This is a genomic window from Rhizobium sp. 05N49 (assembly GCF_056396805.1).
In genome coordinates, this window is sequence record NZ_JBFTME010000001.1 from 558,037 (window position 1) to 612,290 (window position 54,254).

The 54,254-nt window shown below is 59.6% G+C and carries 60 protein-coding genes and 1 tRNA gene (2 of these 61 only partly in view); 18 read left to right on the forward strand and 43 right to left on the reverse strand.

Translation table 11 applies throughout. The features are described 5' to 3' along the window. On the reverse strand, positions 1-642 hold the 5' portion of the coding sequence (locus AC1DF8_RS02840) for a carbohydrate ABC transporter permease (RefSeq protein ID WP_112541211.1). It extends 306 nt beyond the left edge of the window; the window shows 642 of its 948 coding nt (coding positions 1-642); the start codon lies at positions 640-642; the stop codon falls past the left edge of the window. 215 nt (positions 643-857) lie between these two features. Further along, entirely contained in the window at positions 858-2,117 is a 1,260-nt protein-coding gene (locus AC1DF8_RS02845; RefSeq protein ID WP_477994924.1) for an ABC transporter substrate-binding protein, read from the reverse strand. A 530-nt stretch (positions 2,118-2,647) separates the two neighbouring features. Here AC1DF8_RS02845 and AC1DF8_RS02850 point away from each other — a divergent pair. Together AC1DF8_RS02850 and AC1DF8_RS02855 are read left to right on the forward strand one after the other, a co-directional pair. Beyond that, a complete protein-coding gene (locus AC1DF8_RS02850) occupies positions 2,648-3,532 on the forward strand; it encodes a glucosamine kinase nucleotide-binding domain-containing protein (protein WP_477994925.1) in 885 nt (294 codons plus the stop codon). Continuing rightward, positions 3,529-4,293 carry a GntR family transcriptional regulator gene (locus AC1DF8_RS02855; RefSeq protein WP_113016566.1) on the forward strand — a complete coding sequence of 255 codons (765 nt, stop codon included), beginning with the start codon at positions 3,529-3,531 and terminating at the stop codon, positions 4,291-4,293. Before AC1DF8_RS02850 ends, AC1DF8_RS02855 begins: the two co-directional genes overlap by 4 nt. Before the next feature lie 113 nt (positions 4,294-4,406). On the opposite strand, the gene metH is transcribed toward AC1DF8_RS02855, so the two are convergent. Beyond that, entirely contained in the window at positions 4,407-8,180 is a 3,774-nt protein-coding gene (metH, locus tag AC1DF8_RS02860; protein ID WP_477994926.1) for a methionine synthase, read from the reverse strand. 174 nt (positions 8,181-8,354) lie between these two features. Between metH and AC1DF8_RS02865 the strand changes: the two genes are divergently transcribed. Continuing rightward, positions 8,355-9,599, forward strand: a complete 1,245-nt coding sequence (locus tag AC1DF8_RS02865) for an AGE family epimerase/isomerase (RefSeq protein WP_112969216.1) — start codon at positions 8,355-8,357, stop codon at positions 9,597-9,599. 10 nt (positions 9,600-9,609) lie between these two features. Here AC1DF8_RS02865 and AC1DF8_RS02870 read toward each other — a convergent pair whose 3' ends face one another. The 7 genes from AC1DF8_RS02870 to AC1DF8_RS02900 form a co-directional block, all read right to left on the reverse strand. Further along, on the reverse strand, positions 9,610-10,233 hold the full coding sequence (locus tag AC1DF8_RS02870; protein WP_112541205.1) for a DUF2799 domain-containing protein: 624 nt from the start codon (positions 10,231-10,233) through the stop codon (positions 9,610-9,612). 123 nt (positions 10,234-10,356) lie between these two features. After that, positions 10,357-10,845, reverse strand: a complete 489-nt coding sequence (locus tag AC1DF8_RS02875; RefSeq protein ID WP_112541204.1) for a heme-degrading domain-containing protein — start codon at positions 10,843-10,845, stop codon at positions 10,357-10,359. A 109-nt stretch (positions 10,846-10,954) separates the two neighbouring features. Further along, positions 10,955-11,698: an aspartate/glutamate racemase family protein gene (locus AC1DF8_RS02880; RefSeq protein ID WP_477994927.1), complete on the reverse strand. Its 744-nt coding sequence runs from the start codon at positions 11,696-11,698 to the stop codon at positions 10,955-10,957. Position 11,699: 1 nt separating this feature from the next. Beyond that, a complete protein-coding gene (locus AC1DF8_RS02885; RefSeq protein WP_113016561.1) occupies positions 11,700-12,521 on the reverse strand; it encodes an ABC transporter permease in 822 nt (273 codons plus the stop codon). Position 12,522: 1 nt separating this feature from the next. Continuing rightward, entirely contained in the window at positions 12,523-13,434 is a 912-nt protein-coding gene (locus AC1DF8_RS02890; RefSeq protein WP_477994928.1) for an ABC transporter permease, read from the reverse strand. A 153-nt stretch (positions 13,435-13,587) separates the two neighbouring features. After that, entirely contained in the window at positions 13,588-14,886 is a 1,299-nt protein-coding gene (locus AC1DF8_RS02895; RefSeq protein WP_477994929.1) for an ABC transporter substrate-binding protein, read from the reverse strand. A 29-nt stretch (positions 14,887-14,915) separates the two neighbouring features. After that, positions 14,916-16,004, reverse strand: a complete 1,089-nt coding sequence (locus AC1DF8_RS02900; protein WP_477994930.1) for an ABC transporter ATP-binding protein — start codon at positions 16,002-16,004, stop codon at positions 14,916-14,918. Positions 16,005-16,270: 266 nt separating this feature from the next. On the opposite strand from AC1DF8_RS02900, the gene AC1DF8_RS02905 reads away from it, so the two are divergent. Next, a complete protein-coding gene (locus tag AC1DF8_RS02905) occupies positions 16,271-16,981 on the forward strand; it encodes a GntR family transcriptional regulator (RefSeq protein ID WP_477994931.1) in 711 nt (236 codons plus the stop codon). Here the strand turns inward: AC1DF8_RS02905 and AC1DF8_RS02910 are convergent. Further along, positions 16,978-17,385 (reverse strand): DUF4174 domain-containing protein, encoded by a 408-nt coding sequence (locus AC1DF8_RS02910; protein ID WP_112541315.1) that lies wholly within the window; start codon positions 17,383-17,385, stop codon positions 16,978-16,980. The genes AC1DF8_RS02905 and AC1DF8_RS02910 overlap by 4 nt on opposite strands. Positions 17,386-17,480: 95 nt before the next feature. Next, complete coding sequence (locus AC1DF8_RS02915) at positions 17,481-17,864, reverse strand: BRA0787 family protein (protein ID WP_112541197.1); 384 nt, start codon at positions 17,862-17,864, stop codon at positions 17,481-17,483. A 319-nt stretch (positions 17,865-18,183) separates the two neighbouring features. Here AC1DF8_RS02915 and AC1DF8_RS02920 point away from each other — a divergent pair, with 319 nt between their 5' ends. The 3 genes from AC1DF8_RS02920 to AC1DF8_RS02930 all read left to right on the forward strand — a co-directional run bounded on the left by AC1DF8_RS02920 (position 18,184) and on the right by AC1DF8_RS02930 (position 19,081). After that, on the forward strand, positions 18,184-18,390 hold the full coding sequence (locus AC1DF8_RS02920; protein ID WP_112969210.1) for a hypothetical protein: 207 nt from the start codon (positions 18,184-18,186) through the stop codon (positions 18,388-18,390). Positions 18,391-18,392: 2 nt separating this feature from the next. Beyond that, complete coding sequence (locus tag AC1DF8_RS02925) at positions 18,393-18,614, forward strand: hypothetical protein (protein WP_477994932.1); 222 nt, start codon at positions 18,393-18,395, stop codon at positions 18,612-18,614. A 218-nt stretch (positions 18,615-18,832) separates the two neighbouring features. Beyond that, positions 18,833-19,081 carry a DUF2934 domain-containing protein gene (locus tag AC1DF8_RS02930; protein WP_113146011.1) on the forward strand — a complete coding sequence of 83 codons (249 nt, stop codon included), beginning with the start codon at positions 18,833-18,835 and terminating at the stop codon, positions 19,079-19,081. A 9-nt stretch (positions 19,082-19,090) separates the two neighbouring features. On the opposite strand, the gene AC1DF8_RS02935 is transcribed toward AC1DF8_RS02930, so the two are convergent. Both AC1DF8_RS02935 and AC1DF8_RS02940 read right to left on the reverse strand, forming a co-directional pair. Beyond that, positions 19,091-21,019, reverse strand: coding sequence for a DUF5054 domain-containing protein (locus tag AC1DF8_RS02935; protein ID WP_477994933.1), 1,929 nt, complete (start codon positions 21,017-21,019; stop codon positions 19,091-19,093). Between the two features lie 599 nt (positions 21,020-21,618). Continuing rightward, positions 21,619-21,804: a hypothetical protein gene (locus AC1DF8_RS02940; protein WP_112541194.1), complete on the reverse strand. Its 186-nt coding sequence runs from the start codon at positions 21,802-21,804 to the stop codon at positions 21,619-21,621. A gap of 126 nt (positions 21,805-21,930) precedes the next feature. Between AC1DF8_RS02940 and AC1DF8_RS02945 the strand changes: the two genes are divergently transcribed. From AC1DF8_RS02945 to AC1DF8_RS02960, 4 genes are all read left to right on the forward strand, one after another. Next, on the forward strand, positions 21,931-22,656 hold the full coding sequence (locus AC1DF8_RS02945) for a LuxR family transcriptional regulator (protein ID WP_112541311.1): 726 nt from the start codon (positions 21,931-21,933) through the stop codon (positions 22,654-22,656). 247 nt (positions 22,657-22,903) lie between these two features. Further along, positions 22,904-23,569, forward strand: coding sequence for an acyl-homoserine-lactone synthase (locus AC1DF8_RS02950; protein ID WP_477994934.1), 666 nt, complete (start codon positions 22,904-22,906; stop codon positions 23,567-23,569). Next, complete coding sequence (locus AC1DF8_RS02955) at positions 23,566-23,757, forward strand: hypothetical protein (protein WP_007824152.1); 192 nt, start codon at positions 23,566-23,568, stop codon at positions 23,755-23,757. The genes AC1DF8_RS02950 and AC1DF8_RS02955 overlap by 4 nt, the downstream gene beginning before the upstream one ends. A gap of 136 nt (positions 23,758-23,893) precedes the next feature. Beyond that, positions 23,894-24,124, forward strand: coding sequence for a DUF2934 domain-containing protein (locus AC1DF8_RS02960; protein ID WP_477994935.1), 231 nt, complete (start codon positions 23,894-23,896; stop codon positions 24,122-24,124). A gap of 18 nt (positions 24,125-24,142) precedes the next feature. On the opposite strand, the gene AC1DF8_RS02965 is transcribed toward AC1DF8_RS02960, so the two are convergent. Next, positions 24,143-24,511 (reverse strand): response regulator, encoded by a 369-nt coding sequence (locus tag AC1DF8_RS02965; protein WP_113115220.1) that lies wholly within the window; start codon positions 24,509-24,511, stop codon positions 24,143-24,145. A 192-nt stretch (positions 24,512-24,703) separates the two neighbouring features. On the opposite strand from AC1DF8_RS02965, the gene AC1DF8_RS02970 reads away from it, so the two are divergent. Beyond that, positions 24,704-24,779: transfer RNA gene (locus AC1DF8_RS02970), tRNA-Ile, on the forward strand. A 615-nt stretch (positions 24,780-25,394) separates the two neighbouring features. On the opposite strand, the gene AC1DF8_RS02975 is transcribed toward AC1DF8_RS02970, so the two are convergent. The 3 genes from AC1DF8_RS02975 to AC1DF8_RS02985 form a co-directional block, all read right to left on the reverse strand. Next, positions 25,395-25,838 (reverse strand): HNH endonuclease, encoded by a 444-nt coding sequence (locus AC1DF8_RS02975; RefSeq protein WP_477995062.1) that lies wholly within the window; start codon positions 25,836-25,838, stop codon positions 25,395-25,397. A gap of 205 nt (positions 25,839-26,043) precedes the next feature. After that, positions 26,044-26,970: a hypothetical protein gene (locus AC1DF8_RS02980; RefSeq protein ID WP_477994936.1), complete on the reverse strand. Its 927-nt coding sequence runs from the start codon at positions 26,968-26,970 to the stop codon at positions 26,044-26,046. 79 nt (positions 26,971-27,049) lie between these two features. Then, the gene (locus AC1DF8_RS02985) at positions 27,050-27,847 is read right to left on the reverse strand and encodes a hypothetical protein (protein ID WP_477994937.1); all 798 of its coding nucleotides are present in this window, start codon (positions 27,845-27,847) and stop codon (positions 27,050-27,052) included. A 410-nt stretch (positions 27,848-28,257) separates the two neighbouring features. Here AC1DF8_RS02985 and AC1DF8_RS02990 point away from each other — a divergent pair, with 410 nt between their 5' ends. Further along, complete coding sequence (locus tag AC1DF8_RS02990) at positions 28,258-28,848, forward strand: ankyrin repeat domain-containing protein (RefSeq protein ID WP_477994938.1); 591 nt, start codon at positions 28,258-28,260, stop codon at positions 28,846-28,848. A gap of 31 nt (positions 28,849-28,879) precedes the next feature. Further along, positions 28,880-29,392 carry a YHS domain-containing (seleno)protein gene (locus tag AC1DF8_RS02995; RefSeq protein WP_112969204.1) on the forward strand — a complete coding sequence of 171 codons (513 nt, stop codon included), beginning with the start codon at positions 28,880-28,882 and terminating at the stop codon, positions 29,390-29,392. Positions 29,393-29,407: 15 nt separating this feature from the next. Here AC1DF8_RS02995 and AC1DF8_RS03000 read toward each other — a convergent pair whose 3' ends face one another. The 4 genes from AC1DF8_RS03000 to AC1DF8_RS03015 all read right to left on the reverse strand — a co-directional run bounded on the left by AC1DF8_RS03000 (position 29,408) and on the right by AC1DF8_RS03015 (position 33,678). Then, entirely contained in the window at positions 29,408-31,624 is a 2,217-nt protein-coding gene (locus AC1DF8_RS03000) for an adenylate/guanylate cyclase domain-containing protein (RefSeq protein ID WP_477994939.1), read from the reverse strand. A gap of 137 nt (positions 31,625-31,761) precedes the next feature. Then, a complete protein-coding gene (locus AC1DF8_RS03005; protein ID WP_477995069.1) occupies positions 31,762-31,974 on the reverse strand; it encodes a hypothetical protein in 213 nt (70 codons plus the stop codon). A gap of 91 nt (positions 31,975-32,065) precedes the next feature. Continuing rightward, entirely contained in the window at positions 32,066-33,409 is a 1,344-nt protein-coding gene (locus AC1DF8_RS03010; protein WP_477994940.1) for an O-antigen ligase family protein, read from the reverse strand. Between the two features lie 74 nt (positions 33,410-33,483). Then, positions 33,484-33,678 (reverse strand): hypothetical protein, encoded by a 195-nt coding sequence (locus AC1DF8_RS03015; RefSeq protein ID WP_113210753.1) that lies wholly within the window; start codon positions 33,676-33,678, stop codon positions 33,484-33,486. A 135-nt stretch (positions 33,679-33,813) separates the two neighbouring features. Between AC1DF8_RS03015 and AC1DF8_RS03020 the strand changes: the two genes are divergently transcribed. Next, positions 33,814-34,557 (forward strand): SIMPL domain-containing protein, encoded by a 744-nt coding sequence (locus tag AC1DF8_RS03020; RefSeq protein ID WP_112969200.1) that lies wholly within the window; start codon positions 33,814-33,816, stop codon positions 34,555-34,557. 113 nt (positions 34,558-34,670) lie between these two features. On the opposite strand, the gene AC1DF8_RS03025 is transcribed toward AC1DF8_RS03020, so the two are convergent. The 8 genes from AC1DF8_RS03025 to AC1DF8_RS03060 all read right to left on the reverse strand — a co-directional run bounded on the left by AC1DF8_RS03025 (position 34,671) and on the right by AC1DF8_RS03060 (position 40,318). Then, positions 34,671-35,054, reverse strand: coding sequence for a hypothetical protein (locus tag AC1DF8_RS03025; RefSeq protein ID WP_112543640.1), 384 nt, complete (start codon positions 35,052-35,054; stop codon positions 34,671-34,673). A 166-nt stretch (positions 35,055-35,220) separates the two neighbouring features. Continuing rightward, the gene (locus tag AC1DF8_RS03030; RefSeq protein WP_112543639.1) at positions 35,221-35,526 is read right to left on the reverse strand and encodes a hypothetical protein; all 306 of its coding nucleotides are present in this window, start codon (positions 35,524-35,526) and stop codon (positions 35,221-35,223) included. Positions 35,527-35,708: 182 nt separating this feature from the next. Next, entirely contained in the window at positions 35,709-36,131 is a 423-nt protein-coding gene (locus tag AC1DF8_RS03035; protein ID WP_112543638.1) for a secondary thiamine-phosphate synthase enzyme YjbQ, read from the reverse strand. Positions 36,132-36,205: 74 nt separating this feature from the next. Beyond that, positions 36,206-36,559 (reverse strand): DUF1428 domain-containing protein, encoded by a 354-nt coding sequence (locus tag AC1DF8_RS03040; protein WP_018114104.1) that lies wholly within the window; start codon positions 36,557-36,559, stop codon positions 36,206-36,208. Positions 36,560-36,665: 106 nt separating this feature from the next. Next, positions 36,666-37,889, reverse strand: a complete 1,224-nt coding sequence (locus AC1DF8_RS03045) for an MFS transporter (protein WP_183878074.1) — start codon at positions 37,887-37,889, stop codon at positions 36,666-36,668. 123 nt (positions 37,890-38,012) lie between these two features. Beyond that, positions 38,013-38,669 (reverse strand): hypothetical protein, encoded by a 657-nt coding sequence (locus tag AC1DF8_RS03050; RefSeq protein ID WP_113016548.1) that lies wholly within the window; start codon positions 38,667-38,669, stop codon positions 38,013-38,015. Between the two features lie 137 nt (positions 38,670-38,806). Further along, positions 38,807-39,205: a DUF427 domain-containing protein gene (locus tag AC1DF8_RS03055; RefSeq protein WP_112543634.1), complete on the reverse strand. Its 399-nt coding sequence runs from the start codon at positions 39,203-39,205 to the stop codon at positions 38,807-38,809. A gap of 177 nt (positions 39,206-39,382) precedes the next feature. Then, a complete protein-coding gene (locus AC1DF8_RS03060) occupies positions 39,383-40,318 on the reverse strand; it encodes a phytanoyl-CoA dioxygenase family protein (RefSeq protein WP_112543633.1) in 936 nt (311 codons plus the stop codon). 135 nt (positions 40,319-40,453) lie between these two features. On the opposite strand from AC1DF8_RS03060, the gene AC1DF8_RS03065 reads away from it, so the two are divergent. After that, the gene (locus AC1DF8_RS03065; protein ID WP_477994941.1) at positions 40,454-41,317 is read left to right on the forward strand and encodes a cupin domain-containing protein; all 864 of its coding nucleotides are present in this window, start codon (positions 40,454-40,456) and stop codon (positions 41,315-41,317) included. On the opposite strand, the gene AC1DF8_RS03070 is transcribed toward AC1DF8_RS03065, so the two are convergent. The 8 genes from AC1DF8_RS03070 to rpoD form a co-directional block, all read right to left on the reverse strand. Beyond that, on the reverse strand, positions 41,314-42,201 hold the full coding sequence (locus AC1DF8_RS03070; protein ID WP_477994942.1) for a DMT family transporter: 888 nt from the start codon (positions 42,199-42,201) through the stop codon (positions 41,314-41,316). The two genes, AC1DF8_RS03065 and AC1DF8_RS03070, sit on opposite strands and share 4 nt — an antisense overlap. A gap of 84 nt (positions 42,202-42,285) precedes the next feature. After that, the gene (locus tag AC1DF8_RS03075) at positions 42,286-43,086 is read right to left on the reverse strand and encodes an AraC family transcriptional regulator (RefSeq protein WP_477994943.1); all 801 of its coding nucleotides are present in this window, start codon (positions 43,084-43,086) and stop codon (positions 42,286-42,288) included. A 100-nt stretch (positions 43,087-43,186) separates the two neighbouring features. After that, a complete protein-coding gene (locus AC1DF8_RS03080; protein ID WP_477994944.1) occupies positions 43,187-43,984 on the reverse strand; it encodes an APH(3') family aminoglycoside O-phosphotransferase in 798 nt (265 codons plus the stop codon). 47 nt (positions 43,985-44,031) lie between these two features. Further along, positions 44,032-44,193 (reverse strand): hypothetical protein, encoded by a 162-nt coding sequence (locus tag AC1DF8_RS03085; protein ID WP_018114155.1) that lies wholly within the window; start codon positions 44,191-44,193, stop codon positions 44,032-44,034. 104 nt (positions 44,194-44,297) lie between these two features. After that, complete coding sequence (locus AC1DF8_RS03090; protein ID WP_477994945.1) at positions 44,298-45,380, reverse strand: DUF930 domain-containing protein; 1,083 nt, start codon at positions 45,378-45,380, stop codon at positions 44,298-44,300. Positions 45,381-45,428: 48 nt separating this feature from the next. Next, positions 45,429-46,187 (reverse strand): DUF930 domain-containing protein, encoded by a 759-nt coding sequence (locus AC1DF8_RS03095; protein WP_477994946.1) that lies wholly within the window; start codon positions 46,185-46,187, stop codon positions 45,429-45,431. A gap of 91 nt (positions 46,188-46,278) precedes the next feature. After that, positions 46,279-46,572 (reverse strand): GYD domain-containing protein, encoded by a 294-nt coding sequence (locus tag AC1DF8_RS03100; protein ID WP_018114106.1) that lies wholly within the window; start codon positions 46,570-46,572, stop codon positions 46,279-46,281. A gap of 246 nt (positions 46,573-46,818) precedes the next feature. Next, a complete protein-coding gene (gene rpoD, locus AC1DF8_RS03105; protein ID WP_112543627.1) occupies positions 46,819-48,873 on the reverse strand; it encodes an RNA polymerase sigma factor RpoD in 2,055 nt (684 codons plus the stop codon). Positions 48,874-49,323: 450 nt separating this feature from the next. On the opposite strand from rpoD, the gene AC1DF8_RS03110 reads away from it, so the two are divergent. Together AC1DF8_RS03110 and AC1DF8_RS03115 are read left to right on the forward strand one after the other, a co-directional pair. Further along, positions 49,324-49,758: a hypothetical protein gene (locus tag AC1DF8_RS03110; RefSeq protein ID WP_477994947.1), complete on the forward strand. Its 435-nt coding sequence runs from the start codon at positions 49,324-49,326 to the stop codon at positions 49,756-49,758. 57 nt (positions 49,759-49,815) lie between these two features. After that, the gene (locus tag AC1DF8_RS03115; protein ID WP_183847581.1) at positions 49,816-50,358 is read left to right on the forward strand and encodes a L,D-transpeptidase family protein; all 543 of its coding nucleotides are present in this window, start codon (positions 49,816-49,818) and stop codon (positions 50,356-50,358) included. Between the two features lie 9 nt (positions 50,359-50,367). Here AC1DF8_RS03115 and AC1DF8_RS03120 read toward each other — a convergent pair whose 3' ends face one another. From AC1DF8_RS03120 to AC1DF8_RS03140, 5 genes are all read right to left on the reverse strand, one after another. Next, positions 50,368-50,715, reverse strand: a complete 348-nt coding sequence (locus tag AC1DF8_RS03120) for a GFA family protein (RefSeq protein ID WP_183847079.1) — start codon at positions 50,713-50,715, stop codon at positions 50,368-50,370. Positions 50,716-50,725: 10 nt separating this feature from the next. Then, positions 50,726-51,763 (reverse strand): L-threonine 3-dehydrogenase, encoded by a 1,038-nt coding sequence (gene tdh / locus AC1DF8_RS03125; RefSeq protein ID WP_113016541.1) that lies wholly within the window; start codon positions 51,761-51,763, stop codon positions 50,726-50,728. Between the two features lie 21 nt (positions 51,764-51,784). Continuing rightward, positions 51,785-52,972 (reverse strand): glycine C-acetyltransferase, encoded by a 1,188-nt coding sequence (locus AC1DF8_RS03130; RefSeq protein WP_113016540.1) that lies wholly within the window; start codon positions 52,970-52,972, stop codon positions 51,785-51,787. Between the two features lie 67 nt (positions 52,973-53,039). Further along, positions 53,040-53,768: a class I SAM-dependent methyltransferase gene (locus tag AC1DF8_RS03135; protein ID WP_477994948.1), complete on the reverse strand. Its 729-nt coding sequence runs from the start codon at positions 53,766-53,768 to the stop codon at positions 53,040-53,042. 61 nt (positions 53,769-53,829) lie between these two features. Continuing rightward, positions 53,830-54,254 carry the 3' portion of a cupin domain-containing protein gene (locus tag AC1DF8_RS03140; protein WP_113201844.1) on the reverse strand. The gene runs 37 nt beyond the window's last position, so 425 of the gene's 462 nt are visible here — the last part of the coding sequence; the start codon falls outside the window, past its right edge — the gene reads right to left on this strand; it ends in the stop codon at positions 53,830-53,832.

Sequence of the window (54,254 nt, forward strand, 5' to 3'; positions counted from 1 at the left end):
CGCCCAGCCGGTAATGCCGTCGCATTCGGCAGCCTCGATCACTTCCTCGGGAATGCTCAGAAGTGCCGCATAGATCAGCATCATCGGGATGCCGATATATTGCCAGTTCGAGATCAGCGACACCGCGATCAGCGCCGGGCCGGACTGACCGAGCCAGGGTGCGAAGGCCCACTTCAGGCCGACGAGGCTCATCAGCCAGGGTGCGACACCCCAGATCGGCGACAGGATCAGCTTCCAGATGAAGCCGACGATGACGAAGGAGAGCAGCGTCGGCAGGAAGATAGCAGTACGGTAGAAGGCAACGAAACGAAGCCGCGGCGTCGACAGAAGTGCGGCAAGCGCAATGCCGATCGGGTTCTGCACGCACATATGGATGATGAAGAAGATGACGTTGTTGCGCAACGCATTCCAGAAGTCATGCACCCAGCGGGCATCGCCGAAGAGAACCTTGTAATTGGCAAAGCCAACGAAGGCCGGTGCGCCATCGACCGTGTTGTAGAAGGAAAGCCGGAGCGTTTCGATCAGCGGCAGGATCATGATCGCCGTATAGACGATGAAGGCCGGAAGAAGGAAGATTCCGATATGCCAGCGAATGGGACGCTTGATCGGGATCACGTCGACTGCGGTGTCGGCTTCGCTCATGGCTTTTGCCTGTTTTTATTGGCTGGACCATCAGGCGCAGCGCAGGTGGAAATCTTGCCCCTCATTCCCCTCTCCTTCTTCGGAGAGCCGGACCATGCCCATACCTGAAAACCACGGGCCAGGAGGCGGCTGCGAGTCTCTTGCCCCTCGCGGGACAAGATGGCCGGCAGGCCGATAAGGGGCGGTCCAATAGGCCGCCCCTCACCTTCAAAACCTTACTTGCCCGGCTTGTACCAGCTGTCGAGGCCCTTCTGGAGCTTTTCGGCAGCGACGGCCGGAGTGTCCGTGCCGTTGATGACGTTGGCCGATTCAACCCAGGTCTCGTTTTCGAGGTTCGGCGTACCACGCGACAGGATCTGATAGGTCGAGCGGACGGTCGACTTGTACGGGCCGCGCCAGGAAACGAATTCCTGAGCGAGCGGATCGCTCATCTTGACCGGGTTGGAGTTCAGGCTGAAGAAGCCCGGCAGGGAGTTTGCGTAGATGTCAGCAAACTCAGGCGAAGCAACCCAGGTGAGGAACTTCTTGGCTTCTTCCTGGTGCGTGCTCTTGGCATTCAGGGCAACGCCGATATCCGGATGGTCGGAGATGTAGCCCTGGTCGCCGGACTTCGGAACCGGCGGCGGGAAGGCGCCCATCTTGAACTGAGCCTGCGTGTTGAACAGCGCGATTTCCCACGAACCGGCCGGGTAGATGGCGGCGCGGCCGAGCGTGAAGAGGTTCTGGCTGTCCGAGTAGGTCTGGGCTTCGAAACCGTCGCCGAGATAGGGCTTCCACTTGGCAAGCTCTTCATAGGGCTTGACCCAGTCGGCGTCGGTGAGCTTCTGCTTGCCAGAGATCAGGGCTTCGCGGCCCTCTTCACCCTTCCAGTAGTTCGGGCCGATGTTCTGGTAGCCCATGGTTGCGGCTTCCCAGAGATCCTTCGTGCCCATTGCGAGCGGGATGTAGGTGCCGTCAGCCTTGATCTTGTCGAGGGCTGCGAAGAACTCGTCTTCCGTCTTCGGAATAGCGATGCCGAGCTTGTCGAAGGCATCCTTGTTGTAGATGAAGCCGTGGATGACCGAAGCCATCGGCACGCAGAAGGTCGACTTGCCGTCGTCCGTAGACCATGCAGCCTTGGCGACCGGCGAGAAGTTTTCCATGCCGGAAAGGCTGGTGAGATCGACGAGCTGCTTCTTGTTGAAGAGTTCGAGCGAAGCGTCGAATGGACGGCAGGTAATGATGTCGCCTGCGGAACCGGCATCGAGCTTGGCATTCAGCGAAGCGTTGTATTCAGTCGGAGCGGTCGGCGAGAAGACGATCTTGATGCCCGGGTTCTTGGCTTCGAAAGCCGGGATGATCTTTTCCTGCCAGATCTGCAGGTCGTCGTTACGCCAGCTTTCGACGGTGAGCGTCACGTCGGCGGCATGAACGAGGCCAGCTGACGACAGCAGGCTGGAGGCAAGCAGCAAACGTTTCAGAGCAGTGTTTTTCATTTCCCTCTCCTGTTTTACGCGCCGCTAGGCGCTGTTTTCGGTCTGAAACAAGCGGTTGGCGTGCCTGAGGAAACACCCAACGCCCCTTTTAGAGCCGCCAAGACTGGCGGCCCTGAAGCTCTGCCGACACGAAGGACGCTAGCCTCCGGCCGAACGGTGCGCCCTCCCGATACGCTGAACCGGGCGCTTGAAATAAGGGAAAACTTGGAAAGATACCGCACGCCTCCGCGAGCCATTCCGGCTCCTGCGATCACCGTCTGCACCTTTCTCGAAACCTGGCCGGCGCTGTTTTTCTTTGCCGGTTTTCACATGCCTCGATACGCTGTTCCCTTTTSCGGAATTAAGGCCAAAAAAATACCAATTGTCCAGCCAAAATTAACTTCTGAACCCGAGAAAATTCATTAAAAATTTTTATCGTTTGAAATCAATAAGATAAAAACCGCATAATTCACGGTCATTTCTGCTTGGTAAATGGTATTTTTTTGGTATTGTATAAGAAAACATAAGGGAACGGCTTAACCGGAGGTCCGATGACGGAACTTGCAATCGGCATAGATGGTGGCGGAACAAGCTGCCGGGCAGCAGTTGCGGACAGAATGGGCAATGTCATAGGCCTCGGCAAGGCTGGCCCTGCCAACATCCTTTCCGATCTGGAAAACTCTCTCGTCAATATCGTCGAATCCGCGCGCCAGGCACTGCGTGACGCCGGATTTGGGGATGAAACCGCTTCCACAATCTCCGCAGTCGTGGGCGTTGCCGGCGCCAATGTCGGCGATTACGGCACGCGCATCGAAAAGGCCTTGCCCTTTGGTGACGGCCGGGTTGTCACCGATGCGCTGATATCGTTGCAAGGGGCACTCGGCGATGCCGACGGCATAGTCGGCGCCGTCGGAACCGGCTCCGTCTACAATGCGCGCCGAGAGGGCAAGCTGCACGGCATCGGCGGCTGGGGTTCCATTGTTGGCGATCAGGCAAGCGGCGCACGCCTCGGCCGCGACCTCCTGGAAAAGGCCCTGCTTGCCTATGACAAGGTTCGCGCCACCTCACCGCTGACGGAGAAGATCATGGCGGAATATGGCAATGATCCCGAGCGGATCGTCGAATTCGCCCATACCGCCCGCCCCCGGGATTTCGCACGATACGCACCGGCGGTATTCGAGGCTGCAGAGGCCGGTGATGCGATCGCAATCGAGATCGTCAGGGAGGCGGCAGATGCGATTGATGCGAGCCTCGACGCGCTCTCATGGCCCGAATGCCCGACGATCTGCCTGCTCGGCGGCCTTGCCAGACCCTACCATCCCTGGCTTGCGGATCGGCACAAGACGTTGCTGGCGGAGCCGAAAGCCGATGCACTGCAGGGTGCGGTCGATCTCGCCGTCAAACTGATGAACGACCGGCAGGGAGGTGTGGCATGACCGATGATCTCGCCTCCATTCTGTCTCCCGAGCGCCTGCAGGCCGGCGGCACTGGCCCCCTCTATGTAAAGCTCCGCCGTACACTGGAAGAGGCTGTCCGCACCGGCACGCTCGCCCATGGCGATGCCCTGCCCCCGGAACGCGACATTGCCGAATTTGCGGCCGTCAGCCGCGTGACCGTGCGCAAGGCGATCGACGAACTCGTAGCCGACGGCCTGCTCGTGCGCCGTCACGGTTCGGGCACCTTCGTCGCCAAGCCGGTGTCCAGGGTCGAACAGCGCCTGTCCCAGCTCACCTCCTTTACGGAAGACATGGCCCGGCGCGGCATGACCGCCCGCTCCGAATGGCTGCACAAGGGCGTGCACACACCCTCACCCGACGAGATGATGATCCTCGGCCTCGGCACGGACATCAAGGTTTCACGCCTGTCGCGCCTGCGCATCGCCGACGACCAGCCTCTGGCGATCGAACATGCAAGCGTATCGGGCGAATTCCTGCCCGATCCCTCTGCTGTCACCAATTCGCTCTATGCCGAGTTGGAACGGCTCGGCGTGCGCCCCGTCCGCGCCGTGCAGCGCATATCTGCGACCAACATGAAGGAAGCCGACGCCCATCTTCTCGGCGTGCCCGTCGGCCAGGCTGGACTTTCCATCGAGCGTATTTCCTATCTCGGCTCTGGCCGCGCGGTGGAATTCACTCGCTCGCTCTATCGCGGCGACGCCTATGACTTCGTCGCCGAGCTGACGATAGGCGCGACCTGATTTTTCTTCCAATTCAATAAGATGAAGCCGGAAAGTGAATCACTTCCCGGCTTCATCGTTCATTGAATCAACGACTGAGCACGCCGCCTCAAGCGACGGAAAAGACTCCGCAATCAGGCAGCGTCTTCGATCTCTTCAGCAGTCTTGCGCGGCACGTAGTTGAGCACCGGTCCGAGCCAGCGCTCGACCTCGGTGACATCCATGCCCTTGCGCTTGGCATAGTCTTCGACCTGATCGCGCTCCACCTTGGCGACGCCGAAATAGTAGGAGTCGGGGTGGCCGATATAGATGCCGGATACCGACGAGCCGGGCCACATCGCATAGCTTTCGGTCAGCTTCACGCCGGCGGTGTTCTCCGCATCGAGAAGACCGAACAAGGTCTTCTTCTCGGTGTGATCGGGCTGGGCCGGATAACCGGGTGCCGGGCGGATACCGGCATAGGCCTCGGTAATGAGATCCTCGTTGGAGAGATGCTCGTCCTTGGCGTAACCCCAATATTCGCGGCGTACGCGCTCATGCATGCACTCGGCGAAAGCTTCAGCGAAGCGGTCGGCAAGCGCCTTCACGAGGATCGAGGAATAGTCGTCGTTCGAACGCTCGAAACGTTCGGCGATGGCGATCTCCTCGAAGCCCGCCGTCACCACGAAGCCGCCGACATAGTCCAGCACGCCGCTATCCACGGGCGCGACGAAGTCCGACAACGCCACGTTCGGACGGCCATCGCGTTTCGAAAGCTGCTGACGCAGGGTGTAGAACGTCGCCAACTCCTCCTTGCGCGCATCGTCCTTGAACAGGCGGATATCGTCGCCAACGGTACCCGCCGGCCAGAAGCCGATGACGGCGCGCGGGCGGAACCACTTCTCGTCGATGATCTTCTTCAGCATCGCCTGGGCGTCGGCCCAGAGTGCGCGGGCTGCTTCGCCCTGCTTCTCGTCTTCGAGGATCGCCGGGTAGCGGCCGCGCAACTCCCAGGTCTGGAAGAACGGCGTCCAATCGATGTACTTGGCAAGGTCAGCCAGATCGTAATCTTCGAATACCTTGGTTCCGAGGAAGCTCGGCTTGGTCGGCTTGTAGGCCGCCCAGTCGACCTTCTGTGCGTTCTCGCGGGCACGAGTGAGCGGCAGACGCACCTTCTCGGCTTCGCTGCGCGCATGGGCGGCGGCGACCTTGGCATATTCGGCCCTGATATCGTCGATATAGCCCTGACGGGCTTCCGGCGAGAGCAGCGAGGACACGACGCCGACAGCACGGCTGGCATCCGTCACGTAAATGGACTGGCCCTTGTTGTAGCCCGGATGGATCTTGACCGCCGTATGCACGCGGCTAGTCGTGGCCCCGCCGATCAGCAGCGGGATATCGAAGCCCTCCCGCTCCATCTCAGCAGCCACATGCACCATCTCGTCAAGCGACGGCGTGATGAGGCCGGAAAGACCGATGACATCGACCTTCTCGGCAACAGCCGTCTCCAGGATCTTCGTTGCCGGCACCATGACGCCGAGGTCGATGATCTCGTAATTGTTGCAGGCGAGCACGACGCCGACGATGTTCTTGCCGATATCGTGCACGTCGCCCTTGACGGTCGCCATCAGGATCTTGCCGGCGGACTTGCGCTCCTCGCCGCCATTCAACCGCTTCTCCTCTTCCATATAGGGAAGGAGAACGGCAACGGCCTGCTTCATGACGCGGGCGGACTTGACCACCTGCGGCAGGAACATCTTGCCCGAGCCGAAGAGATCGCCGACGACGTTCATGCCGGCCATCAGCGGCCCTTCGATGACGTGCAGCGGACGCGCCGCCTGCTGGCGGGCTTCCTCGGTATCGGCCTCGATATATTCGGTGATGCCGTTGACCAGCGCATGCTCGAGCCGCTTGGCGACACTCCACTCGCGCCAGGAGAGATCCTGCACCTTGCCTTCCTTGCCGGCGGCACCGCGGAATCGCTCGGCCACTTCCAGCAGCCGCTCGGTTCCGTCGGGACGGCGGTTCAGCACCACGTCTTCGCAGGCCTCGCGCAATTCCGGATCGATCTGGTCATAAACGGCAAGCTGGCCGGCATTGACGATGCCCATGTCCATGCCCGCCTGGATGGCGTGGTAGAGGAACACGGCATGCATCGCCTCGCGCACCGGCTCGTTGCCGCGGAAGGAGAAGGACAGATTCGACACACCACCCGAGATATGGACGAGCGGCATCGTCTTGCGGATCGTGCGCGTCGCTTCGATGAAGTCGACACCGTAATTATTGTGCTCTTCGATACCGGTCGCGACCGCGAAGATGTTCGGGTCGAAGATGATGTCCTCGGGCGGGAAACCGACCTTCTCGGTCAGCAGCTTGTAGGCGCGCGTGCAGATATCCACCTTGCGCTGATAGCTGTCGGCCTGCCCCGTCTCGTCGAAGGCCATGACGACGACGGCCGCACCGTAATTATGCAGGAGGCGCGCCTGGGCGAGGAAATTCTCCTCGCCTTCCTTCAGTGAGATCGAATTGACGATCGCCTTGCCCTGAACGCGCTTCAGGCCGGATTCGATGATCGAAAACTTCGACGAGTCGATCATCACAGGCACGCGGGCGATGTCAGGCTCGGCGGCGATCAGGTTCAGGAACTCGACCATCGCCTTTTCGGAATCGATCAGGCCTTCGTCCATGTTGATGTCGATCACCTGCGCGCCGTTCTCGACCTGGTCGCGGGCGACATCGAGTGCGGCCGTGAAATCGGCATTGGTGATCAGCTTGCGGAACTTGGCCGAACCGGTGACGTTGGTGCGCTCGCCGACATTGACGAAAGGAATGTCCTTGGTCAGCTCGAAGGGCTCGAGGCCCGACAGCGACATGAAGGGGCGATGCTCGGGGATCGGCCGCGGCTTGTACTTGGCCACCGTTTCGGCGATGACGCGGATATGTTCGGGCGTCGAGCCGCAGCAGCCGCCGACGATATTGACGAGGCCTTCGCGGGCGAAGCTGTCGATCTGCGCAGCCATCAGTTCCGGCGTCTCGTCATACTGGCCGAATTCGTTCGGCAGCCCGGCATTCGGATAGGCGCAGACGAACGTGTCGGCAACGCCAGAAAGCTCCTGCAGATGCGGGCGCATCGCATTGGCACCGAGCGCGCAGTTGAGGCCGATCGTAAAGGGATTGGCGTGGCGCACCGAATTCCAGAAGGCAGTCGGCGTCTGGCCCGAAAGCGTACGACCCGAAAGGTCGGTGATCGTACCGGAGATCATGACAGGCAAACGAATGCCCTTGGCCTCGAAACGCTCTTCGCAGGCAAAGATCGCAGCCTTGGCGTTCAGCGTGTCGAAGATCGTCTCGATCAGGATGATATCGGCGCCGCCATCGATCAGGCCATCGATCTGCTCGGCATAGGCATCACGCAGATCGTCAAAGGTGACGGCGCGGAAACCAGGATTGTTGACGTCAGGCGAGATGGACGCCGTGCGGTTGGTGGGGCCGATAGCGCCGGCGACAAAACGGCGCCTGCCATCCTCGCGCTCTGCACGTTGCGCGGCGCGGCGCACGATCTCGGCACCTTCCTTGTTCAGCGCATAGACCTCGCCTTCCATCGCATAATCGGCCTGCGCGATGCGGGTCGAGGAGAAGGTGTTGGTCTCAAGGATATCGGCGCCGGCCTTGGCGTATTTGTAATGGATTTCTTCAATGGCGTCCGGCTGCGACAGGATCAGCAGGTCGTTATTGCCCTTCTGATGGCAGGCACAGCCGATGAAACGCGAACCGCGGAAATGGTCTTCATCGAAGCCCAAGCCCTGGATCTGCGTGCCCATGGCACCGTCAAGGACGAGAATGCGTTCGCTGGCGGCCTTCTTCAGCGCCGCGAATACTTCACTGCCATCACGCTTGCCCCCTTCGGGGCCAAAGAGATTATCGAACACGGGAAGGCTCCTTGATATTACAAGATCGAAAACGACAAATCACATAAAGATATCTTTATGTCAACATATGCCTGTTGCTTTAGGGACATTACGAGCCTTGGCGGATGACAGACTCGCACGACCTCTATATAGGCGTTTTCCTAAAGGCATTGTGCACGAATTCGGAGGAGTATCATGGCACCTGCACTCGGCAACTGGTCTACCCGCGCCTACCACCGAGGCTGGCTGCTTTCGCAGGCCAACGGTCTCTTCGATTTCTTCCAGCACAATTCCATCAATCCCAAAGGCGGCTTCTACGACCTCGACGACGCCGGCAAGCCGCTCAATGCCGAAGGCCAGGTACGGCCACTCCATATTGCCTCGCGCGCCGTGCACTGCTTCTCGATCGGCACGCTTCTCGGCCGCCCCGGTGCCGCAGATGTCGTCGATCACGGCATGAACTACATCTGGAACCAGCATCGTGACCGCAAGAACGGCGGTTACTTCTGGTCGCTGGACAACAACGGTCCCGTCGATTCCAACAAGCAGGGCTACGGCCACGCTTTCGTCCTTCTCGCCGCCTCTTCGGCAAAGACGATCGGCCATCCGCTCGCCGATGGCATGCTCACCGATATTACCGAGGTCCTGAACACGAAGTTCTGGGAAACCAGGCACGGCGCTATCGCCGAAGAGTTCACCGCCGACTGGCAGCCTCTCGATGGCGGCACCTATCGCGGCCAGAATTCCAACATGCATCTGACCGAAGCGCTAATGGCCGCCTTCGAGGCGACAGGCGACCGCGATTACCTCACCAAGGCCGAAAGCATCGCCGATCTCGTCATCCGCCGTTCGGCCGGTTCCGTCGACTGGCGTGTTGCCGAGCATTTCGATACCGAATGGAACCTCGATAAGGATTACTATCATCCGAACGAAATGTTCCGCCCGGCCGGCACGACGCCCGGCCACTGGCTGGAATGGACCCGCCTCATCCTGCAGCTCTGGGCGCTCGGCGGCAAGAAGATCGACTGGATGCCGGATGCTGCCAAAGCCCTCTTCGAGCAGTCAATGGTGCTTGGCTGGGACAACGACAAGGGCGGCTTCTTCTATACGCTCGACTGGGCCGACAAGCCGGCCAAGCGCAACAAGCTCTGGTGGCCGGCCTGCGAGGGTGCTGCCGCCGCGCACTTCCTCAACGAGCACCTGCCGAGCGATTATCACGAAGAATGCTACCGCAAGATCTGGAATGTGATCGAGCGCAGTTTCATCGACCATGAGAATGGCGGCTGGCACGAGGAACTGACGGAAGACCTCGTTCCCTCACACTCGCTCTTCCCCGGCAAGGGCGACATCTACCACGCCCTGCAGGCCTGCCTCATCCCGCTCTTCCCGGCAACGGGGAGCCTGACCAAGGGCATTGGCGAAGGCGGCGGCAAGCTCTGAGGCGAAAGCCTCAGTAGCCAGGCATGGCAGGCGGCGCTGCGTTCGGATTCTGCTGGAACCACTGCACTTCCGCGCTGGTATCGTCGAGTTCGTCCTGAACATCACGCTGCTCTCTGCGGATGCGGCGCATATCGTCTTCGAGATCGTCCATCCGACGGCGGATATCGCGCCGGTCTGCATCCGGCGCATCCTTGAGCTTGCGCGACAGGTCGTCGATCTCGGCTTCCTTCGATCCGTAGTCGCTCTGAAGCGAACTCAGCCGCGACTGCTGTGAACTCTGGCGGTTGCCGAGCGTGTAGCCACGCAGAAAACCGGGCGCTGTCTCCGGCGGGCAGACATTGGAATAGCCGTGACCCGCCTGCCCGTGCATCAGCCCGCTCATCGGCGTGCAATAGCGCACGAGACCTGCCTGATAGCCCTGATACCAGATGGTCTGGTCGGGTACGATCTTCACCCGCTCGCAGGACTTGGCATGCGCGGCAAAACGCTCCTGCGGCTCGTATCCGGCAGCGCCATCGGATTCACCGATTACCCGCCAGTCGGCGGCGACGCATTCTTCCTTCGAGAGCGTATTGCAGGAGGCGAGGAAAAGGCTGAAACCAATGGCAAGAAAGGCAAAGAGCAAACGTAACATGGCGTCCCGGCAATAACTTACAAAACCGGGCGCACCTTATCGTCACGAAATACGTCAGTCACCGGGAACGGATCGCGATCTTGTGCTTTTCGTGGCTTTTATTTGTCAGAAATGCGGCGGTATCTACGCCAGCCGCAGCGTATCGAGATCCTTCGCCAAAATCAGCGCCAAGGCTTCGACCGCGAGGTTGTGATCGTCCCGCTGCGGCAGGCCTGAGACGGTGACGGCGCCGATGCAGCCCGTGCCTCTGACGTTGATCGGGAAACTGCCGCCATGTGGCGCGTAGTCGGTGCCGGAAAGACCGTTGTCCTCGACCGTCTTGCCTTCCTTCTGCAGCTTGAGGCCGGAAGCGTAGCTGCTGCGGAAATAGCGGAACACCATGTTGCGCTTGCGGCGCACCCAATTGACGTTATCAGGCGTCACGCCCGGCAAGGCCGCGTAGAAGACCGGCATGGAATGCAGCGTGATATCAATCGCGATGCCGAGCCCGCGTTCGGTGGCAAGCTCCTGCAAGAGCTTGCCGAGCTGCCATGCGGTCGTCAGATCGAAGGCATCGAAGCTCAACGCCTTTTCCTGTTCCGCAATACGGATCAGATCCTCGTCGATCGACATGGCACGGCTCTCCTCTAACGTGATAATCGGCTGCGACAATTCTCACGCGAGGGGAAAAAGTAAAGTCAAAACTTGGCGCTATGCACCGTCAAGAGTTTTCGCCTTATGTTCAGCCGGCCGCCTGGATCGGCGCAAAACCGCTCATCGCGCCCGTGAAATGTTTCGGCAGCGGCGAGGCATAAGAGCCGCGTTTGCTGGTCGAAAGACCGAGCGAAACCAGCGCTTCCGCTTGCTTCACGGCAGCGGCAACCCCATCGATGACAGGCACGCCGTAGACATCCTGCAGTTCGCGCGCCAGATCCGTCATGCCGGCGCAGCCGAGCACGATCGCCTCCGCTCCATCTTCCGAAAGCGCCCGTTCGATTTCCGCCTTCAGCTTGCCGATCGCGCCAGATGCAGCATCTTCCAGTTCCAGCACCGGAATATCCGATGCCCTCACCTTCGCACGACTGCCCATGCCATACCGGCGCACGAGATTATCGATCAGCACTCGGGAGCGCTCCAGCGTCGTCACCACGGTGAAACGCTGGGCGAGGAAACCTGCGGTAGCGACAGCGGATTCGCAGAGCCCGAGAACGGGCACATCGGCAAAGGTGCGTGCCGCATCAAGCCCGGTATCGTCGAAACAGGCGACGATCGCTGCATCGTAACCGGCCCCCTGCCGTTCCTTCATCTCCATCAGCAGCCCCGGAATGGCGAGCGCGCCGTCATAGTGCCCCTCGATGGAAACCGGCCCCATGCGCGAGGTGGCGGCGATGATCTCGGTGCCGGCGGCGGCAACCGCACGGGCGGCGGTTGCCGCTTTCTCGGTCATGGAAGCGGTCGTATTGGGATTGACGATCAATATGCGCATGTCAGCGTGTCTTTGCCTGTCGCCGGCCGAGCATCGTCATGATGCCGAGCGCGACGAGAATGATGGTGAAGGAGAAGAGCGTCGTGACCGTGCCGAGCGCATAGAGCACCGGCGTCGTGACGTTGGTGGTCATGCCGTAGATTTCCAGCGGCAGCGTATTGTAGGTGCCCGATGTCATCAGCGTGCGGGCGAATTCGTCATAGGAGAGCGTGAAGCCGAACAGGCCGACGCCGATGAGACTTGGGGCGATCATCGGCAACACGACATGGCGGAAGGTTTGCCATGACGTCGCGCCGAGATCGCGCGCGGCCTCCTCATATGCCGGCGAGAAGCGGTTGAAGACGGCAAACATGATCAGCACGCCGAAGGGCAATGTCCAGGTCAGATGCGCGCCGAAGGCTGAGGAATACCAGGCAGGTCGCAAGCCGCCCTGCTGGAAGACGACGCCGATGCCGAGCGAGATGATGATCGACGGCACGACGAGGCTCGCGACCGTCGCATAAAACAGCACCGACGAGCCGCGGAAGCGCCGGCGGAAGGCAAGGCCCGCCATCAGCGACACGACGACGGTCACGATCATCACCATCAGGCCGAGAATGAACGAACGCTGGAAGGAGGCGCCGAAATCGCCGACCGCCTGCTTCTCGAAGAGATTGAAGAACCAGTGGAGCGAAACGCCGTTCAGCGGGAAAGTCAGGCCTCCATCCGGCCCCTGGAAGGAGAGAATGACGATCGCCGAGAGCGGCCCGTAGAGAAAGAGAACGAAGACGGCGAAGAAGATGGCGAGCACATAGAATTCGAGGGAGCGTTTTTCGCGGTACATTCTAAAGCTCCTTGCGGATATCGACGACACGCAGGATCGCCGCGACCATCATCAGCACCATCACCAGCAAGACGACGGCATTGGCGGCAGCGGCCGGATATTGCAGCAGCGACATCTGGTTCTTCATCATCAGCGCCACCGAGGCGCTCTGCCCGCCGGACATGACCTGCACGGTCGAGAAATCGGCCATCACAAGCGTGACGACGAAGATGGTGCCGATCGCCATGCCAGGCTTGGCAAGCGGGATCACCACGTTCCACAGGACTTGCCAGCCGGAGGCCCCGGCATCGCGTGCCGCTTCGAACAGCGAACGGTCGATGCGCATCAGCGTGTTGAAGATCGGCGTGACCATGAACAGTGTGTAGAGATGCACCATGGCGAGCACCACGGCGAAATCCGAATAGAGCAGCCATTCGACTGGCTGCGGCACGATGCCCATGTCCACCAGCGCCGAATTGACGAGCCCGTTGCGGCCGAGCACCGGGATCCACGAGATCATGCGGATGATGTTCGACGTCATGAAGGGCACGGTGCAGACGAGGAAGAGGATCATCTGCGTCGAGGTCTTGCGGATGTGAAAGGCCAGGAAATAGGCGACCCAGAAGCCGATGAAGAGCGTCAGCGCCCAGACGATGACAGTGAATTTCAAGGTATTGAGATAGGTCTTCCACGTGACCCATGAACCGAGCGTGTCGGTATAGTTCATCGTCAGGAAGTCGGGATAGATGCCGGCGAAATCATAGTCCCAGAAACTGACGACCGCGATCATGGCGATCGGCAGGATGAAGAAGAAGCCGAGGATGGCAATCAGCGGTGTGGCCTGCAGATAGGAGATCGCAGATGGCGCAAGCCGCAAGGCGCGTTTGGGCGTCTCCGCTGCCGGTATCGTCTGCTCTGAAGCGATCGTGGCCATGCCTGGTCCTTTCCTTCGTCAAGGTGAGAGAGGAGAGGTCATCAAAGACCCCTCCCCAACCCTCCCCACAAGGGGGAGGGAGAACGGTGCCGCACCCTCGACAAGTTCCCTCCCCCTTGTGGGGAGGGTTAGGGAGGGAAAAGCCGCAGACACTTAAGCCGCGATGAACTCGTTCCAGCGGCGGACCATGTAGCGGTCTTCGTCCATGACGGAGTTCCAGCAAGCGATATGGCCGATACGGTCTTCGAAGGAACCACCGTCGCGTACCGAGCCGGCCTTCTCCATGACCTTGCCTTCGGGCGAAAGGATATCGCCCTGAGCCGCCTTGCCTTCCATCCAGTAGCCCCACTCGTCGGCGGTCATGAAAGCCTTGGCGGTTTCGAGGCAGGCCGAGTAATAGCCCTGGCGGTTGAGATAGGCGCCGACCCAGCCGGACGTGTACCAGTTGATATATTCATAGGCCGCATCGAGCTGCGCACCCTTCAGATGCGCGGCAAGGCCGAGACCACCGCCCCATGCGCGATAGCCTTCCTTGAGCGGCTGGAATCGGCACGCAATGCCCTTGGAGCGGACGGCGGCAACGGCCGGCGACCACATGGACTGGATGACCACTTCGCCCGAGGCCATCAGGTTGACCGACTCGTCGAAGCTCTTCCAGAAGGCGCGGAACTGGCCGTCGCCCTTGGTCTTGATCAGGAATTCGATCGTCTTGTCGATCTCTTCCTTGGTCATATTGCCCTTGTCGGCATATTTGATCTTGCCGGAGGCTTCGGCGATCATCGCCGCATCCATGATGCCGATCGACGGCACGTTGATGATCGCCGTCTTGCCCTTATAGGCCGGATCGAGAATATCGGCCCAGGAGGTGATGTCGCGGCCGGTCAGATCAGGACGAATGCCGAGCGTATCGGCATTGTAGATCGTCGGCATCATCGTGAACCACTGGGTCTGCTCCTTGGCGAACTTCTTGGAGTCCTGCGCCTCGACGAAGCCGACCGTGTGCGGCGCCGTGCCCTGCGCGATCGTGCTGTCCGCCTTCAGCTTGCCACTCGTGAAGATCGGCACGACCTTGTCGAAATATTTGAGCTTCTTGACGTCCATCGGCTGCAGAACGCCGGTCGGGAACACCTTCTTGCAGATCCAGTATTCGATATCGGCAATATCGTAGCTGTCGGGCTGGGTGACGGCGCGCTGGGCGGCGGCATCGGAATCGGTCGCGGTCATCTCGAGCGTGATGCCGAGGTCCTGCTTGCACTTCTCGGCAATCGCATTGATGTTCGAAACGCCGGTGCCGAACTGGCGAAGCGTGATGTTGGACTGCGCCCAGATGGTCGGGAAGCCGGTGATAGCGCCCGAGCCGGCAATGGCGCCGACGGCAGCGGCACCGGTCTTCAGAAGCGAGCGGCGGGAAATTCCCTTTTCCGCCTTGATGGATTTCGTTTCAGTCGTCATGGCAGTTCCCCTTTTCTTGATATTGAAGGTTATGCAGACACGCGGCCCAGGAGGACGGCATCCTCCAGGGCCCAACTCAGAGCCACCGCATCGCCGACCGAAACCGGCTTTGCGAAGTAATCGCTGTCGCTTGCGATGACGGTGAAGTCGTCGCTGCCAGCCCCCAAAACGGTGATCTTCACCGAGGAGCCGCGATATTCGATATTGGAGACGACCCCGTTGAAGCCGAGGGTCCATTCGGTCGCCACCTGAAGGCGCACGCGGTCGGTGCGGATGCCGATATCGACGGCTTCGCCGACCTCCCTGCCCGTCCCGCGTACGGAAAAACTCTGCCCTTCCGGCACAGTCATCACGATCACGCCGTTCTCGCTCGAAGTGACCCGACCGGAGAGCACATTGTGATCGCCCATGAAGCGGGCGACGAAGGCGGTTGCCGGCTTTTCGAACACCTGCCGCGGAGACGCGGCCTGCTCGATCTTCCCGTCATTCATGATCACGATGATGTCGGCGAGCGCCATCGCCTCTTCCTGGCTGTGCGTCACATGTACGAAGGTAATGCCGAGCGTCTTCTGCAGCTTCTTCAGCTCTGCGCGCATGCGGATCTTCAGGAATGGGTCGAGTGCGGAAAGCGGCTCGTCGAGCAGCAGCGCTTCCGGATCGGTAATCAGTGCGCGGGCCAGGGCGACACGCTGCTGCTGGCCGCCGGAAAGCTGTGCCGGCCGGCGGGATGCATAGGCCTCCATCTGCATCAGCTTCAGCATGTCCAGCGCCTTCGCGCGGCGCTCGTCCTTGTTGACACCCTTCATCTTCAGGCTGAAGGCGACGTTATCGACGAGGTCGAGATGCGGAAACAATGCATAGGACTGGAACATCATCGCCGTCCCCCGCTTGGCCGGTGGGAAATCGGTGACGACGACGTTGCCGAGGCGGATATCGCCCGATGAAATCGTCTCGTGACCGGCGATCATGCGCAGCGTCGAGGTCTTGCCGCAGCCGGACGGCCCCAAGAAGCAGCAATAGGAGCCAGCCGGGATTTTCAGGCTGATGGCATGGACCGCCGTGGTCGCGCCATAGACCTTGGAAACGGATGCTATATCGATCTCTGCCGCTTTCGACATCGTGTCTTCCCCTGTTCGAGAAAGACAATGCATCTGCCGTGCCAGTTTGGTGGGCGTATCTTAAACCCTTGCAAACCAAGAATTTTTAATAGCTTCATCTGGACTGACGAAATTTCTCGCACTTTTCGCACTGCACACAAAATGGGCTTTCGTCCTCAATTCGTGCAGAAAATCGTATACAATTTGGCCGATGCGGTGCGTACAAATTCATTTAACTTTTGAGACGAAGGCAGCTATGATTTGTTGACATCAAGGAAACCGATTTCATGAAATCCGCCGCCAGCGCCATGAGCCGAGACGACACCCAGGAAACGGGCGTCCCGCAGATTCGCGATGCAATCAGGGAAGCTATCGTCGAGCGGCGCCTGTCACCCGGAACGAAACTGTCGGAAAGCGATGTCGGCAATCTCTTCAGTGTCAGCCGCACGCTGGCACGCGCCGCCTTGCAGGCGCTGTCCTACGAAGGTCTCGTCAGCGTCGAGAAAAACCGTGGCGCCTTCGTCGCCTATCCCTCTCCCGATGAAGCCCGGCAGATATTTGCCGCCCGCCGCCTGGTCGAGCCCGGCATTCTTCGCGAAGCCGCCGCCCGCATCACGCCATCGGATATCCAGCACTTGAAGCAATTGCTTTTGGAAGAGGGCCGGCTGATGGGCGAGCGCGGCCAGACGGCAAGGCGGGCCGAGATCAAGGCATCGGGCGATTTCCACCTGACGCTTGCAGTCATATCGGGCAATGCGATTATGCAGCGCTTCATGGAAGAACTTGTCGCCCGTTCATCCCTTGTGATCGCGCTTTACGGGCAATCGACCGTTTCGAGCTGTGGCCATTCCGAACATGGGGACATTATCGAGGCGATCGAAAGCAGGGAACTCGATCGAGCCTGCCATCTGATGCTCCACCACATAGCCCATATCGAGGCCGACCTCGACCTGCGCGAACGCAAGAGCCTCGGCCTCAAGGAAGCATTCGAACTCTAGTGGTTCGGCGAAGGGATATCGGCGGCGCGGCTGATATCCTCCACGCTCATCGGCTCGCTGGAACGCAGCTTCACTTTGCCGTCAGTGCCGACAAGCACTAGCCCGAATTCACCGCTGAGCGGCCCCTGAAGCTCATCGCGCACATCGTCGGCATCGAGATCATGTCCGTCTTCGAACAGAGAAAATGCGCCGCCGCCGGCAATGGTGAAAACTTCGATATCCTCTTCGATGAGCCGCATCTGTGATTTGCGCAGCAATTCGTCCTGAATGATCGGCCTGTCGTCCTCTGCATCCGCGAAGACGATCAGCACGTTCTTTTGGCCGAGGAACTGTTCCAGCGACCGCGGCAGACCGGCCTCGTGAACGCCTGTTCCCATGATTTCGTGAAGAATGGATCTCAACATGGTGCTCATTCCTTTTCTGCCTGTTTCAACGGCTGGAAATGAGCTGGGTTCCCTGCGGGGAACAGGATCGCGGCCAGTGCCGCGATCCCGAATGCCTAATCGCGGGGTTCCGCTTCGGATCCGCGCGTCGACAGCGCGACGATATCAGGCGTGCCATTGGCAAGAAGGCGCTTGCGCACCAGAACGCGCATGACGCGCGCCGCCGTAGAGAAAGTCATCTGGTCCAGCGGCCCCTCGCCTTCCCAGGGCTTGGTCAGCCGTTCGGTAACGGCGCCGACGATATTGGCCGGGACGATATCAGTGCATTCCCGCATGGCCTCGAAAACGAAGCTGATCGGAATGACCCTGCCTTCATGGGTGACAATAGGCTCCGTCAGTTCGCTGTCCCATTCCTCGTAGGCATAGAGGGCCTCACGGAACAGCTGTTGCAGGGTAAACGGGGCATGTCCGTTGTGAAGTGGCGGCAGTGCATTCATCATGTCTGTCTCCTCTGATGGATTAAGCCAGCTTCCTCAAGACCCGGCCCGGATCGACGCGGAAACAACAGCTCGGCTCCTCCCTTCGGACCGGATACACGATTCATTTTATAGAGTAACACACGTGTGATAAAGCCATTTCTGGCTGTCCGGCCGGCGCGAGGATCTAACCGATTGAAATTCATGCACACTCAAGAGCATTTTTTTGCTGCGGGAAGCGATGCAAGCGATCTTTTCTCTGTAAACCGGCACCGAATCCGGTTTCGGAACTTTTAACGGACTGACTGGTTTTTCCTAGTCATGAAGCCTGGGGAGATTAGCAATGACGGAAATTCACCAACCTGAACGCCGTAGTCGGACCCTGCGTGGCCGCCCTTACAGCCTTCACGAGTTCGCCGCCAAATATGGCTTGAAAAACGAACAGGCAGAAAGCCTCTTTACCCGCTTCGGACCCTCTTCCATAGAGTTGGACCTGCTGATGGCCGCCAAGCGCCGGCCGCCGGTATTGCCGGACCACATGAGCGATTAGCCATGATGAGCGATGGCAAGAACAAGATCCGCAAGGACGCCGAAGGACAGTTCGCACGTTCTGACGAGGGCCGCCGCAACAGCGGCGTCTCCAGCGCCAAGCCGCGCGATATCACGCATTCCGACGACGCGACCGTTCACCGCACGCCGCCCGGCGAGAAGCCGCGCAAGGATTGGGCCGTCAAACACGACGAGGCCAATAGCGAGCGGTCCCGGTCCGAATGATCGCCCGATCTCAGGGCAAAATTTCACGAAATATATCTGGAACACACGTCGGGTGAAAACCGTTCCTACCGCGAGCATGACGAAAAGCCATGCCGCCCATCGAAATCCCGGCGCATTGCCGGGTCCATCTACAAGGTGAGCTTGAGGTACCGTCTTCGGCGGGAGGCCAACCGCGTGGATTCGATGAGGTCAAACAGCGGCTCAAGAAGGACGCAACGATGAGCAATACCTCCCGGCACGACTGGATATGCAAGCGCGCCTACGCGATTTGGGAAGCGGAAGGAAGGCCGAATGGCCGCGACGCTGAGCATTGGCTTCAGGCAACTGCCGAACGCGACAGGCTGGAGCGGACGCGCGCTTCGACCGATGGCAACGAGGTTCTTGTCAAATTCCGCCCGAAAGCCCCCGAACCCCGCAAACCTGCCGCCCAGATCGGCGAACGCCACAAGCTTCCGCGAGCGGTGTGACCAGGCCGTCTAATCCAGGCTGAGTCGGAAACGGGCGGAAAAATCGCCTTCCCACCACATGGGGAAGTTGGTTCCCCACTTGTTGTTATGCAGGTTGAAACGGATTCCCTCTTCAAAATCCGGCAATCCCCTGCAGAATGTCATGAAATCCCAGCTCTGCGGCGCAACCAGCGGCGTGTCGAGCGGCTGAACGACGACGGCTCCGACATCGGCGATTTCGCCGCTGACGGCGTTGACCGCCTGCAGCTGTGCGCCCCCGGATCTGGCGAAATTGCCGGCCGGGTGCCACAGCCCCATCTTCCTGAAGAGCCAGTCCTTTGCGCCGGCAGGGGTAAACGACAGGAAGCTCGCCTCCGGCATGCGATTGGCCGGCTTGTCGCGCAGCGAGAGCCGCAATTGCAGCACACCGTCATCCGGCAAAAACTCCAGAGCCAGTTGCCTTGGAGCCCCAAATCGCTCGACTGCTTCGGCCGGCATCGACAAGAGAACGCCGCCATCGCCCGCGCTTTCGAGGCTCGGCACAAAAACCTTCGAAAGCGCCGCCCCCGAAGCGCCAAGCCCCGGCTTGTCGTGATCAAGCACGGCCCATTCCTGCCGATGCGTCAGATAGGTGTCCATATGCCTGTTGATGTCGTCAGCATCGTAGCTCTCGTAGCGATAGGCGATCAGCGAACCACTGCGGCCGGCAATCCGGCGCCCTTGCGGCGATGTAAGCGCAGCGATATCTCCCGTCACCTCATTGAGGTCGATCGACCAGCCGCCGATAGCGAGCTGCGTCTCGCGGCTCGCAGTTCCGACGAGCGCTGGCGCAAAGAGCTCCGCGAGCGCTGCCTGTGCCTGCTGCTGGTCTTCGGCATCGAGTTCGGCGACGGCCTGGTCGACATAACCGCGCTGCTCATCCCATGACGCTTCGGTATAGGCAAAACGGTAATCCGTTTTGCGGGCGGCTTCGAAATCGGCTCTCGCCCAGGCTTTGTCGTCGCGCAGATAGGATTTGATATCAACCCCGCACGTATGCTCCGCCACCATGGCGAGCCCGCGGCCGAAGGCAAGCCTGCGCCCATTGAACCCCTCGCCCGCAAAGCGATCATAGAGCCGCTGCAAAGCCAGGAATTTCGCCGTCTTCAATGGATCGGAGGCGCTACCATGGATCCAGCTATCGCCCAGTTCCAGCTCCAGCACTGGGAAACGCTCGCGCTTTTCCCAGAGGATCGCACCATAATCCTCCAGCGTCGCGCCGCGGATGACGGCATCGGGCTCGATGCGGCGAATGTCGCGATAGGCTTCAGCCGTCTGCGGCACACTCTGCGGGCCGATATTGTCCTGCGTATGCGCAAAGCTCAGCCCATCGTCGAAACCTTCCGGGAAATAGGTCTCGCCATAGGAGCGCTGGTACATGACAACGACTTCCGCGCCATCAGGCGCACGCCAGCGGAAAATGTCGGGCACCTCGGGCGGCGGGGAAGCCGTGTTGACACCGAGATGCAGGAAGCGGATGCCGGCCTCGGCCAGCAAGGGCACCATGCCGAGCGTGTGGCCGGGAACGTCGGTCATCTTCGCTGCAATCGTCTGCTTGCCGAAACGACGGTCGAGTTCCTGTGAATAGGAAAGGCCCGCTCGGAAAAGCTCATGCGACATCAGCTCGGTATGGGTGGTGAACGGCAGGCCGTGCCAGCGGATGAGCCCGCGTTCGATCGCCTGCTCCAGTGCCGTGACTTCGGCGGGCGAACGCGAATTCAGATGATCCCAGATCAGCCAGGCGCCCGTTGTCCAGATGAACTTCGGCTCCTCGGGGTTTTCGGCATAGAAATGCGCACCGGTCTCGATCGCCTGCGGGATGAAGCGCTCGTGATATTGACGCCGGACCTTCTCGGCATGGTCGGTAAAACCGATATCGAGATGGGTCTTGAAGACCAGGTGCACGCGCTTTTCTGTCATCTGCATTCCGCTAGATCAGTCCTGCCGTCGTCAAGCAGCTCTTGCGAGACGCAACGCAAATGATTTTGCGCACGACACGCAATCCTGATCCCCTCCCAATATGGCACAATGGCATTTTGTGTAATCGTTTCCACAAACACCTTTGCGCTTCACGGTAACGATCCGTCAAGCATATTTGCTGGAGGAACCCCGAATACACTGGATATTTCGTCGGCCGGGACTTCGGCCATCTTGCCTCCAGCAGGCAACGCAACTTAAGTGACGACAAAATGTGAAAACGTGTTCATACGCCATTAACCTGACTGACCTTGGCGATGCACGCGCGATACACCTGTCATCTTGCTGCTTTACACGACATAGCCGGGACCTTCGCCAATGGCATCTTCATGATCGAACTCACCGTCCGTGCCCCACGTTCCGATCAGGCGAACGAACGCCTTGTCCCGCGTGCAATTCTGCTGGGAAATGTCGGCACGGCCATATCCGGGCGCGCCTCTCCGAAGGCAGTTGCGTGCCATCGGGATAAAGCCGCGATCCATTCGGTGTGCGAACGTCGATATCGAAGAAATTTCGAGACCGAAGCAACGGTAAAGAAGCGGCTACTTCTCTTCGCAGAGCGCCCGGTGAACCTCTGTCCAGAACAAGGCGAGCAACGTATCGCCGTTGCGCTCGGCAACGAGCGCGCGGATCAGCGCCTCGGAGCCAGCCATGTCCTGCCAACTCGATCTCAGCCCTTTTGCTGCCTGATGGCATTCGGCGATATCGAACGTTCTCTTGCTGTCCATCTGGAGCCTCCCCGAAAAAGGCGCTAACAGACGGACCTGGAAAAGTCATTCCCCGCATATGTGGGGRTGCCTTGTATTTTCGACATTCCTCGCGGTAGGATTGAATGGTTTAAGGCAGGCGACACGATGACGGAAAACAATTATTCCCAAAAGTTCGAACCCGTTTTCGAACAGATCAAGGCCGCGGCCAATGTCGATGCTTCTATCCGCATTTTCCAGGCAGGCTATGCCGTTGACTATGTCACCTATCACCTCGCTCAGACCATTGCGGCAAAGATCGACGCTCCTTTCGTGCGCACCACCTATCCGGATGCCTGGGTATCGCGCTATCTGCTCAACAGCTATGTGAAGGTCGATCCCATCGTCAAACAGGGCTTCGAGCGCCAGCTGCCTTTTGACTGGAGCGAGGTGGAGCCGACGCCGGAAGCCTATGCAATGCTCGTCGATGCCCAGAAGCACGGGATCGGCGGCAACGGCTATTCGATCCCCGTCGCCGACAAGGCCCAGCGCCGGGCGCTGCTGTCGATCAATGCCCGCGTTCCGCTTGATGATTGGAACGCCATGGTCAAGCTCTATCGCAATGAATGGATCGAGCTCGCCCATGTCATCCACCGGAAGGCCATCTACGAGCTTCACGGCGAGAACGACCCGGTACCGACGCTGTCCCCGCGCGAAATCGAATGCCTGCATTGGACCGCACTCGGCAAGGACTATAAGGACATCGCCGTCATCCTGGGGATTTCCGAGCATACGACCCGCGATTATCTGAAAACCGCCCGCTTCAAGCTCGGCTGTGCCACCATTTCCGCGGCCGCCTCGCGGGCCGTGCAGCTGCGCATCATCAATCCCTAGCCTTTTCCTTCCGGCCGGATCGAAACCTTATCTGGTCAAATGTCGGACGTGCCGGAAGGCATGGCCTCCTCCAATCTTTTCCACACTGACGAAACCCGCTCTGCGGCATGCTTCAGGCTGCCCGCAAATGGCTTGAGCGATCCCCCCATATGCGGGGGCTCATCTGTAGGCGCCCATATGAGGGAATTTCCGATCCCGCCGTCCTGAACCATTCTGCTCTCACGAACCCAACACGCTGGAGGGAAAAATGTTCGTTATCATTCAGGCACATGAGTATCAGAAATACGCTTTCATACTCGACCAGATGTTCCGCCTGCGCAAGAAAGTCTTTGCGGACACCCTTGGCTGGAACGTTCCGGTAATCGGCCCATTCGAGCGCGACAGCTATGACTCGCTCTGCCCGGCCTATCTCGTCTGGTGCGACGAAACCCGCACCCGCCTTTACGGCGGCATGCGCCTGATGCCGACGACCGGACCGACCCTCCTCTATGACGTCTTCCGCGCAACCTTCCCGCAGGCAGCCAATCTCGTCGCCCCCGGCATCTGGGAGGGCACCCGCATGTGCATCGACGAGGAGGCAATCGCCGACGATTTTCCCGAAGTCGATGCAGGCCGCGCCTTCTCGATGCTGCTGCTCGCACTCTGCGAATGCGCCCTCGATCACGGCATCCACACCATGATCTCCAATTACGAACCGCACCTGAAGCGCGTCTACAAGCGCGCCGGCGCCGAAGTCGAGGAACTCGGCCGCGCCGACGGCTACGGCAAATATCCGGTTTGCTGCGGCGCCTTTGAAGTTTCCGAACATGTGCTCACCAGGATGCGCGCATCCCTCGGCATCGATACACCCCTCTACACCCGCTACGTCCCGACGCGTTCCGTCGTGACTCAATTTCTGGAGATGGCAGCATGAACCGCTTGAGCGAAACCACCGTACAAAAAGACATCGGTGCGCTGGAACGACATATCCTCGCATCCCGCGATATCGCAACGCAGATGGGAGACCCCTTCCTCTCCTATCTCCTCTCGATGGCTCTCTTCACGATCTATGAGAAGAAGGCGCATCAGGAAAACGACCTGCTGAAGAGCAGCTATAATTAAGGCCCCCCGGGGCAAGCGGCCGGGCTTGAAGCAGACCTCCCTTCAGGCTCGGCCGCACCTCCCGATCTCAGGCACCTCGCCGGAACATTCGGCTCCCCCGCCGGTTTTGCGATGATCGAAACCACGGGAGATAGCCATGACGGACCGGAACGAGGACAGCGTGCGCGAGCGCGCCTACGCAATCTGGGAAGAGGAAGGCAGGCCGGACGGCCAGGATTTGCGCCATTGGAGCGATGCCGAGGCCGAACTGCGCGGCGAAGCGACGAGGGCCAACAAACAGGCTCGCAGACAGATCGAAGAAACCGAGGCCGCGACCGGAGCAACCGACGTTCCCATCCCGCCGCCGTCTTTGGCGAGCCCGGATTGACCGCTCTCACCTTGCTTGCTACCGCGTCATGGAATCAATCGCCGAAATCAGCGCCTCGTGCTGATAGGGTTTCGGCAGGAAGGCCGTGTTGGCCGGCAGCGACATGGGATCGAGCCGCACCATGCCCGAAGTGATGATGATGCCGATATTCGGCCGCATCGCCCTCACCCGCTTGGCTAGCTGTATGCCGTCCATGGAACCGGCCATGTTGACGTCGGTAAAGAGAATATCGACATCGTTACGGGACTTCAGAAGCACCATTGCCTCATCCGCATTCCCGGCCTCGAGCGCCACGTGCCCCACGTCTTCAAGCACATCCAGAATATTGAACCTGATCAGCGGCTCATCCTCGACGATGAGCACCACGGCACCCTGGGAAGCCACCATTCTGCGATTGCCCTCTTCAGATCTAGTCTGACGGGAGTAAATGTAGCCCGCCCGCGAAGGTTCCAGAGGGCAAACCGGAAATATGCATCGTCCACAGATGCTTGCGCTCATGGCTTGTGACTGTCCCGGATTTGCGTTAAGCGGAAAAAAGCCGCGGGTGCCATTGCCCCGGCTGACCGCACCCTGGGTGCCGGGCCTGTAGCTCAATGGTTAGAGCCGGCGGCTCATAACCGCTTGGTTGGGGGTTCGAGTCCCTCCGGGCCCACCAACGAATTCAAGGGGTTAGCTCAAAAAACTAACCCCTTTCGTTTTAGGGCACTGCCCCGTGGCAACAAAATGGCAACGTAAATCGGAAATCGGGCCGCCTTGCCGCCTGCCGGGGCGCAGGAGCGCGAAACCGGGTAGGGTCGTCCGAAAGCAAACGCGCGCTGGCGGGGCTCTGAAGGGCGCAATGGCGTCTGGGAGCAACCCATTGGCAGCCGCAAGCAAGCGACGCTGCGTGGAGCTTCCTAGCTAACGGTGGCGCGGTGGCCGAGCCCTGAAGGCAAACTCAACTCATCTCGCCGCGCTCGTCGCTGCAACCGCCCTCCCGGCGATGGCGGGGGATGCGTCCGAGGCGATCTCAAATATGCACCAACACCAAGCAGGCGGGGTTCTGCTTTTCGGCCTGCTGATCGAGAGCATAGCGAGATCCAAGGGGCGCAGTTTCATCAAATGGTTTCTGCTCGGATCGTTTTTCACGATCTTTGCCCTTATTGCGGTTTGCGCATCAAAGAAACAGGCTGAGAAATCGGAGCCTCCCGAAGACAAGATCGAGCCCGACATCGTAATCCAAGGGTGATGTTGTACGGGGCGTCATCGGGCACGCGCGCTGGCGGGGCTGTCAGGCCGGTTTGGTGCGCAACGAGCCAGCGGGTAGGTAGCGCCCATCGCGTATTGGGATATAGATCGTGTCCGGGTCCAGTTTGCCCCAATGATCGCCATCGGGGCCGACGATCAGGCCCTCTAGGACCTGATCGTCGCGTTGGGGTCGGTTCTTGGCGCTGCGGGTCTTGTCGGCTTCCGCATGGCAGTCGCGGCAAAGCAGCACGACATCTTCCGGCTGCTCGTTTCCAACGGAACGATAGTGCAGGTGATGCAAGTCCAGCGAAGGCCCGTCGCTGCTGCACCGCTCGCAGCGACTGCCGCGTTGCGCGACGATCTCGCGTTTCAGGCTCTTCCATTGCGTACTGGAGATGTGCTGCTGATAGCGATCAGGAAAATCGCTTTTGTAGCGGCCGTCGACGAAGCCCTTGGCACGGTCAAGAACAGGCCCGGCGCACTCCAGACAGTATCGGCGATGGCTGCGGCTGTTTTCACGGTCGCGGACGAGCCTGTCGAGCTATTCCTCGCCCGGCGCGATGACCTTGTCACAGCCATCACCTTGGCATTGATGCTGCTTTCTCGCGGTACGCCAGCTCGGCATCGGCTCGTTCCACACTACGGCGTCTCCTGGTTTGATTTTCGAACCATTGCGCGCTCCCTCGGTCCCGCTACTCGGGTGCTTCACGGTAGGGACCCACCTTTGAGGGAGGAAATTTCGTGTCCAAGAACTCTTCGAAGTGACGCGATATGTCCTTGTCCAATCCCTTGACCAAGAACCTGTGCGAGCGGTCCAACAGTTCCCACCGTGACGACCATGTGGCTCCAAGCGAGCCTTCTGAAAGCAACAGAAAAGGCATCAGTCTGACGACAAGCCAAGCGAGTTCAGACGTGCGGTTCATGTAGAGCGCCCACATGTCATCAGTCGGCTGCGGTCCAAGGACGAACGGCACGACCTTGTTCGGCCCCAACCACTTGTCCAATTCCAGCACAAAGGAAAGTCGGGAGCCGTGCACTTCTTGGTTAAACAGCCGATCCCAGTGCTGAAGCGTCGCCCTGACAGGTTGCGGCAACCCCGATTTCTCTCCGATCAGTTGGCTGTGGATTTCTTTTTCCAGAGACTGTTTGGCGGCATGAGCCTTTCTCGCCTCCTTGCTGTCATCGCCGATCGATACGTGTTTCATCAACGTGGGGAGATTTGCGTACCCAAGAGCCACTGCAGCGAGAGCAAACGCTTCGTCCCGAACCCCTCTCAGCATGGCGTAGGCTTCGACAGGGTAGCCTCGGGCTGCCGTCAGTTCAGCGGCACGGAATTTTCTGAGAAGGCCGAGGCATTTGATGACGAAGGCGGGATAGCTTGGCCTGTCCTTGGGCCAACCCTCGGTGCTCAGCACCTTGGCGTTCCCTGCGAGCGTTTCCCCAAAAAATTCGAGGAAGCTGTTGTGCAGCGTACAATGGCCGTTGAACTTGTCTCGAAACGTCGTCTCGGATTGCTCTTCAAAAACATCGAACTGAACGCGAACCTGCGGAGGAAATTCGTCCTCAAGGGTCTGCTGCCACAGGGCAATCTGTGCTTTTCGGTCATTGTTTTCCGACAACTATTTCCTCCACTTCCGGCCTCCCGCTAAGTGCGAAGGGGCTCGTATCCCATCAACGTGCTAGAGCGTCCCCACGGACCTAGTTCGGCGGCTTCTTCGACTTTTCCAGCAAAGACAACACGTAATCCTGCCGTCTTGGGTTATGCCGCGCTTTGGAGACTTGGTCGCGCCCGAGGAGCACCTCGGAGAGCACCTTCGCCTGTTCGAGCTGTTCCTCGGTGCAGGCTTCTTCCGGCAGCACCGTCCGGCAATCGAACCAAGGCATAGCCTTGCCGGTTTTGCCTTGGGTCGAAAACTTGACGTTGCCCGTGGCGACAACACCGTTGCCGAGCATGAAACAGATATCCGAACGAATGAGATGCTGCCGGGTAGCGATCTCGGCTCCGAGGTGGCCGCACATCATGACGAACGTAATGCCGTTGCTGAGCATCGGCTTTGGGTCGCTGCGCTCATAAAAACGCCCCACCGCGTGATCGGAAACGTTCGCGACGACCACTCCACACCATCCGTGGGTGAACGAATGGCGCTGCACGATCAGCGCCTCTTCGCGCTCCCCTTCCATGACAGTCAGGACGTGGCTGTCACTGGCGTGCACCGTTAAGAGGCCGTAGAGACCGTCGTCGAACATGTGTTGGTGGCACAAGTCCTCGCGCGGGATGTTCATCAGCCTCTTGGCTGCATTGGCCAAGGCGTTGCGGGTGAACGGACTGCGGGGATCTTTCCAGCCGCGTTCAAAGAGCGGAAAGATCGCCTCTTCCCAACTCCTGACCGGCTTCCCGGCGAACTGCGAGGCGTCCTCGGGCTCCCGCCGCTGGAACTCCCGCCACACCTGCCGGGCGAAGATCCGCCCTTCCGTCGTCAGTGGAACATTGCTCATTCAGATCGCCCCCTTCACCAGCATCCGTTTCGCCGCTTTCCCTGTCAACGGCCATGGAAAATTGGTGGACGGAGCGATGTAGTGCCTAGGAACGAACGACGCTCGAACGAGAACGGCTCGTGGCGCTTCACGATGGCCGATTTAAAAGCTATGCAGCTTTCAATTGACGGCGTTTGAGCCTCCCACGATGTTAGACTGATGAGCGAGTACTTTCGGATCATTCAAGCTCAGTCCGATCCGGTTGCCGATCTTGGCGACCACTGCCGTGCAGAGATGGCGGAGGACGATCAAGCTTTCACATCGTATATCCCCCACACAGCGTCGCCATTCATTGCCGCCCCATCATATTCATGATAGCTTAACTACACTTTCGCGCTTGTAAGCCAGTAATGGCAAGACGGGGGTGCGCGATGAATGTCTTTTGGATCAGCTTCATCTGTTTCGTTCTTGGGATTTCCGTAGCGTCCGCGGGCCCACTGCACGATGCCGCGCGCGAAGGCAATGTCGAGCGCGTCAAGCAGCTTGCCGATCAGGGCGCGAACCTCGCTGAACTTGATAATACCGGCGAGCCGGCGCTGCTGATTGCGGCGCTGTCCGGCAACGCCGATGTCGTTACCCTTCTTCTCGATCGCGGCTGCGACATCGAAATCCGCAACAAGGGCGGGCTGACGGCGCTGCATGCGGCCGCCTATGGCGGCCATCTCGATATCGTCGAGCTGCTGGTGGCAAGAGGTGCCTCCGTCAACGACCACGAGAACTTCTACAATATGACCCCGCTGCATGCGGCATCCGAGGAAGGTCATGCCGATGTCATTGCTTTTCTGCTCGCGCAGAAGGCCGATATCGAGCCGAAGGAAAGAAACGGCTACACGCCGGTGACCCAGGCCGGATGGCGATCACACTGGGACGCCGTCACTCTTTTGTTGAAAGCAGGCGCCGCCTGTCAGGGAGCCGACCTCACGGGTCAGTGGCTCTATGACGAATGCACGAAGCGAAAATGAGCGTGCGCGCCTGAAAAACGGGAGCATTGAAATGTCTCACTGGAATGGATTTGTGAAGGCCGCAGCAATAGGCGGCATCGCCGTCCTGCTGCTGGCGAACGAGGCTACGGCGGAGGACTTCGTCAATACGGGCTATTTCGGCGATGTGGCGATCAAGGGCTATGACCCGGTCGCCTATTTCACGGATGATAAGGCCATGGAAGGATCGCCGCAATATTCCCACCACTGGCTGGGCGCTACCTGGTATTTCGCCAGTGCCGAGCATCGTGACATGTTCGTCAAGGATCCCGGCAAATATGCCCCGCAATATGGCGGCTACTGCGCCGACGGCGTGTCCTTCGGAACGGTGACCACCAACATCGATCCGAATGCCTGGCGCATCATCGAAGGCAAGCTCTATATCAGCTATGATCCGGGTGCCGCAGAAGGACTGGTGAAGAACCCCACCAAGGTGGTCGACTCCAAAAAGCACTGGTCGGAAGTGCAGAACATCCTGATCTCGGAAAAGACACAGAAAGACTGGCAGCACCCCTCTGCCCAGTAGCTGTCCGATCGGCGGTCAGCCCCCGATCGAGAAGAATTTCAGCGCCTGCGGCGTGACATGCACATATGTCGCGCCGGGCTCGTCGGCAGCGCGGTTGCGATAGACATTGCCGCAGACCATCCTGTCGAGGAAATAGCCCGGGAATTTCTCGCAGAGCCAGTCTCCCCTGATCTCGACAGTGCCGGTAATATTCGTGTTGGCGCTGCGATAGGCGGTATTGCCCGCTTTGTCGAAGAACTGAACGAACTGTGTGCCGTTGCGGTGTTTACCGGTCCAGCTCTTGTCGCTGATGAGATCGCGCAACTGGTCACCGGTCACCTGATCGGCCTTCTCGCCCTGAAATCCGAAGGGCCATTCGGGAATGCCCGCTTTCTGCAGCCTGCTCAAATGCAGGTTCAGATCGTCCTTGCGCCAGTAGTCGTAGAGATAGCTGTAATAGGTCAGATTGCTTTCGGGAAAGAGCGCCAGCAGCTTCGTCTTCTCCTGCAGGCTGCGTTTCCTGTCGCCGTCCTCGATATAGGCCGCGGTGAGGAATTCGCGCGCTGCCTCCGCATTGGGGAGCGCGTCGCGGGCCGCCTCCATCAGCGAGATCGACCGGTCGTCATCACCGATGATGTAGAAGACGATACCCGCCAGCAACTGGAAGCCGGGCGATGGCGAAGGATCGAAACGAAGCGCCTTTTCCATTTCGGTCGTCGCCTGGTCATGATTGCCGATATGAGCGAGCACGAGGGCCAGATTGCCATTGGCTTCAGCGTCGCTCGGCTGCGCCTGCACGGCACGGTTCGCCGATATCAGCGCCTCCGTCTGGCGACCATCGACCAATTGCAGGAGAGCAAGGACCGTATGCGCCCGCGCATTGTTCGGGTCGATCTTCAAAGCCTGCCCTGCAGCGTCATAGGCGATCTTGCGGGCGACTGCCGCCGACCAGAGGATATTATAGTCGTTGCGCCAGACATCGACGGCGATCCGCGCGATCCCCGCATGCGCATCGGCAAAATTCGGATCGAGGTCGATCGCCTTCTGGTAATAGGACAGCGCTTCGCGGTAGGTCGCGACGTCTCCATAGGTGAGGCCCGCCTGCTCGGCGCGCATATAGTAGTCGTAGGCCTCGAGATTCTCCGTAGGGATCTGCGCCAATTGCGTGCGCTCGCCCTCGCTGAGCCGGATGGCAAGTGCTGCGATGATCTTGCTGATGACATCATCCTGGACCGCGAAAAGGTCGGCATATTCGCGGTCATAGCGCTCGGCCCAGAGGGAGAGCCCGGTCAGGGCGTCGATCAGTTTGACATTGATGCGCAATCGCGAGCCTGCGCGCTGCAGCGTGCCTTCAAGCACGTAGTGAACGCCGAGCTCGGCTGCCACATCCTGTATCTTGCCGCCATCGTCGCCCACCGCGAAGACGGAGTGGCGCGCGATAACGAAGAGGCCAGAGACCTTGGAGAGCTCGGTAATCAGATCGTCGGTCAGGCCCTCGGCAAGATGATCGTGCTCGACGTCGCCGCTGACATTGATGAATGGCAACACGGCGACGGACGGCTTGTCCGGCAGCGGATAGGCAAACCGCCCGGCGACCGAAGGGCTTTCCAACAACGCCCATGGCTGCCACCATAGCGCAGCTCCGGCAAGAACGAGTAGGAAGGCGCCAGCAGCCATCGCCACGATGCTCCGGCGACCCGGATATCGGCGCGCCTTGGCAGCTCTTTTTGCTGCCAACGGGCTGAGTACGACACGATAGACTCGCACGGGCTCGGCAAGGCTTTTGACCTTCTGCTCGCCAAGCGAGATGAAACCGACATCGAGCTTCGATCTCACCTGGTCGTAGGCAGGGCCCGTGATCGCTATTCCGCCGGGTTCGGCGAGCGACTGCATGCGATCGGCGAGGTTGACGCCATCACCGTGGATATCGTCTCCCTCGACGATGATATCACCGAGATTGATGCCGATGCGGAAATCGAGACGACGGTCGTCCGGAATCTCAGCATTGTGCCTTGCCTTCAGCCTCTGGACATCCACTGCGCAGCGCATGGCATCGACGACGCTGTGAAACTCGACCAGCAGCCCGTCGCCCATGGTCTTGACCAATCGTCCGCTATGCTCGGCTATCGAAGGTTCGACGATCTCCCTCAGGTCTGCCTGGAAACGCAGACGCGTCCCCTCCTCGTCGACCTGGCTCAAACGGCCGTAGCCCACGACATCGGCAATCAGGACAGCGGCAAGGCGGCGCTCCATGTCAGTCTCTTCCCCCGAAAGGACGACAGCGGGAAGCATCTTACAGCACCGCCATAGCCGATACCATCGACGGCGAGAGGAAGGTCGCCAGCCCGTGACGGGACGGCAGACGGAGCCATTGTCATATAACTGTCATATTATGCATAGGTGGCATGCCAAAATGCCCATTGTTGCAGCACCGCGCACAAATTATATGCTCGCCGGCTAACAAAAATAAAAAAAGTGAGCTTGATATGCCCTTGATTTTCAAACGCCGCAAAAGCGGCCTCATGCGACGGATCGTCAATGGTCTTGGTTCTGCCCAGCAGCGCTATCGTGATGCGCGCGAGGCAAGGAAGACCGCGATCCATCCTTCGTTTCTTGACGATTTCGGTATCTGACCAGACGGGCGCTCAGCTTTAGAGCGCTCGAATCCCTTCCAGGCGGGCTTCCATCGCCCTCTCAGGCAGCCTTCTGATCCCGGGATATCATCCCGGTATCCTGCCCGATCTCCCCCTTCTTCAGCATGATCCCGCAGGCAAACGCGACGGCGGAGAATACGAAGAAGAACGATTCGCCGATTGCCAGCCGGTTGTTGGAATTGGACAGGATCGTTCCGAGGAAGAATAGCGTCACCATGCTATAGGCCAGCAGCGCGCTGAGGCTGATCAGCCCGGCCCTCCAGGCAGCGAAAACCCGCCTATACATGGCTGTTGCCAATATGGCGAAAACCAAGATGCCGAACAGCCCATGGCGAACAAGCATCTCGAAATAGCCGTTATGGAGCAGCGTATAGGGCACGCTGGCATAGGTGGTCGAATTCCAGAGGGTGAGCCAATGGTTGCCGGCACCAAAGAGAGGCGCCTGGGCAATCACTTCCGAAGCATTCGCCCAGAGTTGCAGCCTTTCACTCATCGATTCCGGCGTATCTCTTGACGCGATCGCAGCAGCGACGGCATCCCGAACGCCATGTGCGGAGATTTCGGTCTCGATCCGAACGGTGGCCTCATAAGTGGGGCCGGCAAACCTCCAGATATCATCGCCGCCGACAAAAAGCGCTGCTGCCACGAGAGCAACAACAGCAGCTCCTACCAGCGCAGCCCGGCGTCTGTTTGCATAAAGCAGCATCGAGGCCAGCATGAGAGGTCCGACAAGGACGAGGCTCAGCCAGACGCCTTTCGCCTTCGAGCCGTAAATGTTGAAAAGGCAGAGCGCGATGATGAGCGTCGCGACGGCAATGATCCAGCTGCCGGAACGGCGCTCGAGCTTGCCGGTCTCCCAGGCGTGCAACAGCCAGTAGAAGGCGCCGATCATCAGAAAACCGCAGCCGATGGCGCCATGGATCAGGTTGTTATGGAACAGCGGCGAAATACGGTCGTCGCCTGCAAGAATCGGTTGGTAGTCGGTGGAGATCAGCAGCGCTGCAAGTGCGATCGGGAAATAGATCGCCAGGACCGTCCCGACCTCTTTCCGGCTGGAATAAAGCGCGATGCCGACGGCTGGGAAAAACAGCGGAAAGGCGTAGAGCCAGTCGGACGCACCCTTCTCGCCGTAGACGATCAGGCCGAAGAGGAAGCGCAGCAGCGCATAAGCGCCCCAGGCAACACAGGCGTTGGCCAGCCAATCTCGCTTCAGCAGGCTCAAATTCGGCTTGAACCAGACAAAGATCGTCCCGATCAGCAGCAGCGCCGCATAGCGATAGCTGTCGCTTTCCAGAATGGGTGCCGAAATCAGCAGCAGCCACAGGATGATGAGGACAGGCTTGAGGCGGGAGGGCGTGGCGGTGGGCTCTTCGCTCGCTACCATGGAGAATATTGCACCCTTCTAGCATAGTCGGCAGCACGAAGCAGTTGGGTGACGGAGCAGCGTATTCCCTTGAATTACTGCCGCTTGTAGTCGAGCTTCGTCGCAATCGCCGTGTCGTGGCTGTTCGGCCCTAGCTCTATCAGATTGTTCTTGACGGTAAAGACATTAACCTCGGCCGACCACCACCCGCGCTCTAACGCCACATCGAAGGGATAGACCGGGATGGTCATCGTCCGCAGGAGCAGCGAGAGGTTCGGATTGTCTACCATGCGTTGATTGCCCTTACACTCTTTGGTCGAAACCAACCATCATGATAAAGCAGTCCCCGCATCGATTTCTGCCGCAATAGCTTCACAATCCGCAGACACAAAGCTCGCAGGGACGCAAACAGCCGAGGAACAAACATGGCGCCGAACTACACCAAGACTGCCTTTCTGACAGCCTTTCTGAGCCTGCCGCTCGCGGCATCCGCTCCACTTCTTGCGCAGGAGAATCAGCCGCGCGAAGCGGTCATCAACGTGTCCGGAGAGGGCGAATCGGCATTGGCTCCCGATATGGCGGTCGTCAATCTGTCCGTGGTCAAGCAGGCCAAGACTGCCCGCGAAGCGCTCGATGAAAACAACAAGGCGATGAACGAGGTGCTGGCCGCACTGAAGAAGAGCGGCATCGCCGACCGTGACCTGCAGACGTCGGGCTTTTCGATCCAGCCGCAGTACAATTACCCGCAGCCGGTCGACAATCAGCCACAGCCGCCGCAGTTGATCGGCTACCAGACCAGCAATTCGGTCACCGTTCGCGTCCGTGACCTTTCCAAGCTGGGCGAGATCATCGACCAGTCCGTCACCCTCGGCATCAATCAGGGTGGTGATATCCAGTTCACCAACGACAAGCCGGAAGCAGCCCTGGAGGCAGCCCGCAAGAACGCTGTCGCCAATGCGATCAAGAAGGCGAAGACACTGAGTGAAGCCGCCGGCGTGAAGGTAGGCCGCATCGTCGAAATCAGCGAAAATGTCGTGCGCCCGATGCCGCAGCCGGTTTATCGCGCCACGATGATGAAGGAAGCTTCCGACGCCGCTGCCGTTCCCGTTCAGGGCGGCGAGAACAGCTACAATGTCACCGTCAGCGTGACTTTCGCAATCGAACAGTAAGTCTCCGCAGGGCGCTTCGGCGCCCTGCCCCGACGGGAAAGCCGCTCAAAAGAAAACCGCCCCTGCTGTCTGCAAGGGCGGTTTTTTTACGCACTGAACGGGCGCGCCTGGCTTCAGCGGCGCAGGAGCGGGCAGCCGCGAACGTTGCCGAAAGTCATCTCGCTTGGGCCACGGCGGCTCCAGCCCTGCACGATCACACGACGCGGCGTGATATCAACGACGCGCGTACGGCGCAGGCCGTAATCCTCGGCAATGTTTGCAGCTATGCGCGGATCGCAGCCGCCACGGGGCGGACGCCCGTAACCCGGCGGAGGCAGAGGCGGACGGCCATAACCCGGCGGCGGTGGCGGCGGACGGCGCCAATCCGGCGGGGGCGGACCACGATCCGGTTCACCGATAATGATATTTACCTGTGCTGCAGCCGGCGCAACGGTGCCGGCCAGCGCAGCGGCGGCAAGAAGGGCGGCAAGCCCGGCCTTCGCCATAAACTGCATCATAAAAAAGATCCTCATGGTTGATAGCCACGCGGGCAACTGCCGGAGCCTATTTCGGAATCACTTGCATACAGTTCCGAGAGAAGACGGGCGAAAGCATCGCGGTCAAGGCAAAACAGGCGGAGGCGAGGTTTTCCTGCTTCAAGTTCCCCTGCCCCCGGTCCACCGATCAGCGATACATGAGCGGGCAGCCGCGCACGTTGGCGAAGGTCATGCGATCCCAGCCACGGCGGTCCCGACCGGCAACGACGACCCGGCGCGGTGTGATGGTTGAAATGCGCACATCGCGCAAACCGGAATAGCGGGCTTTGCGGATAGCCTGCATCGGCGAGCAGCCGCGAACCGGCGGGCGATTATACTGCGCCTTGACGACGAAATCGGACTGCGGCGCGGCGAAAGCGGCGGAGCCGGCAAAAGGAATGGAACTCAGGGCAAGCAGTGCGGCAAGTGAAGCCTTGGCAAGGAAATGCGACATTCGGGTTTGTCTCCTCGTGGTGTTTCCTCAATCTCCCTTTTGGGATTGTCTCGAGACTAAACGCATGAAGCTGAATGCTGTTCGAACCGGCCATTCAGTTGGCATTCAGGACGGTTAACGGCGCAGAAACAATGCCCGGCAAAGCAGCGCAGTCGCTTTCGTCCCGGAATGCGCAAGCCAATCTACGGGCCGAGATGCAGGACCACATCGCGCCGATGCGGGCGATCGCGGTGTTCGAAGAGATAGATGCCTTGCCAGGTGCCGAGCATCAGCCGACCGTTGCCGACGGGAATGCCGATCGAAACCTGATTCAGCGCCGCCTTTATGTGAGCCGGCATGTCGTCCGGCCCCTCGCTCGTATGGATGACCCATCGCATCGATGGGTCGGATGATGGCGGCACGAGGCGGCGGAAAAAATTGTTGAGGTCCGTCTTCACGTCAGGGTCGGCATTTTCCTGAACGAGCAGCGAACAGGAGGTATGGCGCACGAAGACAGTCAGCAGCCCCTCCTCCATGCCGGACTGTCGCACGAAGGCATTAGCCTGATCGGTGAATTCGTAGAGGCCCTGACCGCGGGTGGATAGTGTAAGCATCGTCTGGGGCAAGGCGGTCTCCGTCGCAGATTATCTCTCGCGAGGTGGCGTGCCTTGCCCCCGAAGTCAATGCCGCATCTCTGAGGTTACAGCCGCAGCAGTTCCTCGAAGCCGCCATAGATCATGCGCTTGCCGTCAAAAGGCATCTGCCACTTGTCGCTGGAAAGGCGTGGATCGGCCATTACCTTGGCATTGACCTCGTCGCGCTGCTGCTTGGACTTGTAGAGGATCCAGGAAAAGACCACGACCTCGTCATCCTTGGCCATCACGGCGCGTGGAAACGAGGTCAGCTCACCATAGGGCACGTCGTTGCCGAGGCATTCGACATATTCAAGCGCGCCGTATTCCTTCCAGATCGATCCGGCATAGGCAGAGAATTCCTTGTAGGCATCGACATTCCCGCGGGGAACGGCGACGATGAAACCATCAACATAGGACATTGCAGATCTCCCTTCGTTTTAACGTCCGAAGGACGTTCGACGCCGGCGGCATCCGACATGGGCGCGTCAATTAATGCCCACGGCCCATGCGGCAAGGAGATAGGGCCTAGCCCTGAAGGGTCTTTACCTTGAGGAGATCCGGGAAAAGCCGCGTCCACAGGAGCACGACGGCAATCGTACCGACCCCGCCAACGATGCCGGCCACGACCGGGCCGATCACGCCGGCAAGCATCCCGGACTCGAATTCACCGAGCTGGTTGGATGTGCCGATGAAGAGCGAATTCACGGCATTGACGCGGCCACGCATCTCGTCAGGCGTCAGAAGCTGCACGAGAGAGCTTCGCACGACGACGCTGACCGTGTCGGACGCACCGACGACGAGCAGCGCGATGACCGAGACCGTTATATTGGTCGAGAGCGAGAAGACGATTGTGGCGACACCAAAAACGGCCACTGCCATCATCATCTTGCGGCCGACTTCCGATGTCAGCGGCCGGCGGGCCAGCACGATGGACATGGCAAGCGCACCGATCGCTGGTGCCGCGCGCAGCAGGCCAAGGCCCCACGGGCCGGCATGGAGAATATCGCGTGCAAACATCGGCAGCAGGGCCGTCGCGCCGCCGAGCAGCACTGCGAAGAGATCAAGTGAGATGGTGCCGAGCATCACCGGTCGGCTGCGGATGAAGGAAACGCCGGCGAAGACGGACGTAAGTGTTACCGGCTCGCGTTTCGAAGGCGTCCACTGCATGCGGATCGAAATCACATTGAAGCTCGCCACCGCAAAAAGCACGGCTGCGACCGCGAAGGGCGCAATGGGGCTCACGCCATAGAGAAGGCCACCGAGCGAAGGGCCGATGATCAGCGCCGTCTGCATCATCGAGGTCGACGTGGCAACGGCTCTCTGCAGCATCGAAACCGGCACGATACTGGGCAGGAGTGCCGCCATGGTCGGCCGCTCGAAGGCGACAACGGCGCCCATGATGGTGACCGCGACCAAAATTCCGACCGGTGTCAGCCATTGCTGCCAGGTTGCGATCGCCAGAACCAGCGAGGTAACAGCCTCGATCAGCTGACAGGCAAGCCCGATCCGCCGGCGATCGAACCGGTCGGCGACGTGACCGACGACAAAGGTCAGCACGGCCATCGGCAGAAACTGGCAGAAACCGACGAGTGCGAGCGCGAAGGCGCTATGCGTCTGATCGTAGATCATCCATCCCATGGCGATCGCCACGGACTGGAAGGAAAGTGAGGAAAAAACCCGGGAGGCGGCGAAGTTCAGATAGCCGGGATGGCGCAGAACGCTTTCCCGCTCTTTCACTGGTATGTCCATGGTTCAGTTACCGGCCTGCGGCCAAGCCACAGGCGCCTATAGGAATCTTATAAGAGCGGAACGGTGTTCTGCCTGAAAGTGATCCATGTCAACCGCAATAAGCTCCGGTGCGCAATTGCCGCATCAAGTCGAGCGGGGACAGCAGCCGACCATCTGGCACGCCGCGGTATGGAGCTGGTCGCGCATATCGAGCAGCCACATGGTCTCTTCCATGACGTCAAGGATTGCCATACGCAAATCCGGACCAATGAGAGCGAGCAGCTCATTTTGCGAACTGCCTATGGTCGCAGCGCCACCAAGGAGCTTCCTCATTTGCTCGACAGTGGGGGCCGTGGAAATCTCGACCCTATCGAGAATGTCCGGAGACGGAATGCCCATCCAGGAAAGTGCGGATGCGACCAGCAGCTTGGAAAGCGCTCGGCACAGAGGACAGGACAATTCTTCGGATGTATCGACGATCTTCCGCTTGAAGCAGGCGATTGTCGCCCGGACCTTGCTGTTGACGGCTGCAAACATGCCTACAGCAATCCTGCGAGTGGCGTCGACCGGTCTTAATATGTAGACCCTTTGCCGGCTCCGGAGGGATGTGGCGGCGCTATTTTCTTCACTGAAACCCTGAACAAGGAAATCACCCCTTCCCGCCAGTATTTCCAGCAGGATCAGAACATATCCGTCACTGCGAAAGACATCGAACTCAAAATTGAAAGAACCATCGCCGATGCTCTCTACGATGCGGATATCCAATACTTCGGAACGAAGCTCCACCTGGTCGAGTTTCATAAGGCCCCCGGGTCTGCAATACCCCGCGCGCGGCAAAGATACTGCAACCTGAAGGGTATTCATATTAACCCAATACGCTTACGCATCCATCGTCATTTGACTGATGCGTAGGTCATAGGTGGAAGTCCGGTTATACCTTAGAACTGGCCTGCTTCGGGCGACGGCAGCTCTTCAATGGAATCGACCCTGTCAGGGTAAAAGGCCAAATGGTCCTTGATGTTGGCTACGGCGGGATTGGGCGCCTCGTAGGTCCAGATCGCATTCTTCGAACGCTCGCCGCCATCACGAATGCTGTAATAGGAGGCATCTCCCTTATAGGGACAATGGCTCTCGTGCTCGGTGCGCTCCAGCAGCGACATATCCACATCCTTGCGTGGAATATACTGCACCGGCGGATAGGAAGCTTCGCGCAGGGTCAGCGCATCATGCGTATCCGCGATCACGCGCCCGCCGAGCTTGACGACGACACGGGAGGGATTGTGTTCGACGGTGATCGGATGATCCGGCCCGGGAATCTTAATCGGCTTGCCTGACATGGACGTCATCTCCGGATTGATATCTCTCCGAAAGAGATAGGGTGTGCAAGCGACCATCCCAAGAGGCTGCGCGACCATTCTCGTTCGGCCGATTTCATAAGCCGCAGATGTGCGCATTGACGATGCGGAAAGGGCCGCGGAGACGTTGACCTCCGCGGCTCGTGACCTGCTATCTGCTTACCAGCGGTCGAGGCCGAGCAGCTTGCGGCCGAGCGGCGTCAGCTCGGCGGTCTTGGCATTGTGCTTTTCCCATTCGCGCGGATCGCCGGGGAAGGCATCGCGCTTCGGATGATCGAGCTCCCGCCACAGGCGGATGCGCTCCTCACGCTCTTCGGCATTATCGTATTCGGCCGGATGCATGGAAATATACTGCGCCATGCGCACACGGTTCTCCGCATGGTTCGGGCGAACGCCGTGGGCAAGCAGCGAGTTGAAGATCATCAGGTCGCCCGGCTCCATGTCGATATTGACGGTCGAAAGACCGGTCATGTCTGGATGCATCGGATCGCGGTCCTCGGGCTGCGTCTTCACCCATTCGTCAAAATGCTCGAAGAGATAGGGTACGCACTGGAAGCCACCGACATCGCCGTCCTGCTTCTTCAGGCTCAGGACTGCCTGCACGCCGATCGGCATCGGCCGGATGGACGTATCGACATCCCAGTGGATGAAGCCGTTGGGATTGCCCTTGACCTTCTTCGGCGGGTTGAGATTGGCGCGGTCGATCGTCACCCACAGGTCTTCGCGGTCCCAGATATCGACGAAGACGTCATAGACGCGCTTCTCCATCCGGTTATCCCACATTGCCTGGTGATTATAGATTTCCAGCATGCCGGTATTGTTGAGCTCTTTCATCTTGTGCTCACGGCGCTGCGGCGCATACCAGGTGGAGGAATCGTTCGGATCCTTCTCGTCAAAACGCCAGAGCACCTCCGCAAGCCGCTCGACATTGGCTGCAGGAACGGCCTGGCGAACGATGACATAGCCCTTCGTCGTCCAGTGCTGCCAGTCCGCTTCCGAGAGCACGCGCAGCGGCAGTCTCTTCTTGATGTCCTTGAGCTGCGTGGTGACCGACGAGGCCGTCGGATGAGCGTCGCGTTTCACTGCCAGTTCCATGAGATCCTCCCATCATTTGATCCATTCCTGTTGTTTCAGGCGATGGAGAGAGTGTAGCGGCTCATCGCAGCTCATGTTGTGCCAACTTGGCAAATTATGATACTATTATGGCGTCAAATATCTGAGAGGCGCTTGATGAGGCCGTATCTCGAAATCCTGCCACGCCACGCCGACAGCTCCTGGAGCATGCTGAACCGGCGGCTGGATGACGCGATCCCCTTCCAGTGGCACCACCACCCCGAATTCGAACTGACGCTGACGCTGAACTCCATCGGCCAGCGCTTCATCGGCGATCACACGGGGGAATATGAGGATGGCGACCTCGTGCTCGTCGGGCCGAACCTGCCACACACCTGGGTATCGCGGGCCAAATACAACGAGGCAAACCCGCATATCGCCCTCGTGCTCTGGTTCCACCCGGACTGGATGCGGCAAATGACATCAGGCGCGGTGGAACTGCGCCCCGTCGAAGCAATGCTTGCTCGTGCCGATCGCGGCTTGCACTTCTCGAAGGAAGCGGCCGCTGCCGTCCGCAGCAATATCGAAGCCATTTTCGCAAAGCCCCCGGCCGAACGGCTGCTCTTGCTCTTTAACATCCTCGGCGCCGTTGCCGCAGACCGGCAGGCATCTTCGCTTGCCAGCACACCCGGCCAAAGCCGTGAATTGCAGGAAAGCCGCGAACGGATCGACAGGGTGCTAACGCATGTGCATCTGAACTATGCCCGCGCAATCACGCTGGAAGAACTTGCCGATATAGCAGCACTCAGCGTCTCGGGCCTGCACCGGCTGTTCCGCCGCCATACCGGTACCACCGTCTCGGACTATCTGATCCGCATGCGCATCGGCGATGCCTGCGCCCGCCTTTCTGCCACGGTCCAGCCCGTCGGCCATATCGCCGATGCCGTCGGCTATAGTTCGCTTGCCAATTTCAACAGGCAGTTCAGGGCGCAAACCGGAATGACGCCGCGGCATTACCGCAACGTCTTCCGCCCCGCCTAAACCTTAGCCGTTCGCCGCAGGCTGGCGAGGGCAAGCCCTATGACCGCGGCCAGAACGCAGGCAATCCCGAAAATCTGGTTGGAACCAACCGCCTCTCCAAGAACCAGGAAGGCAAAAATGACGGCTGTTGCCGGCGCTACAGCCGTAAACAGAGAGGCCTCCGCGCCACTGACGCGCTCCGCTCCCGCATACCAGAGGATGAAGCCGCCGACAGTCGGCACCAGCGCGTAATAGACGACCGCAAGCAGAGCGGGCTGCGAGGCGATGCCGATATCATGATGCTCAAACAAGGCTGGCACACCCGCAACGACGAAGCCGATGGCCGTCATCAGCGCCGACTGCGTCAATGGCGGGATCGACGTGCCAAGCCGCTTGTTGAGCAGGATGAACAGCCCCTCGCAGATGACCGCGCCGAAAATCAGCATGTCACCGACGAGAGACCCGCTACCGGCAGCTGGCGAGAAGGCAATGGAAAAGACGCCGGCAGCCGCAAGCCCGATTGCCAGAAGCAGGAAGCGCTGCGGCCTCTCGCCAAGCACGAGAATGGAGATTGCCGCGGAGACGACCGGCAGCGTGCCGATGATGACGCCGGCATTGGCCGCCGACGTCAGCGACAGGCCCGAAATCAACAGCGTCGTGTAACCCACGCTCCCAGCACCTGCCTGCGTGACGAGGATCAGCCAATCCCGTCCGGAAAGCCGTAACAGCCGCGATCCTGTCCATCGCATCAGGAAGAGGAAGAAGGGAAAGGCCACCGCAAAACGCAGGGCGGTCGCCGTAAAAGGCGGCAATCCGGATGCAATGACCTTGCTGGCGACAACGGTACTGCCGACCGTCGTCATGGCCAAAGTGAGATAGATATAACCTTGAAATTCCCTGCTCATCTGCCGCTCCCTTCGAGACGGGGCAAGCAAACAGGCTGAAAGGCCAGGGGTCTTGAACGAAATTGCAAGGGAACAGGCAAGCGATCAGGAATGCCCGCGGGCATAGGTGCCGGGCGTAAGGCCGTAGCGGGAAACGAAGGCGCGCGTCATATGGCTCTGGTCGGCAAAGCCGCTTTCCGCTGCAGCCTCCGCCAGGGCCGCACCACCGGCGATCAGCCGCCGGGCAAGGTGCACGCGGGCCTGAACGTGATAGGCGTGCGGCGTGAAACCCGTCGCCCGCGCAAAGGCGCGCAGCACCTGAAACCGGCTGAGGCCGCTCTCCCGTGCCAGATCGGAAAGCGAGATCTCGCCCGCCGGATCATCATCGATCATGTTGCGCGCATGGACAATGGAATGCGGTGCCGGCGCCGGCCCCTCCGTCATCGCGGTTTCCCGCAGGGCATCGGCAATGACCGACAGAAGCAGCTCTTCGCAGCGCATCCCTTCCTCATCCCCGGTCACGGCGGAAAATAGCGCGCGAAATCGATCGGCGAGCAGCCTGTCATGAATGACAGGGCGCGGAATTTCCGACCGATTGGTCCCGCCTCCTGCAACCTCGCGCGCAAGCCCCTCCATCACCGCAGGATCAAAATAGAGAATGCTCCAGGAGCGCGCCTCGCCGATCGGCGCGCCGTCATGAATCTCGTTCGGGTTGACGGTGATAAGATCGCCGGCCTCCGCCTCGACCATGCCGCGCCCGCTCAGCGATCTTTGAGCCCCGGAAAAGATGAAACCAATGCCGAACTGCTCATGCGTGTGGCGCGCGAAACGATGGCCTGATGTCGCCATCACCGCCTCCACGCCGGGCACGGACGAACGCAGCATCCTGAACTGGCTGGCGGCCATGGCAAACTCCTTCGCGCCCGACTGTGCCAGCCGGCAGCGAGCCTAGCAAGCCCAGAATGGGCAGCAGTTTCGCGTGCGGAATTGCGCCAAAACACGAGTTCTAAAAGAACTCATCGAGGAGCTGATAATAGTCCATCTTCACAGGATCGATGATCGAAAGGCCATAGGCATTGAGAAACAGCCGCACGAATTCCTCGCCAAAATTATAGCCGATGCTATGGCAGGCGAGCGCGACATCCTGATAGCGGTCGGCAACACCGAGGCGGCAGCAATCGATGTAACCGGCGAATCGACCGCCCGCCGCCATGAAATTCGGCAGGCACGCATCGCCATGCGTTATAACGAGATTTTCGCTTTCCGGCCGAAGCCGCTGTAATTCGCCGAAGAGGAAGAAGGCGCTCTTGCCGAGCCGCTCCTCGTCGAAATCCGTTTCGTCGACGACGCCGGCGCGCATGCGCGCTGCAGCGGCCGCGAGACGCTTCTCCAGCCGATGATCGAACGGACAGGCATTGATATCGAGGCTATGGAGCGCACTGAGCGCAGAGGCGAGGATCTCGATGCGCTCTTCAGGCAACAGCGTTGCGGCAGTGACGAGATCCACGCCCGGCAGCGCCGTCATCAGAAGAAAATTGCGCTCTCCGTCGCTCTCATGGGCAATGACTTCAGGGCAATCGAGGCCCTGGCTGCGAAGCCAGACAAGTCTCTCGGCTTCGTCGGCGAGCTCGCAAAACGGTCCGGCCTCTTCGACCTTCAGGTAAAGCCCCGGACGCCCTTCGCCCTCCAGACGAAAAACACAGGCCGAGGACCGCCCGAGAGCGTCCCGCCGCCATTCATAGCCGCCGAGATGGTTCCGGAGCGAAACCGGAAGCCTGCCATCTTCCTGAAGCGGAACGACCATGATGATCCCTAGGGGAAAAGGCTCCTTCGGGAGCTTGGGTGGCGGCCTTAGTGAAAAGTTCCGACCGGCGCGCTTTCAGCGAGAATTTCGAAAGCTTCTTCCAGGGCCGCGACGAGAATATCGGTCAGCTCGTCCGCCTTGTTTTCCAGAAACATCAGGCTGACGGCTTCTTCCTGGCGCTCGAAGAAGTGCTCGATCTCGTTCGACATATCATGTGTCCCTTCGCTACCGTACCATAACGGCTATGGGGAAACGATAGAGATGGTTCCTTGCGTGTGGCTTGTTTCGAAATGGGATTAACACCGCTGCTTTCTCAATCCCGAAGCTTCCGGCTTTTCCATTGGCTCCGCGGTATGGCATCCCCGGTGTCAAGGGCAAAGGAAACAACCTTTGTGGCATTCTCGTCCACCTCACAGCGGAAACGAACATTGTACCACCCTTTGACCGTGCGAAAGGCTCCAGCCCTGACATCGAGAACTGTCCCATTTGATAGGTCATAGGTAGGGACCAGCATAGGCCGAACACTGGGCGATCCATGGATCAGCTGTTGCTCGAGTTCACTCGCGCAGAGCTTTCCGGCGCGCATGCCGCGTGGCACGCCCTCCATTGCTGTTCGTGCAACGGGATCGTCATTATCGTTCTGCGAAAACAAAGTTTTGGCTTCAGCTAGCTCATCCTTCACCGGCTCGGCCTTCGGTGTTTCAGGCGACCTTGGTTCAGCCGGTTTCGTCTGCTCGATGCTCGTCTTGGCTTCTCCAGACAGTTCCGCAAGCGGTGCATTGCGCTCGTTGGCCACGTCGGCCGCCGCGGTCTCGGGCAGCTTCACATCTTCAGGAATTGGCTTTGCAGGAGACGCCTCCGTCTGTGGTTTTTCCGCTGGCGCGTCTGCTGGCGGCCGATTTGCCTGAGCATCATGAGGTGGCGCAGTCTCGGCAGGTTTCACTTCGCCTTGAGAGGAATTCCCGGTCACCGACTTTTGCGGACCAGTGTTCTTGTCGCCATATTCGGCTATCGTCTGCAAAGCTGGTATTGGCATAGGCTTTGGCGGTTCCGCAGCTTTCTCCGCCGGCGGAGGCGGCGGCGGTGGAGGTGGCTCAGCCTTCGCCTGCTCCTTGGGCTTCTCTTCCTCTTTCGGCTTCTCCTCGGGCTTCTTCTCCTCCGGCGGCGGCACGAGCTCGACCTTCACGCTCTCGTCTTCGGCGGGTTGCGCCTGGATCTTCGGGAGGCCGAATATGAGAAGCGCGACGATGGGCACATGCACCAGCACGGACGCGATAACACCCCAGCGAGCGCGGGGCTCCTGGTGTTCCGTCTCGTGATCGGTATCTGCCGGTTCGACTTCTTCTTCTGTCACAGCAGCGATGTGGCCTTTAAACCCGGCAGCATCAAGCCACAAATGGAAAAAACCTTGTGATGATGACCTTCGTGACTGTTGGCAGCGGACTTACTGATCGGCCTCGCCATCCTCGGCCACCAGATTGTGCTCCTGCCACAGGTCCTTCGGAATGGCATCGCCAATCGCAAAGGCAAAGGCGGTGACAGTCTTTCCCGCGGGATCCACCTCGCAATGGAAGCGGATATTGAACCAGTTCCGCTTGCTTCGGAAAGCCCCGCCATCCACCTCGATGCTGTTGCCCCTCACCTTCTCCGGCTTCATGGCGTAAGGTGCGACAAGATCGGGCACCGATCCCGGACGGGAACGGTTGACCTGCTCCAGCGCTTCGAGGTTGCAGAGCTGCAGATTGCGCTCCTCACCGGACAGCGTGCCAAGCAGCTGACGTGCGTTGCGGCTGCGCGGGCTGCCGAGTGTTTTTGCGGAAAAGAGTTCCGTCGCCTGCATCAGCGGCGGTGGACCTGATACCGCGGGCCTCGCCAGCGCCGGCGCAGACGGAAGCACCTCTCTGGACGCCGTCTCGGGCGTCAACGGCAGGATGTCTCCATCCGCCGGACTTCCGCTGTCCCCACGGCTTTGCGGCGGCGACAGGGCCGCAGGCGGCGGAACGGGAATTGCGGTGGCAGGCGGCGGTGATACGACCTCGACGTCGACACTCTCCTCCGGCGGCGCCCTGATCGGCTTCACGTCGGGCAGGAATGCCAGCAGGATTGCGATGATGGCAAGATGCAGTGCGAGCGATGCCGGCCAGGCCGGATCGAATCTTCCTCTCTGCAACAGGCCGGCATGTTCCATCGAAGGCAAGTCCATGCTCTGGGTTCAAGGCGCAGCGACACTGCCAGCGCTGCGGACCAGCCACAACGCCATTTCTGGCTCATCACCACTTATCGACCATCCTGATCTATGCGAGCGACGCGATGATGTCGCGATAATTCACTTCCGAAAATGCCTTCAAGGTTTTCGTGCGCACATTGCCGCCCATGCCAAGCGATAGCGTAAACCGCGCTATCACCCGGTCGTCGGGTGCCTCGCAAATAGCCACCATGTCATATTCGCCCATGGTGAGATAAAAGCGCTCGAAGGAGCCGCCTAAGCTGCCCATCAGAGCTTTTGCCGCATCGAGCCGTTTGGCAGATTCCTTCACATTACGGATGCCCTGATCCGTCCAGTTTATCATGAGAATGTAAGTGGTCATGTTACACCTCCCGGCGGAGGCCATGGTCCAGGCAGACTTGCGAAACCGTTCGCATGCTGCGACCGCTCAATTCCCCCGCGAGGGAAATTATAGGCCCATCACCACAGGGCGACAACAAAAAGCGAGCCATCAATCCGGCTTAGCAATAGCCCGAAAGGCTCATTTGTAGCGATTGCAACCAAAGAAAAACCCGGTCAGCAAGGCTGGCCGGGTTCTGGTATCGGTCGTCTGGATGCGTGAAACCGCTCAGCTGTCCAGGAACGAGCGCAGCTTGCGCGAGCGGCTCGGATGCTTGAGCTTGCGCAGCGCCTTCGCCTCGATCTGTCGGATACGTTCGCGGGTGACCGAGAACTGCTGGCCGACCTCTTCGAGCGTGTGGTCGGTGTTCATGCCGATGCCGAAGCGCATGCGCAGGACGCGTTCTTCGCGCGGCGTCAGCGATGCCAGAACGCGGGTCGTCGTCTCGCGCAGGTTCGCCTGGATGGCGGCGTCGATCGGCAGCAGCGCGTTCTTGTCTTCGATGAAATCGCCGAGATGCGAATCCTCTTCGTCACCCACGGGGGTTTCGAGCGAGATCGGCTCCTTGGCGATCTTCAGGACCTTGCGGACCTTTTCGAGCGGCATGGCAAGCTTTTCGGCCAGTTCTTCCGGCGTCGGCTCGCGGCCGATTTCATGCAGCATCTGGCGCGAGGTACGAACGATCTTGTTGATCGTTTCGATCATATGCACCGGAATGCGGATCGTGCGGGCCTGGTCGGCGATCGAGCGGGTGATCGCCTGGCGGATCCACCACGTCGCATAGGTCGAGAACTTGTAGCCACGGCGGTATTCGAACTTGTCGACCGCCTTCATCAGGCCGATATTGCCTTCCTGAATGAGGTCGAGGAACTGCAGGCCGCGGTTCGTGTACTTCTTGGCGATGGAGATGACGAGGCGAAGGTTCGCTTCGACCATTTCCTTCTTGGCGATGCGCGCTTCGCGCTCGCCCTTCTGCACCATGTGCACGATGCGGCGGAATTCCGAAATCGAAATTCCGGTTTCCGTTGCGAGATTCTGGATCTCCTGGCGGATGTCGCGGATCGTCGTGTTTTCGCTCTTGGCGAATTCCTTCCAGCCGCGAGCGGCCAGATTGCCGATCGACTTCATCCAGTTCGGATCGAGCTCAGCGCCCTGGTACTGTTCCAGGAACGAGTCGCGCTTGACGCCGTAGGATTCAGCCAGACGCAGCAGGCGGCCTTCGTTCTGCACGAGGCGCTTGTTGATGTCGTAGAGCTGCTCGACCAGCGCATCGATGCGGTTCTGGTTGAGCGACAACGACTTCACGGCCTTGATCAGTTCGTCCTTGAGCTCCTTGTAGCGGCGCTCCTGGGCGGAAGACAGCGTGCCGGTGGCGGCAAGGCGCTGCTCGACCTGCTGGTCCTGCAGCTTGCGCAGCTTCTTGTAGGTCTCGGCGATGATGTCGAGCGTTTCCATGACCTGCGGGCGCAGCTCAGCTTCCATCGCGGCAAGAGAGAGGTTGGATTCGTCCTCGTCCTCTTCTTCCTCTTCGGGAGGCATGCCTTCGCCGCCGACATCGGTGATGTCGTCGTCGCCGGAGCGGGCGCGCCGGGTCTTTTCCTTTTCCTCGGCAGCCTTGCGGTCAGCCTCGATCTTCTCGGGGCTCTGGAACTGCGGAGCAGCCTTGGCTTCCGGACCGGAATAGGTGGTTTCGAGATCTATGATCTCGCGCAGCAGCGTCGTGCCTTCGTTCAGTTCATCGCGCCAGATGATCAGCGCCTGGAACGTCAGCGGGCTCTCGCAGAGGCCCGCGATCATCGTTTCACGGCCGGCCTCGATGCGCTTTGCGATGGCGATTTCGCCTTCGCGCGACAGAAGCTCGACGGAGCCCATCTCGCGCAGATACATGCGCACCGGGTCGTCGGTACGGTCGGTCGGCTCTTTCTTCTTGGCGGTCGCAAGCGCGGTGCCGCTGGAAGGCGCAAGTTCGCCGCCCTCGCCGTCTTCGCTGTCGGAGCTGTCGTCGTCATCGCTACCGGAAGCGCCGGCTTCCTCGGCTTCTTCGTCTTCGATGACGTTGATGCCCATGTCCGACAGCATCGACATCGTGTCTTCGATCTGTTCGGACGTCACTTCTTCGGAAGGCAGGACGGCGTTGAGCTCGTCCATCGTCACATAGCCGCGCTTCTTGGCGGCCTTGATCATCTTCTTGACCGCGTCATCGGAAAGATCGAGAAGAGGGCCGTCGCTTGCGCCGTCGCGTTCGACTTCCGCTTCTTCGTTCTCTTTGACCTTCGTTGCCATTTATATCGTCGCCTTCCTGACGCTATTCATACTCGCTGCGGTGAATGGCCCTGTCGTGGCCTGGCACGTGCGCGCCGGCCTCGAATCACCTATACCCCACCTAACGGGATGACATTTAAAGCCTGATTAACCACGATTGCCGGCATCGGACAGCAAAACTTCATTGCCATTGGATTTCCGGCCATGGTTGTGCGATCCGCCTTGACCCAGTTCACCGCTCAAGTGGAACGGTGATTCCCACAAAATTTGTTCTCGTCAAGCTTTTCCAGAAAAAAAGCCACCGAAAACCCGGAAAAAGCCTTATCCACAGGCTTTGAACCGCGCCAGCGATTGCGAAGCTTATCTAGTATGTCACCGGCAAAAGACAAGGGCTTTTGCGCAAACACTGGAAGAACCGCAACTCGCTCCAACCGTACGCCATAGATTCTTCGCAAATCGCCAACATGAGTTGTGAAAAAAGAGGCGCGCACGATTATGGCGAATTCCGCTCCGGTTCTGCTTGCACTTGTCGCGTTGTTCGCCGTCTTCCCGGCAAGCGGCTATCCCGAGGATACCAGCAGCACAATCAGCTTCGGGATTTTGTTCGCAGATCGCGATCCGATAGCTGGGTCCGCCACTTGCTATAACGGCAAGACCTGCGAACTGGTCAAGGACATCGGACCAATACATTCGCTGAACATTACCGACTTGTCGAAATCACCCGATCGCGGAAGTCAGCTGAAAATCGAATGCGCCTCCGATTGCTCCTTCGGCAATCAGCAATTCAGCACGGAAATAGGCCGTGAGCGTAAATTTCACTTCTTCAACGGGTCCGACACATATACCGCGAAGCTGCTGGTCATCAGAATACGCGATCCCATCGGGCAGATCCTGCTCAACTACTGACGTGGCATTCGGCTAAAACGGTGTGGCGATTTCGTCAGCTCAAGGATTGGGATCGTGATGTTCAGAAGAAAGTTGATCATTTCAGCCACCGTCGCCCTCAGCGTGCTCGCCTATACGAAAGTCATGGCCAAGATCAGCTCAGGCACCCCGCCCCCGGATGCGCCCTTGGAGCAACAAGCCAACCTAATTCGCGTTGATAAATCCGATCGCCGCATGGTTCTCCTTCGAGGCGAAACCCCTCTTTCGGCATATCGGGTTTCTCTTGGAAGCGCTGCCGATGAAGGGCCAAAGCAGCGAGAAGGCGACGAGAAGACACCGGAAGGCCGCTATGAGATCGACTGGAGAAATCCCCGGTCCATGGCGCATCTCAGTCTGCATATCTCCTACCCCAATCCGGCCGATCGGCAGAATGCCGAATTGAAGGGCTATCCTCCCGGCGGCGACATCATGATCCACGGCCTTCCCAATGGCTGGGGCTTCCTTCAGACAATGCACCTGCTTTGGGATTGGACGGATGGCTGCATTGCCGTCACCGACCAGGAGATGCGCGATATCTGGGCACGCGTCCCCGATCATACGCCCATAGAGATCACGCCCTGAACCGCCGACCTAACGCGACAGCCCATCGTATGCATTCACCGTCAGGGCAGACAGATCGAGCGCTGGAATGCAGCGCAGATTGACGGATGCCATCTCCATGCCATTGGGCGCCGTTGCTTCCCCGAAGGGCGCGATGCCGCACTTGGCGCAGAAGTGATGTTTGATGGCATGACTGTTGAACGTATAGGTCGAGAGGTTTTCTTCCGGCACCGTCAGGTGCAGCTTCTCCCGCGGCACGAAGCCCAGCAATCCGCCGCGCCGGCGGCAGAGCGAACAGTTGCAGTCGAGCGCTTCGGTGAATGCGCCTTCCACCGTGAAGGCGATATTGCCGCAATGGCAGCTTCCCTCGTATTTCATGCCCGTCTTCTCACATCCAATCCATCACGACCTTGCCGGAATTGCCCGAGCGCATCGCCTCGAACCCGTCGCGGAATTCGTCGATCTTGATGCGATGCGTAATGACCGGCGAAAGATCGAGACCGCCCTGCACGAAGGCGATCATCTTGTACCAGGTCTCGAACATCTCGCGGCCATAGATGCCCTTGAGGTTCAGCATCTTGAAGATGACCTTGTTCCAGTCGATCTCGAAACCAGCAGGCGCAATGCCGAGAATGGCGATCTTGCCGCCATTGTTCATCTTGTCGATCATGTCGCGGAAGGCGGGTGCCGCACCCGACATTTCGAGGCCGACATCGAAACCTTCGGTCATGCCGATCGCCTTCATCACATCGGCAAGGTTTTCCTTGGATGCATCGACGACATAGTCGATGCCGAGCTTGCGGGCGAGATCGAGCCGGTTCGGATTGATGTCTGTGATGACGACCTTGCGTGCGCCGGAACGCTTGGCAACGAGCGCACCCATGATGCCGATCGGCCCCGCACCGGTGACCAGCACATCTTCGCCGACGAGATCGAAGGAGAGAGCGGTATGGACGGCATTGCCGAACGGATCGAAGATCGCTGCGATTTCATCCGGGATATCGTCCGGGATCGGTACGACATTGGCTTCCGGGATACAGACGAATTCGCCGAAGGAACCCGGGCGGTTGACACCGACGCCGAGCGTATTGCGGCAGAGATGCCCCCTGCCCGCGCGGCAGTTGCGGCACTTGCCGCAGACAATATGCCCTTCACCCGAGACACGTTCACCGACATGATATTTTGTGACGGCAGAGCCGATCTCCGCTATCTCGCCGCAGAATTCATGGCCGACGACCATCGGCACCGGGATGGTCTTCTGCGCCCACTGGTCCCAGTTCCAGATGTGCACGTCCGTGCCGCAGATCGCCGATTTCTTCACCCGGATGAGCACGTCGTTCGGGCCGACCTCCGGCACCGGCACATTCTCCATCCAGAGGCCGACTTCAGGCTTCGCCTTGACCAGCGCTTTCATCATGTTGGACATGATCTTTTCTCCTCAAGGCTCTCAGATAACACCGAGTTCGCGGCCGGCTTCGGCAAAGGCCGCAATCACCCGCTCGACATCCGCCTTCGAATGCGCCGCCGACATCTGCGTGCGGATACGCGCCTGCCCTTTCGGCACGACCGGGAAGGAGAAGCCGATTACATAGACGCCCTTCTTCAGCATCAGCGCGGCCATATCCTGTGCGAGTTTCGCATCTCCCAACATGACCGGGATGATCGGATGCCCTTCGCCGGCAAGCGTGAAGCCGAGCTTGGTCATTTCGGTGCGAAACAGCGCGGCATTGGCAGAGAGCCGCTCACGCAGCGCATCGCCATTGTCGATGAGGTCGAAGACCTTGAGCGAGGCAGCCGCGATAACAGGCGCCAGCGTATTGGAGAATAGATAGGGGCGCGAGCGCTGCCGCAGCCACTCGACAATCTCGGCTTTGGCCGACGTATAACCACCCGATGCACCGCCAAGCGCCTTGCCGAGCGTACCCGTGATGATATCGACACGGCCTTCGACGCCACAATATTCCGGCGAGCCACGACCATGCTTACCGACGAAGCCTACGGCGTGGCTGTCGTCCACCATGACCATCGCACCATATTTTTCGGCGAGATCGCAGACGCCCTGCAGGTTGGCGATGATGCCATCCATCGAGAAGACACCATCGGTCGCAATCATCTTGAAGCGGCTGCCTTCGGCCTTCTTCAGTTCTTCTTCCAGAGCCGCCATGTCATTGTTGGCGTAACGGAACCGCTTGGCCTTGGAGAGACGCACGCCATCGATGATCGAGGCATGGTTCAATGCATCGGAAATGATCGCGTCCTCTTCACCGAGTAACGTCTCGAACAGGCCGCCGTTGGCGTCGAAACAGGAGGAATAGAGGATCGTGTCTTCCATGCCGAGGAAGGAGGAAATGCGCGCCTCGAGTTCTTTATGCTCTTCCTGCGTACCGCAGATGAAGCGAACCGAGGCCATGCCGTAGCCATAGCGGTCGAGCGCCTTCTTGCCGGCTTCCGCGAGCTCCTCATTATCGGCAAGGCCGAGATAGTTGTTGGCGCAGAAATTCAGCACCCGCTCGCCCGAGGCGATGGCGATCTCGCCGGCCTGCTTGGAGGTGATGACACGTTCGGACTTGTAGAGGCCAGCATCCTTCAGCGCAGCCAGTTCGCCGCGCAGGTGCGAGAGGAAATTCGAGGTCATTGAGGGCCCTTCTCTTGATGTTTCCCGTCTGAGCGTCGGTTAGCACATCGCCACCGGCTTGTCTTGTTCAACGCTCGGCCATGACAAGCAGAAACATCGGCCGGTCGAGTTCTTCCACCCATTCCGGATGCTCGGCCAGATCCTGCTCGCTCGGCGCCCATTCCTGGACGTGGCGAATGGTGAAACCCGAAGATATCAGCGTATTGAGCGTGGTGCCGAGACGACGGTGCTGCTTGACGACACCCTTGGCGAGCCAATCCGTCGTGCGGCTTCCTTCGATAGCATAGCTGTCCAGCGGCCATATGCGCCGCCCATCGGCATCAGTGCTCCAGCCGGCATTGCGCGGCGCCATGAAGATCGGATGCTCGATCGTAAAGACGAAACGTGAACCGGGAACGAGCGCCCGATAAACCGTGGTGACAAGCCGCTCGAAATTTTTGACATAGTGAAAGGCGAGCGAACTATGCGCGAAATCGAATGAGGTTTCCGGCAGTTCCAGCTCTTCGAGATCGGCGATCCCATAGGTGATCGCCTCATCATGCGTATCCGCCCTCGCGCGGCCGATCATGTTCTCGGATATGTCGAGGCCGAGGACGCTTGCAGCACCCACCGAGCGGGCATAGCGCGCAAACCAGCCGAAGCCACAGCCGAGATCGACAACGCGTTTCCCTGCGAGCTCCGGCAATTGAGCGCGGACCGCCGGCCATTCGGCGGCGCCCTCCAACCCCTCGATCGAGCGGCGCATGGTGCTGTATCCGGCGAAGAACTCCGCCGTATCATAGATATTCTGGCTCATGATAATCCTCCGGACGGTACTTATAGGATACCACCCATCATGATCTCAAGGATCGGGCATCTTAAGGATCAGGACCGTCGCCGATCTCAACGAGGCCGAACCTGTTCTGGATCGGCAAGATCGCTTCAGGGGTCGCCGCACCAGCCCGTTCGAGCTCCAGGAAGAAATGCTCGAACCCACCAGGCGTGACGAAGCCCATCATCCGGCCCATGCCATCGCTGACATTGCGCCAATGATGCGGAACATTCGGCGGCAGTACGACGACGGAGCCGACGGGCGCCTCGATCATCTCGTTGCCGCACCAGAAACGGTAGTTCCCTTCGATGACGCGAAAGACCTCCGTCTCCCGCGTGTGCATATGCCGCGAGGGGCCGGTGCCTGGTGCCGAAAAGGTCTCCCATATGCCGTAAGCACCGGCGGTTTCCTCCGCCGTTGCATGAATGAACACCTGCCCACCATGCGGATGTCTGGCAATCCGCTCGCGCC

What these genes read in the sequence shown, in the direction of transcription:
- AC1DF8_RS02845 (WP_477994924.1), bottom strand. Translation starts at nt 2,117, where the DNA reads ATGAAAAACACTGCTCTGAAACGTTTGCTGCTTGCCTCCAGCCTGCTG.
- AC1DF8_RS02850 (WP_477994925.1), top strand. Translation starts at nt 2,648, where the DNA reads ATGACGGAACTTGCAATCGGCATAGATGGTGGCGGAACAAGCTGCCGG.
- AC1DF8_RS02855 (WP_113016566.1), top strand. Translation starts at nt 3,529, where the DNA reads ATGACCGATGATCTCGCCTCCATTCTGTCTCCCGAGCGCCTGCAGGCC.
- AC1DF8_RS02865 (WP_112969216.1), top strand. Translation starts at nt 8,355, where the DNA reads ATGGCACCTGCACTCGGCAACTGGTCTACCCGCGCCTACCACCGAGGC.
- AC1DF8_RS02870 (WP_112541205.1), bottom strand. Translation starts at nt 10,233, where the DNA reads ATGTTACGTTTGCTCTTTGCCTTTCTTGCCATTGGTTTCAGCCTTTTC.
- AC1DF8_RS02875 (WP_112541204.1), bottom strand. Translation starts at nt 10,845, where the DNA reads ATGTCGATCGACGAGGATCTGATCCGTATTGCGGAACAGGAAAAGGCG.
- AC1DF8_RS02880 (WP_477994927.1), bottom strand. Translation starts at nt 11,698, where the DNA reads ATGCGCATATTGATCGTCAATCCCAATACGACCGCTTCCATGACCGAG.
- AC1DF8_RS02885 (WP_113016561.1), bottom strand. Translation starts at nt 12,521, where the DNA reads ATGTACCGCGAAAAACGCTCCCTCGAATTCTATGTGCTCGCCATCTTC.
- AC1DF8_RS02890 (WP_477994928.1), bottom strand. Translation starts at nt 13,434, where the DNA reads ATGGCCACGATCGCTTCAGAGCAGACGATACCGGCAGCGGAGACGCCC.
- AC1DF8_RS02895 (WP_477994929.1), bottom strand. Translation starts at nt 14,886, where the DNA reads ATGACGACTGAAACGAAATCCATCAAGGCGGAAAAGGGAATTTCCCGC.
- AC1DF8_RS02900 (WP_477994930.1), bottom strand. Translation starts at nt 16,004, where the DNA reads ATGTCGAAAGCGGCAGAGATCGATATAGCATCCGTTTCCAAGGTCTAT.
- AC1DF8_RS02905 (WP_477994931.1), top strand. Translation starts at nt 16,271, where the DNA reads ATGAAATCCGCCGCCAGCGCCATGAGCCGAGACGACACCCAGGAAACG.
- AC1DF8_RS02910 (WP_112541315.1), bottom strand. Translation starts at nt 17,385, where the DNA reads ATGTTGAGATCCATTCTTCACGAAATCATGGGAACAGGCGTTCACGAG.
- AC1DF8_RS02915 (WP_112541197.1), bottom strand. Translation starts at nt 17,864, where the DNA reads ATGATGAATGCACTGCCGCCACTTCACAACGGACATGCCCCGTTTACC.
- AC1DF8_RS02920 (WP_112969210.1), top strand. Translation starts at nt 18,184, where the DNA reads ATGACGGAAATTCACCAACCTGAACGCCGTAGTCGGACCCTGCGTGGC.
- AC1DF8_RS02925 (WP_477994932.1), top strand. Translation starts at nt 18,393, where the DNA reads ATGATGAGCGATGGCAAGAACAAGATCCGCAAGGACGCCGAAGGACAG.
- AC1DF8_RS02930 (WP_113146011.1), top strand. Translation starts at nt 18,833, where the DNA reads ATGAGCAATACCTCCCGGCACGACTGGATATGCAAGCGCGCCTACGCG.
- AC1DF8_RS02935 (WP_477994933.1), bottom strand. Translation starts at nt 21,019, where the DNA reads ATGACAGAAAAGCGCGTGCACCTGGTCTTCAAGACCCATCTCGATATC.
- AC1DF8_RS02940 (WP_112541194.1), bottom strand. Translation starts at nt 21,804, where the DNA reads ATGGACAGCAAGAGAACGTTCGATATCGCCGAATGCCATCAGGCAGCA.
- AC1DF8_RS02945 (WP_112541311.1), top strand. Translation starts at nt 21,931, where the DNA reads ATGACGGAAAACAATTATTCCCAAAAGTTCGAACCCGTTTTCGAACAG.
- AC1DF8_RS02950 (WP_477994934.1), top strand. Translation starts at nt 22,904, where the DNA reads ATGTTCGTTATCATTCAGGCACATGAGTATCAGAAATACGCTTTCATA.
- AC1DF8_RS02955 (WP_007824152.1), top strand. Translation starts at nt 23,566, where the DNA reads ATGAACCGCTTGAGCGAAACCACCGTACAAAAAGACATCGGTGCGCTG.
- AC1DF8_RS02960 (WP_477994935.1), top strand. Translation starts at nt 23,894, where the DNA reads ATGACGGACCGGAACGAGGACAGCGTGCGCGAGCGCGCCTACGCAATC.
- AC1DF8_RS02965 (WP_113115220.1), bottom strand. Translation starts at nt 24,511, where the DNA reads ATGGTGGCTTCCCAGGGTGCCGTGGTGCTCATCGTCGAGGATGAGCCG.
- AC1DF8_RS02985 (WP_477994937.1), bottom strand. Translation starts at nt 27,847, where the DNA reads ATGAGCAATGTTCCACTGACGACGGAAGGGCGGATCTTCGCCCGGCAG.
- AC1DF8_RS02990 (WP_477994938.1), top strand. Translation starts at nt 28,258, where the DNA reads ATGAATGTCTTTTGGATCAGCTTCATCTGTTTCGTTCTTGGGATTTCC.
- AC1DF8_RS02995 (WP_112969204.1), top strand. Translation starts at nt 28,880, where the DNA reads ATGTCTCACTGGAATGGATTTGTGAAGGCCGCAGCAATAGGCGGCATC.
- AC1DF8_RS03000 (WP_477994939.1), bottom strand. Translation starts at nt 31,624, where the DNA reads ATGGAGCGCCGCCTTGCCGCTGTCCTGATTGCCGATGTCGTGGGCTAC.
- AC1DF8_RS03005 (WP_477995069.1), bottom strand. Translation starts at nt 31,974, where the DNA reads ATGGATCGCGGTCTTCCTTGCCTCGCGCGCATCACGATAGCGCTGCTG.
- AC1DF8_RS03010 (WP_477994940.1), bottom strand. Translation starts at nt 33,409, where the DNA reads ATGGTAGCGAGCGAAGAGCCCACCGCCACGCCCTCCCGCCTCAAGCCT.
- AC1DF8_RS03015 (WP_113210753.1), bottom strand. Translation starts at nt 33,678, where the DNA reads ATGGTAGACAATCCGAACCTCTCGCTGCTCCTGCGGACGATGACCATC.
- AC1DF8_RS03020 (WP_112969200.1), top strand. Translation starts at nt 33,814, where the DNA reads ATGGCGCCGAACTACACCAAGACTGCCTTTCTGACAGCCTTTCTGAGC.
- AC1DF8_RS03025 (WP_112543640.1), bottom strand. Translation starts at nt 35,054, where the DNA reads ATGATGCAGTTTATGGCGAAGGCCGGGCTTGCCGCCCTTCTTGCCGCC.
- AC1DF8_RS03030 (WP_112543639.1), bottom strand. Translation starts at nt 35,526, where the DNA reads ATGTCGCATTTCCTTGCCAAGGCTTCACTTGCCGCACTGCTTGCCCTG.
- AC1DF8_RS03040 (WP_018114104.1), bottom strand. Translation starts at nt 36,559, where the DNA reads ATGTCCTATGTTGATGGTTTCATCGTCGCCGTTCCCCGCGGGAATGTC.
- AC1DF8_RS03045 (WP_183878074.1), bottom strand. Translation starts at nt 37,889, where the DNA reads ATGGACATACCAGTGAAAGAGCGGGAAAGCGTTCTGCGCCATCCCGGC.
- AC1DF8_RS03050 (WP_113016548.1), bottom strand. Translation starts at nt 38,669, where the DNA reads ATGAAACTCGACCAGGTGGAGCTTCGTTCCGAAGTATTGGATATCCGC.
- AC1DF8_RS03055 (WP_112543634.1), bottom strand. Translation starts at nt 39,205, where the DNA reads ATGTCAGGCAAGCCGATTAAGATTCCCGGGCCGGATCATCCGATCACC.
- AC1DF8_RS03060 (WP_112543633.1), bottom strand. Translation starts at nt 40,318, where the DNA reads ATGGAACTGGCAGTGAAACGCGACGCTCATCCGACGGCCTCGTCGGTC.
- AC1DF8_RS03065 (WP_477994941.1), top strand. Translation starts at nt 40,454, where the DNA reads ATGAGGCCGTATCTCGAAATCCTGCCACGCCACGCCGACAGCTCCTGG.
- AC1DF8_RS03070 (WP_477994942.1), bottom strand. Translation starts at nt 42,201, where the DNA reads ATGAGCAGGGAATTTCAAGGTTATATCTATCTCACTTTGGCCATGACG.
- AC1DF8_RS03075 (WP_477994943.1), bottom strand. Translation starts at nt 43,086, where the DNA reads ATGGCCGCCAGCCAGTTCAGGATGCTGCGTTCGTCCGTGCCCGGCGTG.
- AC1DF8_RS03080 (WP_477994944.1), bottom strand. Translation starts at nt 43,984, where the DNA reads ATGGTCGTTCCGCTTCAGGAAGATGGCAGGCTTCCGGTTTCGCTCCGG.
- AC1DF8_RS03085 (WP_018114155.1), bottom strand. Translation starts at nt 44,193, where the DNA reads ATGTCGAACGAGATCGAGCACTTCTTCGAGCGCCAGGAAGAAGCCGTC.
- AC1DF8_RS03095 (WP_477994946.1), bottom strand. Translation starts at nt 46,187, where the DNA reads ATGGACTTGCCTTCGATGGAACATGCCGGCCTGTTGCAGAGAGGAAGA.
- AC1DF8_RS03100 (WP_018114106.1), bottom strand. Translation starts at nt 46,572, where the DNA reads ATGACCACTTACATTCTCATGATAAACTGGACGGATCAGGGCATCCGT.
- rpoD (WP_112543627.1), bottom strand. Translation starts at nt 48,873, where the DNA reads ATGGCAACGAAGGTCAAAGAGAACGAAGAAGCGGAAGTCGAACGCGAC.
- AC1DF8_RS03115 (WP_183847581.1), top strand. Translation starts at nt 49,816, where the DNA reads ATGTTCAGAAGAAAGTTGATCATTTCAGCCACCGTCGCCCTCAGCGTG.
- AC1DF8_RS03120 (WP_183847079.1), bottom strand. Translation starts at nt 50,715, where the DNA reads ATGAAATACGAGGGAAGCTGCCATTGCGGCAATATCGCCTTCACGGTG.
- tdh (WP_113016541.1), bottom strand. Translation starts at nt 51,763, where the DNA reads ATGTCCAACATGATGAAAGCGCTGGTCAAGGCGAAGCCTGAAGTCGGC.
- AC1DF8_RS03130 (WP_113016540.1), bottom strand. Translation starts at nt 52,972, where the DNA reads ATGACCTCGAATTTCCTCTCGCACCTGCGCGGCGAACTGGCTGCGCTG.
- AC1DF8_RS03135 (WP_477994948.1), bottom strand. Translation starts at nt 53,768, where the DNA reads ATGAGCCAGAATATCTATGATACGGCGGAGTTCTTCGCCGGATACAGC.